Genomic DNA, 57,671 nt, shown 5'->3' with positions numbered 1-57,671 from the left:
GATGTCGCCATACACAGCAACATTTGAGGGTTTAATATCTACTACAGGTGCAACAACATTCCCCGTAAGACTACTGCCGCTAGCTAGTGTGAAGCTGGTAGTGGAGGTAACCTCACCGCTCAAGTACACCGCGCTAACCGTATCAATACGGTATGCGGTTAAATCACCAATCACTGTGGTGCCACTGCCAATCAGCAGCTCGTCACTGGCAAAGATATCACCTTCTATGCGGCTGCTACTGGAGCTAATGGTGACATCTGCCCCTTGAATCGGTCCTGTGATTTTGTTGGCTGAACCGGTAACTATTGTTCCGCCGTATAGCCCCCCAACCAGGGTATTACTCGAACCCAGTTCAATAATGCTCGCGGTCAGGTTACCCGTAATCTGGTTGTCAGATGCCGTATCAATACTAGTGGCATTCATATCACCACTAAACGAACTGCTGGAACTTGTCTGGATAGTCTGTGCGGAGATATTACCAACCACTTTATTGGCATAACCAAAATCTGCCGCTTTTGCGACTGTGATATTGGCATTAGCCCGAAAATCAGACCCTGAAGTGAGATTACCCGCAACCTCAATGGTTAACCTGGAAGCACTGCCACTTTGGTTGACTTTGGCATTAGAAAAACTGGCTTTACCGTTTATTTTCAGGGTAATACTATTGCTTGTACTGCTCACTGAAATGCTGTCATTCCAGCTTAAAGAGAGTGCCGGGCACGTGACCGTCGAACTGGCTCTTTTACAACCGGATGGCAGTGGGCCATTAGGCAGACTGTAGTCAACCGCCCACACTTGCCACGTCACCATCAATAAGAACCAACTGAGCCAGCGGGTCATAGCCCCTCCCTGGCATCAACAGACAAGGTGCGGCTTATCACTGCATCACCAGCCTGGCAGGCCCCCGTTACAGAAAACTGGTAAAGACGAATACCAGCGGTCGCATAGTCCTCTTGTTGGCAGCGACGCAGATAAGCACAATTTTCTAACCCCGGCACAGAAAGGGTTTGAAATAGTGCATCAGTTTGGCAGGCCGCTGGTTCACTCACACTTGAGCCGAGCGGAAAAACGGCGACTAACTGGCTTTCTAAACCGCTTTTGGCAGATTGCAGGGCTCTGACGCCATAAACCTCAGTGACAATCGTATCGCTGGAGGTTGAAAGAACCCGCGAGAGTGCAAATCCCAATCCGGCTAACACCACCAGTATGAACATCGCCATCATTAACATACTGCCACCTTGTTTGTGTTTATCAGGGCACATTAGGCACCTGCACTTCATAATGATAGGTGACAATTTCTTCATTTAGCATAAAGCGCAGCCGTATCTGCACCAGCGCATTTCGGGTTAAGGTGGCTGGCCTGACCTTAAAGGGTAACTCATCCTCCGCAGTCACCAATGAGTATGGCTGCACATCTTTTGCCATCAAGGAGGCTAAACTTGCTTTAATCAGGCCGATATTAGTATTGCTATTAGTTGGGCTGGAGAGATAACCATAGCCCTGATAACGATACAACCAGACGTCACTCTCGCCCCCTTCACGCCAGAAACAGTAAGCAACCGGTTGACCGCCTATGTAAAATCGCGAAGAGGGAGAGTCTGCCGCAAACTGAATACTGGAGGCCAAACTGATAGTCATTAGATTATCAGCGTCGGGACCAGTCACCCCCGCGATAGGATATTGAGCCCTGGGCAAAGCAGTAGAGTTATATACATTCACCGATGAAATTGGGTAAACCAACAAACGATCGCCATTGACGAAATTATAGCTGTCACTGCCCCCGCTTAAGGTTAACACCTTCACCTCAGATGCTGCCGGTTCGGGTGCCACCGGCACATCCAGATAGTAGCCGCTCCATTTGGCTGGCACGAACTCAATACAATGGCTGTTGTTGGCGTTGGCCTGACGAGTACGAATACTATTAGGTACAGCATTACGCAGTTCCCGGCTTAAACGCTCCACCACAAAACGTGCTTCACTTAGCAGTTGATCACGCTCTGCGGCATCCACATAGATGCGGGTACCCATACCAATAAAGCTAAAAACAGCTAACGACACCACAGCCAAAATGGTGATCACCACCACCATTTCCATCAGGGTGAAACCGCGTTTTCGTGCCCGCATATCAATAGTTCCCCCGATAGGTGGAAAACACCATGGGCTGCCCCATCGGGGTTGTCACTGTCAGGGTGATGAGTTTCATATTGCCTATTGCAGCGTCCGCCTGGCCGTCCATATTTTGGTCATAAAAGACCTGCACACCAACTACAAAGCCCTGATAAAGCGCTACGTCCTCGCTCAGTAAAGACGCTTCTGCCGTCGCTGCGTCAAAAATGGCAGCGGCGCTTAAGCCATTCAGACAAAGATAGTCGTCCACATCATCATACAAATCCTTATTTGTCCCGCCTTCTTCACAACCTAATGCCGCAGGTTGCGTGCACAATTCATCGGCTTGAATACCGTCTTCGGGCCTGTCAGCATCTTCTCCGCAGCGCAGTAACCCGCCGGCACGATCTGAATGCTCGTCAAACGCCCGGCCACTGATTTCATTTAATAATGACTGAGCAAGTTGTGCTGCGCGGGCCTGAAGAATAGGTTCAACACTACGACTGGCCTGAGGCAGAATCAGGCTACTGATCATGGTTAAGGCAACGGCAAAGGCAGTAATACCAATCACCATTTCCATCAATGTGAAGCCCAAATTACGGGCAGGCATGGATATAGCCCTCTGGCTCAATACAGACCTTAGTGGTTATAGCGCCGCTAATCTGCACCTGACAAGCTGACTGGCAGACAGGTTGCGGGTTAGCTGGATTTTGGTTACTAACCGGACGGCCAAAGCTGTCAAAGCCAATATGATCAAGGCTAGTTGCGCCATCTAAAACCGACAGTTGTACCCCCTCACTAGTGAGTTCGCCACTGCTACTGCGCAAATATTCGGGCGTAAAAGCCCCGACCACAGTGCTACAGGTCCTGGCAGCCTGGCTTGCACCGCCGTTTAGCGCATAAGCCAGATCGGCCTGGGTTGCAGAGGTATGGGTATAGTCTGGCGGACCAAAATCGCTTACAGCGAAATTAATCTGAAAACAGTAACCAGCCCGGGTATCTTGCATAGCACGGGCCTGCATATTCCGCAGCGCAGCCACCACCCGTGCCTGCACGGTATATTCCACCACGCCGTCCTTGCCTGCAAAGCGGCTCGCAGCAGACACCGCCAGTACCCCAAGGACAATGATCACTATAATCAATTCCAGCAAGGTAAAACCGGCGGTTTTCAAGGTCGTTCCCTATCCAAGCATCAAGTTAGCAGTCGGTGGTGACTTTACCTACAATGATTCCCGCGCCCTCAGCAGAAGATGCTGTGCGATTATTTTTAACAAATGCGAAGCATCTGTTAGCCGTACCTGTGGGCGCCGCGGTACCTGAATAAACAACAATACCGTTCGCAGATCCTGTAACAGCACCGTTGTCGTCAATAGTAGCGACTGCAATAGTAAAATCGGTAACATTCAATAGTTGCCCCCAATCTGCGGCCGCATTGGAATCAACATTTGATGTCGAAGGATATCCGAAATTCAGTAATACAGGATTGCCGTTCACTTGAACGGTTGGCCCATTAGTCCCAGCCTCAGCAACTCCTTGATTACCTGCAATCAAAGACTTCCCATAAACTATCGAGTTCGCTGTTTGCATAGAAGCAATTACACCATCCAGCGTTGCAGCTTTCGCGTCCGACTGAATATCAATAAACTTAGGCGCGGCGGTTACCGCCAGAATACCCAGAATAACGATTACGATGATCAGCTCAATTAATGTAAAACCACGTTGTTTCATATCACCTACCCCTTTTAAAACAAACTCTTAGTATATCTGTTAGGTTATATCACCACCTTCAATGGCGAAAGTGGTGTCGTATGCCTGGCCCTATTAAGGGCGACTAAAAACTATGACCTGACCAATTCGAGGGTCATACACAAAACCGTCCCCTACCGTATTGTCGGTGGGCGCAGCTTGTTTATTCTTTATCGACTGGGTCAGATAGTAGTAACAAACATCATTACCGCCCGAGCCCGCACCATCCCCAGCCCTGGTATAGTAGCGATAATTTGCAAAAGGTTTTTGATTCCAATCAGGTGTAATGGTTGGCGCACTTTGCATAATTAAGTTAAAAATGCTCACGCAGTCTAAATCCCCTACCGCATCATCTTCGGAACTGCTGTCGTTAGCCAACTCGCCGCTTGGATAGCCAGTATTCTTATCGATGCCAATTTGAATGCCGCCTACGGTAACGAAGGTACTATTCGTACCGTTGTTTTCTGACGGACGCCCTTCCAATTCCCACTGGGCGCGGATCAGCCCAACACCAGTAGCAAAACCACCCGCCACACCTTCTACCGTGGCATTTTGTGCATCATCCGTCACTTCCAGCATGCGTGGCAAAGCCACTGCCGCCAGCAGCCCCAGTACCACCACCACAATAACCAGTTCGATTAGGGTAAAGCCCCGCTGTTGATTGCACATTTTCATCTTGCTCCCGTCCCCTTGTTGGCGGAATTGCTCCTCAGCTTAGTCATTGCTTAATAACCTGGCCGGTGTAAATCCTGTACTCAAAATATGGTCCTGTGGACAAACGGAATCGGCAAGTACTGTCCAGTGCGTTGCCGGTCAGGCTTACACCGTCGAAGTACTCGCCATAAACCTTAAAGCTCTGCACTTCCATCGGTACATTCAATACCGACTTCCACAACCCTGCACAGCCGTCGCTAGTGGGCTCAACCCGCGGCCAGCCTATATGACTCATGGCGATAGGCCGTCTGTCCACTTCTTTACCTACACTGTTATAACGAATCTGCAGTATGCGAGCCGGACGCCCCTCGGCTTCCCATTGCCATTTTGCTCCCACCACGGCTTCAGCCATTTCGTCAGCCAGCAAATCCAAACTAACCTTTTTAAGATCATCTTCACTGTCATTCAGGTACCAGATAAAGAACGCCATCAGTAGGGCAAACAGAGTCACTATGATGATCTGAATCATCAGGCGTTGCAGATTGCTTTCACTAACTGATTGATCACTCATCTCACCTCCCCCGATAGGCGCTAGCCATATCCCACATGGGTGTGAAGATCCCCAATGCCAGCACTAAGACCATTATCGCCACTATACCTATCAGAATCGGCTCAATCTTGGCGGTCAGGCTCTTCAGGTCATATTCCACTTCACGCTCGTAAAACTCGGCGACATCGGTGAGCAGTTCATCCACCCGGCCGGTCTCTTCGCCAACATTAATCATCTGCAACACTAAAGGGGTAAATAACTTACTGCTTGCACAAACCCTTGAGAGGCTTTCCCCCTTTTCTATATTGCGGCGCATCTCCAGAATCTGCTTGGCCATATATTTGTTATCCACCGCATCGGCGACCAGATTGAGGGCATGGGTTAATGGCACTCCTGCTCGGGTCATCATGGCGAAGCTGCGCGCGAAACGCGATAACAATGAGCGCTGAAGTATGCTGCCTACAGCAAATAGCTTGAGCTTGTATCTGTCCCAGTTCAGAGCACCTTGCTCACTTTGCAAATAGCGCCGCAACATAAGCCAGGCAGCAATAACAGCCAGCAACATCAAATGCCAATAGTGCACAAACAAATTGGACATACCGATAAGCACTTTGGTCATGGCAGGTAAGTCGGCCCCCAACTTGGCAAACATACCGGCAAAGGTAGGGATCACCCAGATATTCATAATCACCAAGGCAATCACTATGGCAATTAACACAAAGAGCGGATAACGCGTGGCGGCCTTAATCTGCTTACGGGTTTCTTGTTCCCGCTCAAGATATTGCGCCAGCAAGCGGAAAGCTTCGTCAAGCCGACCGGTGTTTTCCCCTACATGTACAACACTGACAAACAGACTATTGAACACCTTCTTGTGTCTGTGCAACGCATTAGACAGTGAATGTCCGCGCTCCATATGTTCAACCACATCCAGCAAAGCTTCGCGCATGCTCGCCGAACTGCTGCTTTCAGCTAATCCGCCGATTGCCCGCAAAATTGGGATCCCGGATTTCGTCAACGAATACATTTGCCGGGAAAAAATTACCAACCCGTCCAGGCCTACCTTGGATCGAAACCAGGTTATCTGCCACTTGCCCTTTTCTACACTGGCGTGAATAACAATAGGTACCAAATCCCTGTTTAATAACACTTGAGCGGCGCTGGCCTGATCCTGGGCATCCAGAGAACCGGTCAGCATTGAACCGTCTCGCGCACGGGCTTGGTAGTCAAACTGTGGCATATCAGCTATTAGCCTCCGCTACCTTAGGCATGGCCTGGTCGTCTAACACCATTTCCACCAGTTTTAAGACTTCCTCAACTGTGGTCAGGCCCTGTCTGGCATAATCCAATGCGGCCTTTGAGAGAGGTTGATAGCCGCTGCATTTCTTTGCGGCCAGGCTAAAGCCATTGGTATCAGCAACTTTAAGTGCACTCATCATGCCTTCGGTCATTTCCAGTAACTCAAAGACACCGATACGACCGTGGTAGCCGGTTTGATGGCACTGGTCGCAACCTCTGCCATGTTTGAATTCAATGCTGCTGACATCATTCGCCAGACTGCTTAGCCAAAACAGTTCGTCCCGATCCGGTTGATAGGGTTCAGCACAGTGCATACAAACCCGTCTGACCAAACGCTGGGCCACGATAGCGCGCAAAGAGCTGGCCACCAGGTAGCCAGGCGCGCCCATGTCCAACAGTCGAATAGCGCTGCTAATAGCGTCGTTGGTATGCAAGGTAGATAACACCAAGTGACCGGTCAGAGCGCCGCGCAAGCCAATCTCTGAGGTTTCATGGTCGCGCATCTCACCTACCATGATGACATCCGGATCTTGTCGCAATGTGGTGCGCAACACATTGGAAAAGGTCAGCCCGATTTTATGATTAATCTGCACCTGATTAATCCGTGGCAAGCGATATTCCACCGGATCTTCCACGGTAATAATTTTTACCCCCGGCTGATTCAACTCACTTAATGCGCCATATAAAGTGGTGGTTTTTCCCGAGCCAGTAGGACCTGTGACCAACACCATGCCATGGGGACGCTTAAGTAGCTGACGAAAACGCACCAGCATCGCCTCTGGCATGCCGGTTTCTTCCAGAGTAAGCAGGCCTGCGGATTGATCCAATAAACGCATTACCACAGACTCGCCATGTTGAACCGGCATGGTGGAAAGGCGCACATCGATGTGATGGCCTTTGACTTTGATATGAGTACGTCCATCCTGAGGCAAACGTTTCTCCGAAATGTCCAGACCAGACATCAGCTTCAAACGTAACACCAAGGCCGATGCGATGTTGCTTTCTTTAATCAGGTTTTCCTGCAGTACCCCATCCACCCGCAAGCGGATACGCAGCAATTGTTCGTCGGGCTCAATATGAATATCCGACGCCTGCATTTGCACCGCATCTTCAAATATGGATTTGAGCAATCTGGCGACGGCGGTATCTTCCTCTTCCGCGCCCATATCAGCAAAATCAAAATCAGTGGCTTCACGATGCTCACTGGCCAGTTCCTGGGCAAAAGAGGCAATGTCTTCGGTACGCCGATAGTGCCGATCAAAGGCCGACAACAGTTGCGATTCCCTTACCACAGCCACCTTAATTGGCTTTTTCAGCAAATTAGCCAGTGTATCCAGCGCTGCCAGGTCGGCAGGATCGCTCATACCGACCAGAATGTATTCGAGATTATTTTCCAGCACCAAAGCCCGGTAACGACGAGCCTGCACCTCTGGCAATAGTTTGATCGTTTCAGGCGGTAAGGAACGAGTGCTGATATCAATAAAAGGCACGTTCAACTGCTGGGACAAAAATGTCAGCAGTTGGTTTTCACTCACCAGTCCCAAATCCGTCAGGGTGTGGCCCAACTTGCGCCCGGACTGACGCTGAGCATTTAACGCTTGTTGCAATTGCTCTTCACTGATAACACCCTCGTGAACCAGCAAATCGCCAAGACGCATCTTAAGTTTGGGTTGCATAGCTACTGCCCCTCCAACGCACTTAAGCGCTGCGCTACAAAGCTTTGTAGCGATGAATTGAGCTTGCCACTGTGACGCAGCCACAGGTAATGCTCACGAGCCTGTTCAACTTCCCCTTGTTGATCCTGACTGACAGCCAGTCCCATCCGCCACTCCACTTTCTGTGGCTGATATTCACTCAGCAACAGGTAATCCTGCACCGCTAACGACAGCTCGCCGGCTTGCTGCGCCAACTGCGCGCGCAGAGCGAAATAATCCGCATAAGCCAGAATTGACGGCTGGTGTTGCTTGAGTAAAACCAGCGCTTCGGTCTGGCGCTGCTCTCCAACCAACATACGCGCCAGCATTAACCGCAGTGACGGCTCTTCCTGGAAACTTGCTAACCCGTCTTGCAGCAACTGTTTGGCGCCTCCAACTTGGCCAAGCCCATACATTAGCTCTGCCAGACGTAAACGCACGGCATGTTGTTGAGGTTGCATATGCAGCATTTGGGTTAACAGTTTTTGCGCCGATTCAAACTGATTCTGTGCCAGCGCATGTTTTGCCCTTTCTTTAAGCCCTGCCCATTGCAGATCCTGCTCCGATGCTTGCTTGGAAATACTTAGCTTACCCTCAGCTACAGGTACTTTATCTTCCACTACAGTGGCGGTCTCAGAGGTGGGATTTTGCTGTTCCTGAGGTTCCTCAGACACCAGCGTCTGAGCAAGTGCAGGCTGCGGTTGCGGTTGCGGTTGCGGTTGCGGCTCAACATCCTGGATTTGAACCATAGCGTCTTCAACTTGCTTTTCGGTTACGCGCTCCACCGGTTTGGCTAACCGGACAGGCTCAACCTGTGCTGAAACTTCTGCCTTCTCGGGCTGTATCCATTGTGGAATCAACCAGTAAGCCAATGCCACCAGCAGTGCTATTGGTAACACCCCAAACAGCCACCAAACCGAGCGACGTGGGGCGGGTGGCTGATATTCGGCCTGTAAACCCGCCGGGGCTGCCTGGCGGTTTTCCAGATCTTTGAGCATTTTATTTACAACGCTCATAGCCACCTCAACCATAGCCAATAACCGGCCCCTGCCATCACTAAGCCGGATAATACAATCACTAACAATGACCAGGAGCCGATAGGCGAAGACTGAATAGCGGCTTCGGTATCTTGTACTGCCAGTTGTATATGGGTCGGCGTGACCTGCATCTTGCCTTCACCAAAGGCCAACATCAGGGCTTTGTGGCAAAGCACGTTCACCAGTCTCGGCGTACCCTGGGAAGCGCGAAACAATTTGCGGCAACAGGCCGTGCTGAAAACTTCCCCCCCCCGGTAACCAGCGACCTGCATACGGTGTCGTACATATTGGGTGAGTTGGTCCAGGTCCATGGCGGATAGCTGATAACTAAAGCCTATGCGCTGTTTCAATTGACGCAATTCGGGCAACGCCAGCTTGGCATCCAGCTCTGGCTGGCCAAACAGCACCACCTGCAGGAGTTTTTGCGATTCGGTTTCCAGATTACTGAACAACCTGAGAGCTTCAATACTTTCCACCGGCAAAGCCTGCGCTTCGTCGATGATAAGCACGGCCGCCTGACCCTGGCGGTGAATATCGATAAGACGCTGCTGAATACGCTGGGTAAATTGCTGTTGATCGACCGGGCCATCGAAATTGACTCCCAGCTCTCTGGCCACCGCCAACCTCAGTTCCTCTGGCGACAAATAGGGATTAGGAATATAAGCAGAAACAAAATGATCCGGTAATTCATTCAACAACTTGCGACATAGCAGGGTTTTACCTGTGCCCACTTCACCCGTTACCTTGATAAAACCTTCGCCGGTTTTCAAAGCCAAGGTCAGTACCTCAATGGCCTGCTTATGGCTGGGCAAGCCGAAGTAGTAACTGGTATTAGGCGTCAGCGTAAAGGGCAATTCCCGCAAGCCGAAGTGGTACAAGTACATGGTCAGTTCTCACCAATCCAGTCACGCACCTGATCGCGGCTTTGCATTAACTGCTTACGCCAGGTATCCGGCCCGACGACGGTCGGTCTGAGCAGAATAATCAGCTCTTTTTTCTGCTCCACTTCCCGACGATTTTTAAATAGCTCACCGAGTAGCGGAATATTGCCCAAAACCGGCGTTTTGGAATGGCTTTCGCTGATAATGGTTTGCATCAAACCACCTATCACGACAATCTCACCAGAGCGGGCATGAATAATAGTATCGGATTCCCTGATATTGCTTTGCGCCAGAGGCAAGACAAATTTTTCCTCATTCAGGGTGACGACCTTTTCCTGTTCTTCGGTTTCAATAACCGAGGGATGCACGTGCAGCAATACGCTGCCGTCTTCATCTATCTGCGGTGTGACATCCAGGGCGATTCCCGAAAAAAACGGGGTGAGTTCAATGTTTGGTGTCACTGCGGTTGTGGAAGAACTGATGGTGCTTTGGCTGGACACATCGGTAACAAAATACTCGTCATCGCCTACCTTGATCACCGCCTTTTGATTATTAATTGCCGTCACCCGCGGGCTGGACAATACCTGCACATTGCCCTGCGTTGACAGCAAATTAATTACCCCGCTGAAGTCCTTGTTCACAAACGCCAGGCTGGCAGCGCCTCCCAGGGTACTGGTAAGGCTGTTCACCGCCGTGAAGCCTTGTGTTGAAAAACGAAAATCTGTACTGCCGACATTGGCCAGCACCTGATTCCAATTTACCCCCTGCTGGTAATCATCATTAAGCGATACCTCGATAATCCGCGCTTCGAGCACCACCTGACGTTGAATAGTTTGTTGTGAGCGAGATAGAAACTCGCGCACGCTGCGCAGTTCATCAGGCATAGCGCGAACGGTAACCAGGCCCGCTTGCGGCGATACGATGACACTGCGTCCGCCTTGCCCTCCCACCAGGCTTATTAAGGCTTCTTTCAAATCCTTCCAGAAGTCTGTTTGCGTGCGGGTCAGAATATTCGTGCCGTTTACATTGTTGTTGGCATTGAAATTGTTGCTGTATTGATTGCCGCCGGTCTGGCTGTTGCCACCAAAGTTGTTAGCGCCGCCATTATTAGCACTGTTATTGTCAAACTGTGACACACCACCTGACATAATGCTGGATTGCGTTGTGCCATCACGGGTCATCAACAGGTAATTGACCGTGAAAGTTTCTGTGCGTATGCCTGAGGGATATACCCGAAATACATTGCCACTGCGCTGAACATCATAACCATACATTTCTTCGGTTAAATCCAGCGCTTCTTGCAGTGTCACCTGTTTCAAGTCGAGTGAAATAGTGCCTTGCACCTGGGGATGAATTGCCACGCTGAAGGGGGTGCCTTCAACCAGGCCACTGAAAAACGCTGCGGCAGCTACCTGCTCCGCTTTCACATCAAAACGCTCTTCACTGAACAAACCAGCAGACGGTTCATTGATTCCCGCACTATTGGACAATAGCGCCGACACCTCACTAGGGAGTGTTTGCAATGCAGTACCCGGTACAACGGACGAGCTGCCTTGTTCATCCACTGCTTTTTGTAACTGTGTCGCCGTTGTCTGGCCACCATCATTCGTCTGGCAGGCAGTCAGCAAACAAATCAGAGTAAGCAGTACAGAGAACTTAAAATTCATCGGTATTGTCCTTCACCTTGGTATCATTCAACACCACTACCCGAGTTTGGCCATGCTCACTAAAGTGCACCGCATCGGCGTGGATCGCCGCCACAACAAGATCACCCAACTTGTCACCTACATACATAATACGTTGATTTACAATGGCATAACGCCGTTCTTCGGCAATAAATATGGCGCTGACCCGCAACGATGCGGCATTTGCACCAGAGGATGCTTCATCCACTTTTTGCGTTGTCGGCGGCCTGGTCGGATCCTGTAATTCGACAGCATCCGTTCCTAATAGCAGCACCAGATAAGCAGAGGTCAATATCAAGGTTAGACTCCTACAAAGGCTTTACCCGTGCTCAGGGTATAAAGCTCTATTTGCAACCGGCCCGTGGGGTACTCAGCCACCTGATAGTCAAAGGTCTGCCAGTAAAATTGCCAGGGCAATGATTGCAAATGCTGCAAATATGCCTGGATGGCAAAATAACGTCCTTCCACAATCAATACCAACCCTTGGCGGTACAAACTCAGCTCACTGTCGCCATTGGTTTGGTCTATAACATTAACCGCAGGCTGCGAACTCAATTCAATAAGCTTTAGCTCCGGATGTTCGGCTAACAGCTCCTGCAGAACCTCCTTCATACGCTTAGCCGGAATAAGCTGACGGGTTTGCTCTGCTAAGGTCTGTCGCAACCTTTCCTGTTCGGACAAAAGCTCATTAATACGCTGATTCAATGGCGCATCTGGATCGACGTTGGCTGCCAACAATTCATTTAGTTGTTGTTGCAAGCCATGGCCTTGACTCAATCGGCGTTGATGGCTGTCCTGCTGAGCCTTTAATGCCGTCAATCTGGGATCAAGTAGCAAGTACCAGCCACCATACAAGAGCACAAACAAACCCGCTAAAAATAGCCACACTCGCTCTCTGAGCGAGCGGGACAAAAAGGCTTGGCTAAGTTTTTGGTAGCTACTCATTGTCTCCCCCCTTTTTGACCGGGAAACATTGAGCTGAGCACAAACTGCAAATTGTCTTGCCCATCGCGGGTCAAGGCCACGTTGGAAAACTCTTTACCCTGGAAGTAAGGGGATTGTGAGAGCTTCTCCAGCCAAGCCGGCAATGCCTCACTATGCTGTACACCGCCCTTGAGAGATAAATGCGCCCCATTAATCTGAATTTGATTTAACCAGATGCCGTCCTGGTGGTATTTGGCTAAGTCCTGCATAAAAGTCGCATAGCCTGGCCCCGCGCTGCCCTGCTGATCTAATATGGTCAGAATATGCTGCTGGGTATCAATCTGTTTTTGCAGCGCCAATACACGTTTGGCCAAAACCTCGCTGGGTTCCCTTCCCAGCAATTGCTGCTGTGCTGCCACTTGTGCCCGCTGATTTTGTAATCGCTGCTCGGCATGTTCGGCAATAGCCTGCCACTCCGTTAGCTGGCGTTCGCTGTACCACCAGCCAACCGTCAGCAGAACAGCAACCAAAGCCCAGACCGACAGTACAAAGGGAAGTGTAAGTAATTCATAGCGGGGGCGCATGTCCTCCGAGTAAAGGTTTACCCGAAACTTCATGCTTCCTCTCCCCGCAGCTGACGCATAGCGGCTCCCAGGCTGGTCAAACTGCCTGATGTAAAGCTCAAGCCCTCGGCATGCGCCAATTGAGGTTGAATAATCTGTGTATCCAGCAAGGTCGCCTCTTTTAACAACTGCGCCAGGTCAGTCATAAAAGGCGTATCAATACAGAGCAAAAGCCGCTTAACCGGCGCCTGTCGCAACTGACTGTCGAAATAGTCCATAGAGCGCTGAATTTCGAGGCTCAGGCTATCCGCAATGCCCTGATGGATCTGTTCCAGTCCATAACTGCTCAATTGCTCATAACCACGCAACCGGCGGGTAAAGTAGAGCTTGCCGTCCTTGATAATACTCAGCGATATTTCTTCGCCCGGCTCCTGCAGCAATGTAATTTGCGCCTCATGATGGGGTTCGAGCAAATCACATTGACTTAGCTCTTCAACACCTATGCTGGCAAGCTGTAAGCCAGCTTGGGTAACACCTTGCACCACATCTTCAACCAGACTTTTAGGTACGGCGACCAAATTTATTTTGTTGGAGCCGGACGGCTGCGCGGGTAGATCAAAATAATCGACCTGCATTTTTTCCGAAGTACCCAATAGCTCTCGAACGGACCAGCTCAGCGCCGGTAAGATTTCCGGCTCAGGCACCGGGGGCCGCTCAACTTGTAACAGCTGGTAGCGGTTGGTCGAAAAGACCAAATGACAGGGGGTGTTAGCAGCACGGTAACTCTCAACCCACTTACTCAGAGCAAGAGGCCAGTCCTTTATTTCCATTTTGTGCTGAGCAACCCAAAACGGTTGCCCTTTCTTCAATGCCAATAACGACAGCATCACTCCATGCTGGCCAAATTCCAGACCAACAGAGCAAAAAGCAGCAGATTTCCGAAACCTGCTTTTTACAACATCTTTCCAGCCAAGATGGGCCATAGCGCGCTGTCTTTATTGTTATTTCAACTAATTACATCAGACAATTAGCATTTTCACCAGTATTTATGCGGGTTAGCCTGCCGTCAGTCTGACGTTTCTATGTGCTAAATCAAAAATCCTGAAATATTTTCAACATCCTTAATCCTTTTTACCGTTTCCCCACCTTTAACCTATGTATCACCAACTGGATCAAGAAAGGGAAATGATGCTGCCCTCGCTATGTTGCAGCTTCTTTACTGGCCTAGCCATCTCCATAGGAGGTGGTTTAAGACTGACAATAAAAAAGGCCTCATCGGAGGCCTCTTTTAATCAGAACGGGATATCATCATCGAAGTCAAAGTCCGGCTCTGGCATTGAGCTGTTGGACTGTTGCTGGGCAGGTGGGTTTTGCTGACCACGGCCCTGATTAGCATTTTGCTGATACTGATTACCCTGGTATTGGTTTTGCTGAGGCGGCTGAGCATAGTTTGGGCTCTGACCACCAGCCTGCGGTTGTGGCTGAGACTGGCGAGGCTGATACTGGCCACCACCTTCCTGACCACCAGCACGGCTACCCAACATTTGCATCTGATCTGCTATGATTTCTGTGGTGTAGCGATCCTGGCCGCTTTGGTCCTGCCACTTACGGGTTTGCAGTTTACCTTCTATATAAACCTGGCTGCCTTTACGCAGATATTCACCGGCTACTTCAGCCAGGCGACGATACATGGTAATACGGTGCCATTCAGTGCGTTCCTGGATCTGACCACTCTGATCTTTCCAGCTTTCTGATGTTGCCAGAGTAAGGTTGGCTACCGCGTTGCCGTTAGGCATATAACGGACCTCTGGATCTTGGCCCAGATTACCCACCAGAATGACTTTGTTGACGCCTTTGCTCGCCATAATTGCTCCTCTTAATCGCTGTTTCGGCAAATTGGCCGCAGCGTCACTTTAGTATGAAGTTTAACTTATAATACCCAGTTGCTGCCGGGCTTGCTGCAGATTGAATTCACGGCTGTCCACTTTGAGATACAGGACTTGCTCAGCCTCAACCAAGGTAATGTCTCTGACTCCTGCCATGCGGCTAACCAGCGCCAGGCTATCCTGAACAGACATCGCCTCGCTGTTCAGGCTCAAAGAATAACGTTTTAAATGGATACTACCACCACCTATGCCACGAATCAGCCCCAGCCAAACAAGGCATAATAAAGCCGCCAGCATATAACTGAATTGTTCATTGGCATATTGATTTAACAGACCCGACAAGGCTCCGCCGGCAAAGGCCCCGAAGAACTGAAAACTCGCATACGCGCCCATGGCAGAGCCTTTTTTACCTGCTGGTGCCAGGCTTGACACCATAGCCGGCAAATTGGCCTCCAGATAATTAAACCCGGTAAAGAACAGCCAGCAAAACAGCAGCAGGGCCACCAGCGGAGCCTGCAACCAGGCCATGGCCGCAAGACTAACCCCAAGTAGCACAATACTTAGATTAATTACTGGACCTTGCTTGCCCTGTTTACCGAAGCGCATCAACACCGCCATGGCCAACACAGACAACAACAGTACCGGCAAGTACAGCATCCAGTGGTCTTCGAGCGGCCAGTTCAGCCCTACCAGACGTTTAGGTAGATTGACAAACATCAGGGTCATCAGCAAGTGCAATAACGCCACACTGACATTCAATCGCAGTAAGGATTTGTCCGCAAGCAAACTCCCCACATCGCTAAGTTTGGGTAAGGTATCCCCACTGGGAGACAGATTCTGTGCGCTAGGCACGACAAACAAGACCAATGGAATACAAGCGATAGCTGCCACTGCGGTAAACCAGAACACTCCTGGCAGACCGGATTTTTCAGCCAGCAGTGGACCCAGCAACAGCGCCAGATAAAAAGAAAAGCCAATGGCAATGCCGATAATGGCCATCACTTTAGGGCGCTGATTTTCACGGCTGATATCGCCAGCCAGCGCCATCACCGCACCAGCTACCGCACCAGCACCTTGTAGAATTCTGCCGATCACTACCCATTGCAGGGTTTCTGCCTGTGCGGCCACCAAGCTGCCTAATGCAAAGCAGCTTAATCCCAGCACAATCACAGGTTTACGTCCCAGTCGATCAGACAGCAGGCCCATAGGAATTTGTAACAACGCCTGGGTCAGACCATAACCACCGATAGCCAGGCCCACCAATAAAGGCGAATAGTCCGGGTAACTGACCGCCAATACGGCCAATACCGGCATCACCATAAACAGGCCCAGCATACGCAACACATAAACGGTGGCCAGGGAGAAGGCCCCACGCAATTCGGTATTATTCACAGCAGATCGGTGTTTTCTAACGGGTTTAGATTCCGGAACCACCAGCGGTTCCAACTCGGCCGCGCAGTTTAGCACAGCCAGCCCCCGAGGCTGAATGAAATTACTGAATTCCTCCACAGCAAGTATTTTCTCGCTGGTTTCAGGGCTTCCCGGTCAATTCAGCAATAATTTTGTTCGTTTCCGGTGCGGCTATTATGCAATACTAGGGGTTTTCTTTCCCCTGCTCAGGTGTGGTTTTTGTGGACAAAATAGAAGTACGTGGCGCGCGCACTCATAACCTTAAGAACATCAGTGTAACCCTGCCCAGGGATAAGCTGATTGTGATCACCGGTCTGTCCGGCTCAGGTAAATCTTCATTGGCATTCGACACCTTATACGCGGAAGGTCAGCGCCGTTACGTAGAATCTCTGTCGGCATATGCGCGTCAATTCTTGTCGATGATGGAAAAGCCCGATGTGGATCATATTGAGGGGTTGTCACCGGCCATTTCCATAGAACAGAAATCCACCTCACATAACCCACGTTCCACAGTAGGTACTATCACCGAAATCTATGACTATCTGCGCTTGTTATTTGCCCGGGTCGGCGAACCGCGCTGCCCAGAGCATAATGTACCCTTAGATGCTCAAACCATCAGTCAGATGGTCGACAAAGTGCTGAGCATGGAAGAGGGCGCCAAGCTTATGTTGCTGGCCCCTGTAGTACAGGAACGTAAGGGTGAACATATCAAAACCCTGGAAAACCTGGCCGCACAGGGATTTATTCGCGCCCGTATCGACGGCGAAATCTGTGATTTATCTGATCCGCCAGCCCTGGACCTGCATAAAAAGCACACCATTGAAGTGGTAGTAGACAGATTCAAGGTACGTGACGACCTGCAGCTTCGTCTGGCAGAGTCGTTTGAAACCGCTCTGGGTCTATCCGGTGGTACCGCCAAGATCGCCTGGATGGATGAGCCCAACAAACAAGAAATTGTCTTTTCCGCCAACTTTGCCTGCCCTCACTGTGGTTATAGCATGGCAGAGCTGGAACCAAGGCTGTTCTCCTTCAATAACCCGGCCGGAGCCTGTCAGACCTGTGACGGCCTGGGTACCCGCCAGTTTTTTGATGCCGGTAAGGTAATAGTTAACGAGGAGCTGAGCCTGGCCGGGGGGGCCATTCGCGGCTGGGATAAACGCAGTTATTACTATTTCCAGATGCTTCAAGCGGTAGCAGAGCATTATCAGTTCGATCTGACCAAGCCCTTTAATGAGCTGGACGCCAAGGCTCGTGATGTGGTGCTAAACGGTAGCAAAGGCACCTCCATTAAGTTTCGTTATATCAACGATCGTGGCGATGTGATGGAACGCAAGCACCCCTTCGAAGGGATCTTGCCCAACATGGAACGTCGCTATCGTGAAACCGAGTCTAATGCAGTGCGTGAAGAGCTGGCCAAATACCTCAGCCAACAACCTTGTGGCAGTTGTGGCGGCACCCGTTTGCGCTTAGAAGCGCGAAACGTGTTTATCAATGAAACCCGCCTGCCCACAGTGACAGATATGTCCATCGCCGAGGCCCTGGCGTTTTTCGAAAGCCTGTCCCTCACCGGCAAGCGGGCGCAGATTGCCGAAAAGATTCTGAAAGAAATCCGTGACCGTCTGAATTTCCTGGTCAATGTGGGCTTAAATTATCTGTCCATGTCACGCAGTGCAGATACCCTGTCCGGCGGTGAGGCCCAGCGTATTCGTCTGGCCAGCCAGATTGGCGCAGGTTTGGTGGGAGTGATGTATGTACTCGACGAGCCGAGCATAGGTCTGCATCAGCGCGACAATGAACGTCTGCTCAGCACCCTGATCCACCTGCGCGATCTGGGCAATACCGTGATTGTGGTAGAACACGACGAAGATGCCATTCGTGAGGCCGACTATATTCTGGATATCGGTCCAGGTGCCGGTGTACACGGCGGCGAAATTGTTGCCGAAGGTAGCCTGGAAGACATAAAACAAAGCGAGCATTCACTTACCGGGAAATATCTGTCAGGAAGGGAGAGAATTGAGGTTCCGGCGACCCGTAACCAAAACCCGGATAACCTGTGGCTGGAACTGGATGGCGCCACCGGCAATAACCTCAAAGAAGTAAACCTGCGCTTACCCATAGGTTTGATGACCTGCGTTACCGGCGTGTCCGGCTCGGGTAAATCTACTCTGATTAACGACACCTTGTATGTCATCGCCCATAAAGAACTGAACGGCGCCACTGTGGGTGAGCCTTCCCCCTACCAAGCTGTGCGTGGTATGGAGCATCTGGACAAGGTCGTGGATATCGACCAGAGCCCAATAGGTCGTACACCTCGCTCTAACCCAGCCACTTATGCCGGACTTTTCACCCCTATTCGTGAGCTGTTTTCCGGTACTCAGGAAGCCCGCTCCCGTGGCTACAAGCCAGGGCGTTTCAGCTTTAACGTTAAAGGCGGACGCTGCGAAGCTTGTCAGGGCGACGGTGTGATCAAAGTGGAAATGCACTTTTTACCGGACATCTACGTGCCTTGTGATGTTTGTAAAGGCAAGCGCTACAACCGTGAAACCCTGGAAGTCAAATATAAAAACAAAAACATCCAGGAAATACTGGATATGACAGTGGAAGATGCCCGTGAGTTTTTCGATGCCATTCCGGCACTGGCCAGAAAGCTGCAAACCCTGATGGATGTGGGCTTGTCTTATATCCGTCTGGGTCAAAGTGCCACCACCCTATCCGGTGGTGAAGCACAAAGGGTTAAACTGGCCAAGGAGCTTTCCAAAAGGGATACCGGCAAAACCCTGTATATTCTGGATGAACCCACTACCGGTCTGCACTTCCACGATATCAAGCAACTGTTGCAGGTTCTGCACCGCTTACGCGACCATGGCAACACAGTAGTGGTTATAGAGCACAATCTGGATGTGATTAAGACCGCAGACTGGATTGTGGATCTTGGCCCGGAAGGTGGCAGCGGCGGCGGACAGATTATTGCCCAGGGTACGCCTGAGCAAGTAGCAAACTCGCCGGTGTCGCATACTGGTCGTTTCCTTAAACCTATGCTGGGGTAACAAACAGCATTACCTTCCAGAACCAATCTGCAGGGCCGGTTTTGACAACAAGTCGCGGCCCTGCCAATGCAAGGGAGAAAAGATGTTAAGCCAGGACTTTGAAGTACGCTTTTACGAAACCGACGCCCTGCGCCATGTCAGCAATACGGTGCTAGCCGGTTGGTTCGAAGCCGCCCGCGAACCTATCTTCCGCATCTTCACTCCCGAGCTGGATTTAGCAAACTGGCCACTCATCCTGGCCAGTTACAAAATCGATTTTCTTAAGCAGATCTTCTACGGCAAAACCGTTACCTTAAAAACTGGTATCAGCCGCATCGGCAACAGCTCTTTTGTGGTCTACCAGGAAGTCTGGCAGGACGGCCAGCGCTGTGCATCAGGGCAGACCACTATGGTGCATTTTGATTATGCCACGCAGGCCTCTGCCGCTATTCCTGACGCTGTCCGAACAAAACTGCAGGATCTGCTGGTAGAACCGGCATGAGTCAGTTTATTGAAGTTATCGACCATGCGCTGCCCACCGAGCTGTGTCAGGCACTGGTCAAACAGATAAACAACAGCCCTCACCGCAGCGCCGGGCGCACCGGTGGTGGTGTAGACACCAGTAAAAAAGTCAGTGAAGACGTTTCCATCACCAGTCATAGTGAGTTCTCGGCGTTATTGCCACAGGTACTGGAAGCCACCAGCAGACATGTGATGGCCTACTTCGCCAAGTACTTCTTTGCCCTGATTGGCCCCATCGGCCTGACCGTTCGCCATCCGCAAACCGGTGAGCCGGTCAAACTGACCGCCGACAACTTTAACGAGGTCGGTCGGTCCAATCTGGCTAATCTGGTGCAGTACTTGTTTCGTTTGGGTGATATCAACGCGCAAAAATACCCAGCCGAGCGAGGAGGCTATCCTTACTGGCATTCCGAAGTGTATCCGCAGTCGGGTGACAACGATGCGCTGCATCGCATTTTGCTGTTTATGTTTTATCTGAACGACGTTGAGGAAGGCGGAGAGACGGATTTTTATTATCAGGATCTGTCAATACGACCCAAGGTGGGCAGAATGGTGATTGCTCCGGCGTATTTTACTCATACCCACAGGGGACAGATACCGCGCAGCAACGACAAATATATTCTGACGTCCTGGGTGCTATTCAATCGCGCTGAGCTTATCTATACCGGCGGCTGAACAATCTCAACCGCCAGTACAAACCAGATAAAGACTTATTCGTAAGGTTCGACTTTAACGCCTTGCAGGCTATAGCCAACAGTAGCTATATCGCCGCTCCAGCCCTTAGTCGACAGGGTGCCAGTTATCCACACCGCATCGTACAGGCTCTCAACTGGTGTGCCTTTTTCAAATTTCACATACACAATCTGATTCGGCGGTGGTGGTGGCACATGGATGCAAGCGCCGAAGTAAGGCACCAGCAGGAATTCTGTGAGCTTTTCATCGTCCCCTTCCAGCGGCACCACGAAGCCAGGAATACGTACCTGCTGACCGTCCAATTCCTGCACTACCGGGGCGTCCAGATTCATCTGTGCCATGCTGTCACCGTCGTGGCTGACGTTCTGATCTGGTGCAATGTAGCCTTTAGGCACCATATCTTCCCAATACAAGTCTTTGGCCTGGGCCATCGCCAGCATGGGCAACAAACCCAAGAACACCAGTAGTTTTCTCATCACTTCACACCTTTTCAACGGCCATGTTCGGCTGGTTAGCCCAGCCAAACGGATTCTTACGTACTTCATTTCCCGGCATGGGCAGGGCCGGAATATTTAACGACAATAACAATGAGCAACAGGCAAAGCCCGCGCCGACAAAAAACACCATACTGGGGGATACCAGCCATACTATGCCCAGCAGCGCGGGTATCACCACCGCCGCAATATGGTTAATGGTAAAACTGACTCCCGATGTGGAGGCGATATCCCGCGGATCGGCAATCTTCTGAAAATAAGTTTTCATAGCAATGGCCATAGCAAACAGCAAATGGTCAATAACATAGAGCGTGGCACCCAGCCAGGCCGTTTCAACCAAACCATAACTTATAAACAGTACAATCAGCCCGACATATTCAACCACCAGCGCACGTCTTTCACCTACCCGCGCGATAAAGCGGCCTATGCTCGGGGCAAACAGCAAATTGAACACATAATTCAGCATAAACAGTAGGCTTATCTCGCCGACACTGTAGCCAAACTTCTCCACCATCATAAAGGCAGCAAATACCACGAAGATCTGTCGGCGCGCACCACTAAAAAACGTCAAACCATAATACAGCCAGTAACGACGACGCAGCACCAGTTGCTTATGCTGAGTGGACGGCTGGGAAAAACGCGGGAACACCAACCACAGGGCCAGCACTATCAATAAGCCCGCCCCTCCAGCCAGCATATACATGGCGTTGTAGCTAATTCCCCACCATTCCATTAACACCCAGATAGCACCGTAAGCCAGAAGCGACGCGCAACTTTTTACCGCTAGCTGACGCCCCATAAACTCGGCCGTCTGGCGTTTATCCAACCACTGCAGAGTCAAAGACTGATTGACGGTTTCAAAATAATGGAAGCCGATGGACATCAACACGGTAGTGGCATACAAGCCATACTCGAATGGGAACCAGCCGGTCAGTGCGATGCCGATGGACATCAACGCCAGTGAAATTAGCGCAAAGGTCTGCTCCTTGAGCACCAGCAACATAAAGATGGCGGTAAAGGCCAGAAAGCCGGGGACTTCCCGCAAACTTTGTAAGATGCCAATTTGCGCACCGTTAAACTGTGCAGCGTCGATGACAAAGTTATTCAGCAAGGCATTCCAGACCGAAAAGGTCAGCGGCATAACAAAGGCCATGGCTAACAGCAAAAACTGCGGATTCTGGCGGATTGCTTGTAAGGACGGCATGAGTGGCCCAAAGCCGGGACAACGGACGGCAATTGTAGCCCTGGCAGCATAAAAAAGGCCAGCAAAGCTGGCCTGATTTATGTCTTTATCATCGTCTTAAAACGCTGGCTTATCCGGCGTCTCTTCGTAGCGTTTTACGCTGGCTACGATTTCCGCTTTAGCGGCTTCAGCATTGTCCCAACCGTCGATTTTTACCCACTTGTTAGGTTCCAGATCTTTGTAATGCTCAAAGAAATGTTCGATTTGCTTGCGCAGCAACTCAGGCACATCTTCGATATCCTTAACACCACGGTAGATAGTGGACAGCTTATCTTTTGGCACCGCCAGTACCTTAGCATCTGTACCTGACTCGTCTGTCATCTTCAGTACAGCAACCGGACGGCATGCAATCACAGAGCCCGCCAGCAGAGGGAAAGGTGTGATAACCAGTACATCTACCGGGTCACCGTCTTCCGACAGGGTGTGAGGCACGTAGCCGTAGTTAGTTGGGTAATGCATGCAGGTTGCCATAAAGCGGTCAACGAAGATCGCGCCGGATTCTTTGTCCACTTCATATTTAACAGGATCTGCATGGGCAGGAATTTCGATGATTACATTCACTTCTTCTGGCAGATTTTTCCCTGCCGGAACAGCATTCAAACTCATGATGGGTCCTTAATTTAAACAAAACGGGAAGTGCCGCGGATTATACGTTTTTTAAGCAGCAAATAAACAGTTTGCAGGCATATTAGCCGCCCTTCATGCCGCTATGCATTGCCACTATGGTCTAACGTTGCTTGCCTTATGCGGCTTGCTTTCCAACCTTTCACCTTGGATTCCTTACTCACCTTGATTCTGGCAAAAATCACCAATACTTGCTGACAAGCTATTGTCAGGCGTCTATAGTGGTTTCGACTGATGCTAAAAAGCCAAGTAAAAACAAAGGGGTTAACTACTTTGTTGAGGTTGTAGCCAGGCCCCGCTATTGCATAGCCAGCACTTTGTGCAGGCTATGTCCTGTTCAATTTTGGGGAAGTTATGACTGAACTATTCTATTTGCCGCCCGTGTTAGGTCTGGTAGGCCTGGCCTTCGCCTTTATCATTTATCTGCTGATTAAACGTATTCCGGTCACCAATGAGGCTATCGCTGGCATTGCTGACCAAATCCATCTCGGCGCCATGGTGTTTATGCACCGTGAATACAAAATGCTGTTTATCTTTGCTCTGGTACTGGGTATCGCCCTTTATCTCTCACTGGGCGCGAATACCGCGCTCGCCTTCACTGTGGGTGCCGTGTGCTCAGCCTTAGCCGGTTACATTGGTATGTTTACCGCCACTAAGGCCAACGTGCGCACCACGCAGGCCGCCCACGACCAGGGTGCGGCTTCGGCCTTGTCCGTGGCCTTTATGGGCGGCTCTATTATGGGACTCTGTGTAGCGTCCATGGGGCTGCTGGGCTTGGGTATGCTGTACTGGATGTTTGGCGGTGACCCAGCCACTGCCCACGTTATCCACGGTTTTGGTATGGGCGCATCCAGTGTGGCACTGTTCTCGCGGGTCGGTGGTGGCATTTTCACTAAGAGTGCCGATGTGGGTGCCGACCTAGTGGGTAAAATTGAAGCCGGTATTCCAGAAGACGACCCACGTAATCCTGGGGTAATTGCCGACAACGTGGGTGACAACGTCGGCGATGTAGCAGGCATGGGCTCGGATATCTTTGAGTCTTACTGCGGTGCCATGATTGCCACTATAGCCATTGCCTCCACTATGGTTTTAGGCAATCTGGGCAGCCGCGAATCCCTGATGTTCCTGCCCCTGGCCCTGGCATCTACTGGATTACTCTGCTCTGTGCTGGGCATTTTACTGGTCAAAGCCATGTCAGCCAGTAAGCCGGATGTTGCCCTGCGTGCTGGCACTATTGGTGCGGCCGTACTGTTTGTGGTTGCCGCCTACTTCGTGGTGCAGCAGGTGGGCATTGACTACCATGTCTGGTGTTCAGTGGTAACAGGTGCCGTAGGCGGCATTATCATCGGCCTGGTCACCGAGTATTACACTGCCGCCGCCCCGGTGCGTAAGATTGCCAAATCCGGTGAAACCGGTCCGGCTACTGTGATGATCACCGGCTTGTCGGTAGGCATGCAGTCCGTGGTGGTCCCGGTGCTCACCTTAAGTGCCATCATCTTTATCTCCACCAGCCTCTCTGGCCTCTATGGCGTGGGCATTGCTGCTGTGGGTATGCTGGCCACCGTAGGTATCACCATGGCTATCGATGCCTATGGCCCGGTTGCTGATAATGCCGGCGGCATCGCAGAAATGGGCGGCCTTGGCAAAGAAACCCGTGATATTACCGATTCTTTGGATGAACTGGGCAATACCACCGCCGCCATCGGTAAAGGCTTTGCCATAGGCGCTGCCGCCCTGGCAGCGCTGGCGATAATTGCAGCCTTTGTGGAAACCATGACCCACCATTATCCCGGCTTTACCTTGCATTTGGGTAATCCCGAGGTATTAGTCGGCATGTTTATTGGCGGCATTCTGCCTTTCCTGATTGCTTCAATAACCATGACCGCCGTTGGCGATGCCGCCTTTGAGATGATCCATGAAATTCGCCGTCAGTTCCGTGAAATCAAGGGCCTGATGGAAGGCGAAGCCAAACCCGACACCGCCCGCTGTGTGGATATCGCCACCACCGCAGCCCTGAAGAAAATGATCCTACCTGGTGTGCTGGCGGTTGCTGTGCCCCCTTTGGTAGGTTTTGGCATCGGCCCCCATGCTTTGGGCGGTATGTTAGGTGGCGCTTTGCTTGGCTGCGTACTTTTGGCACTGATGATGGCAAATGCCGGTGGTGCCTGGGACAACGCTAAAAAGTACGTGGAAAAAGGCAATCATGGCGGAAAAGGCTCACCCGTGCACGCTGCGGTCGTGGTAGGTGACACTGTGGGCGACCCTTTCAAAGATACATCCGGCCCGGCCATGAATATACTGATCAACGTGATGGCCATTGTGAGTCTGGTTATCGCACCACTGTTGTAATGCAACGCCACAAGGGCCGCTTATGCGGCCCTTGTGATTTATTCCCACCACATCACAAATTGCACCAGTTAACAGAGGCTGAAAATTTCATCCACAAAATACTGTACATGCATACAGTTAATTGTTAGCCTAATTCCGAATCTAGTTAAAACACTTCCCAATCAGGAGACAACGATGGCCATAATTATTCGCTACGTGGTTGAACACAAAGGGGTAGAGAAGCTGGTGACAACAGACAAGAAAGAAGCGGATCTCTATGACAAGATGCTGGATGTTGCCGACAATCTGGCTGACTACATGCAGGCCAAGGGCGTTAAGCTGGAAGAGTCAGTCATGGAAGATCTGTCCATTATGTTGTCGCAGAACAAAGATGCGGTAGCAAGGTTATTGAAGGGCAACACAGCGGCCAGCCTGCTGGAAGAAGAAAAAGCCGAGGTGGTTAGGCTGGAGAAAAAACAGGCCTAACCACCAGCTTTAAACAGGAGTGGGCATTGCCCACTCAGTCTTTATAGTAGCTAACGCAGGCTTGTACTTCGTCGGCTGAGCCAAGCAGCACGGGGACGCGTTGGTGAATATCTGTTGGCATCACTTCCAGAATACGGCCACGACCGGTTGATGCGCCGCCACCAGCTTGTTCCATCAGGAACGCCATAGGATTTGCTTCATACATCAGGCGCAGCTTACCTGGCTTGTTCGGCTCACGGTTATCCCAGGGGTACGCGAAAATACCGCCCCGACACAGCACCCGGTGAATATCACCCACCATCGCCGCTACCCAGCGCATGTTGTAATTCTTACCTCTGGGGCCCTGATCACCGGCCAGCAGATCAGCCACGTACTCTTGCATGCAAGGTTCCCAATGACGCTGGTTAGAGGTGTTGATAGCAAATTCCTGGGTTTCTTTAGGTACCTGCACATTGTTGCGGGTCAGCAGGAAGCCACCGTGGGTTTTGTCCAGGGTATATAAATGCGTACCGCGACCTGTGGTCATCGCCAGCATGGTAGATGGGCCGTATAACACATAGCCCGCTGCCACCTGTTGTGTACCCGGCTGCAGGAAGGCAGAAGGGTCATCAGGTTCCATCCATTGCGGTGCATGCATCACAGAGAAAATAGTACCAATCAGGCTGTTGATGTCGGTGTTGGAAGAGCCATCCAGTGGATCAAAGCTGATCAGGTATTTACCATCTGGGTTACAGCCAATCACATTGTCTTCTTCTTCGGAAGAAATGGCTTTGACATAACCTGACTCGCTGAGGATATCCTTGAGGATCTGGTTGGAGATCACATCCAGCTTTTTCTGCCGCTCACCCTGTACGTTGTCACTCAGAGTTGAGCCCAGCACCCCGGCCAGTGCGCCTTGGCTAACCCGGAACGAGATTTCCTTGCACGCCGCCAACAAGGTGCGGATCAGCAGAATCAACTCGAGGGGGCAACCGTCTTCCTGTAATTGTGTGTTGAGTCGTTTCATAAACTTCAGACCTTAGAGAACTTATATTGATGTAGGGACTGCCCCTGGATTTACGCCGTAGGGCTTTGTTTTTATTTTTGTTCTTTTATTGTAACCAGTTTGACCACAGATGTCGCCGGGCAGGGACACAGGTATTATTCAAAGTCGAACTTTCTGATAGGCTTGGCGCAGATTCGAATTGACCTGTTTATTATGCATATACATATTCTCGGCATTTGCGGCACCTTTATGGGCGGTATCGCTGCACTGGCCAAAGCGCTCGGCCATCACGTAACCGGCTCTGACGCCAACGTTTATCCGCCCATGAGTACCCAGCTTGAACAACTGGGCATCAGCCTTACCCAAGGCTATGACCCAGCCCAGTTGGAGCCGGCGCCGGATTTGGTCGTAATAGGCAATGCCATGAGCCGCGGCAATCCGGCCGTAGAATATGTGCTGGATCGCAATCTGCCCTACACCAGCGGCCCACAATGGCTGCTGGAGAATCTGCTCAAAGACCGCTGGGTACTGGCGGTGTCCGGCACTCATGGCAAAACCACCACGTCCAGTATGCTGGCCTGGGTTCTGGAATATGCCGGGCTAAATCCCGGATTCTTGATTGGCGGCGTACCGGAAAACTTTGGTATATCCGCTCGCCTGGGCGATTCACCCTTTTTTGTGATAGAGGCAGATGAATACGACAGTGCCTTTTTCGACAAACGTTCCAAGTTTGTTCATTACCGCCCTCGCACCCTGATTATCAACAATCTGGAATTCGACCACGCCGATATCTTCGACAACCTGGCAGCAATTCAAAAGCAGTTTCATCACCTGCTGCGTATGGTGCCGGGCAATGGCCTGGTTATTTCTCCAGCTCAAGACCACAATGTTGAGCACTGCTTGCAAATGGGTTGCTGGACACCTATTCAGCGCACCGGCAAAGAATGGCAACTGGCTGAAGTTTCAACCGATGGCAGTAGCTTCGATATCCTGCTTAATGGCGTTAAACAAGGCCGGGTGGACTGGCTGTTGCAAGGCGAACACAATCGCCAAAATGCCCTGATGGCGGTGGCTGCCGCCCGCCATGCTGGTGTACAACCTGCTTTAGCCATAGAAGCATTGAACAGTTTTAAAAACGTTAAACGCCGCATGGAAGTCAAAGGCAAGGTGGCAGATATCACCTTATACGACGATTTTGCCCATCACCCTACCGCCATCGCCATGACCATCGCCGGACTGCGCGCCAAAGTTGGCACTGCCCGTATTCTGGCCGTGCTGGAACCCCGTTCCAACACCATGAAGCAAGGTGTATTTAAAGACCAGTTGGCAAATGCCTGGCAACAAGCAGACAGCGCCTTTATATTTGAACCCGAAGGGCTGCGCTGGTCGTTGCAGCAAAGTTGCCAGGCCAGCGCCGTGCCCAGCCAGGTGTACAACGATCTGGATGCACTGCAAGCGGCCATCATCCGCGACGCCAGGCCGGGCGACCACATTCTGGTGATGAGTAATGGCGGTTTTGGCGGTCTGCATCAGAAGCTACTTAACGCATTGGAGGACCAGCATGGCCTTTGACCGACAGATTACTCTGGCTATTACCGGCGCCTCGGGTGCGCCTTATGCCTTGCGCCTGCTGGACGTGCTGGTAAAAGCCAATTGCCAAGTGTTTGTGCTGATATCCTCGGCCGCCAAAGTGGTGTTAGCCACCGAAGAAAACCTGCAGATCCCGGCCAAGCCAGATGCAGCCGCGGCCTGGCTGATTGAACGTTATCAGGCCCAACCAGAGCAAATCAGGGTATTTGGCAAAGATGAATGGTTCTCGCCTGTGGCCTCAGGCTCCGCCGCCCCCAAGCAAATGGTGGTATGTCCCTGCTCTACCGGCACCTTGTCAGCCATTGCGGTGGGTGCCAGCGACAATTTGATTGAACGGGCCGCGGATGTGGTACTTAAGGAAAGGGGCCAGTTAATTCTGGTTCCCAGAGAAATGCCCTTATCCAGCCTGCACCTGGAAAATATGCTTAAACTGTCTAATCTGGGCGCCACCATCATGCCGGCCAGCCCGGGCTTTTATCATCAACCGCAATCCATTGGCGATCTGGTGGACTTTGTGGTGGCCCGTATTCTCGACCACTTAGGTTTGGACCAGCAATTAATGGCCCGCTGGGGTTACCAGGGTGCTTCGGGCAAATAAGCCCTCGACGCAGGCGTCCTACTTTTTCGAGTAATTTGGACTGGCCAATTGCCTGTGACGAGGTGAAATGATTGGGATACAGAATATCCAGATCACGGTCTGCCTTAGTGTAAATGGCCGAGACATATTCTGAGCAAAAATAGCTGCGGCAAGATCACGATATTGCCAGGGAAATGGCAATCTGCGACATCTAACATTTCCTTGTTGACGAAAGGGCCACAGTTTACCGAGCCTCTTTGCCATCCGCTAGGGTTGCAACAACTCGCTGGGTAAAGGCCAGACTGCCTGATAGCGCTGTCCCTGCCAATCCTCAATGGTCAGCCATATTCTGTCGTTGTTATCGAAGCTGGCCTTAGCAATACCATGCACATGCTGGCCATGCCGACTGCCATGCAAAATACCAGACTCCCCCTGCTGCAACGAATCCAGTGCCAGTGGTTGTGGGCCAATATTCAGATAAGCCTGACGAACCTGGGCCACATTCCCTTGTTCAAAGGTCAGCAAGAAGTCTTTTACGTATTCATCATGATGCGCATAGGCCGGGTTATGATCAAAGGGCATAGGTGTTACGACAAAAGGCCCCAGTTGCTGGGTTTCCAGCGCTGGCGGAAAAACCGGATACATCCCCTGATACAAGTACCAGAAAGGCAATATCAGTATTAAGCCACTGAGTTTAAATTTATTACGTTGCCAAAAGGTATTCTGCACTCTTGCCATCAGACTGTCTCCCCCAGTTCATCGATATCCACGGCCTTACGCACTTTGGCAGCGCCTTTAAAAGTACGGAGTCCCCACATCATAAAGCCGGTTATAGACATACCTGTCAGCACCAAGCCAAACACAAACCAGATTATCTTGGTCCAGATACCGCCAATGGTGCCGTAATGCAGCGGATCAGCAATGTAGGTGAGGGTTTGCAGCACTGTCATTTGCTCAGGTGAGCGGCTGGAAGCCACCTCCCCCGTCCAAGGATTAATACTGGCCCGATAGGCATATTGGTCATAAAACACATGGTCACCGCCGCCGCTGAGGATATACATATCACGGTTATGTTCAGGCAAGTGTAAATACGCGGGTTTGAAGTCAGGATAAAGCTGCTGAACCTTCTCCAGCGCCTGTGCAAAGCTAACCGGCCGGGCCAGATCCTCACTGCCTGGGGCAGGCAGTTGCGCAACATTCACTAACGGCGGATGCGGTTCAATATCGATATCAGCATGCCAGAAGATTGCCTGAATCAGATACCACAGGCCGGTCAGGCTCATAACCAGCAAAAACCAGATGGACCAGACCCCGGCCAGGCGATGTAAATCGGCCAGCAAAGTGCGCTGGCCTTGTTGGGTCCTTATTTTAGGCTGGGTAAAAGCGCGCCAGAAATGTTTGTAGACCACCAGCCCGGTGATCAGTGATCCCAGCATCAACACCGCCATGCCGCTAACCAGGTAATAGCCGATACTGTAGGAACCATGCCAGGGGAACATCAGCCAACCGTGCAGCGCCCGCATAAATCCAATAAAGGTAATGCCCTGTTCCACAGACTGGATTTCGCCGCTGTATTGGTTGACGTAGGCAATGGCTTGGGGCTTGTCATGGTCGGTAAACACCACTGCGTTGACCAGATAAGGTTCAAATACCATCACAGTGCCTACATCGGCAGTTGGGTAAGCCTGCTGAACTTTTTCCACTAATACTGCGGCTGACAGAGCCGGTACGTTGTCTGGATTATTAGCACGCGCCGCGGAGTTAGTCAGCCAGGTCAGCTCATGGCTGAATACGGCGATAGTGCCGGTCAGACAAACAAAACAAAACACCAGCCATATTGGTAACGACAGCCAGCCATGTAAAACAAACCAGAAGCGGTTGCTAAGCTTCAACATTCCATAGTCTCGGGATTGAGTTATGCCAGCAACATTAAACCAAATGATAATTGCTATCAATAGCATTTAAATGAGAGTGATTTTCAAATAGAATGTGTGCGCTTTTCATAACCGGGACAACACATGAAACTGAACAGACTATCAACGGCCTTAGTAATGGCTGCACTTCCTTCTTTTCTATACGCAGCGGAAGAGCCTCAATCAAGCCGGGAAAAAGAGGTCGAAACCATCACGGTTAAAAGCAAACGCGGTCTGATTTCTTATGTCAGTGCAACGGGTGCAAAATCTGATACGCCCATTATTGAAACGCCGCTGTCTGTGTCAGTACTCACCCCCGAACGTTTGGATGATTTAGGCGCCTATACCATTCAGGATGCCATGGGGTATGTGGCAGGTCTGTATAACGGTCCTTATGGGGTAGACACGCGAGGTGATTGGGCACAAATTCGCGCCACTGCACCGGTTCAATATATCGATGGCTTACGCGCTATTTTTGGTTACTACAATAACGTCAGACTCAATCCGTTCTCGCTCAGCCAAATAGAAATACTCAAGGGCCCCTCTTCAGTACTTTATGGTCAAGGTTCCACCGGCGGTATCGTTAACCTTGTCAGTAAACGCCCACAGCCCGAAACACAAGGGGAATTCTGGGCGCAAATGGGTAACCATAACCGCAAGCAGGCGGCTTTGGACTTCACCGGCTCGTTAACCGATGACGAAGCGTTGCTAGGCAGAGTTATTGGTGTTTGGCGCGACAGCGATACACAAACCGATTATGTCGACGATAACAGTCTGATCTTCGCCCCCTCAGTTAGCTGGCAGGCCACCGACCAAACCAAGCTGACGTTGCTCGGCAACTGGCAAAAGAATGAATCCGGTTCAAGTACCCAGTTTTTCCCCCACCAGGGCACATTACTGGACAACGAGTTTGGCCAGATACCCAGTCATCGCTTTGTGTCAGAGCCTGGATTCGACCGCTACGACACGGAACAACAGTCAGTCACCGCCATTATTGAGCACGACCTGAATCAGGACTGGCGCTTACGTCTTGCCTCCAGATACAGTGACAGTCACGCAGACTACCGCACTATGTACGCCTGGCCGCCGGTATTTCAGGACGACAACCGTACCGTCATTCGCTCTATCTCCATGTCGGATAACAGCGCTATCTCGGTGACCAGCGATATGCAACTGCATGGCTGGTTTTACACAGGCAACATCGAGCATCAGGTTGTCTTGGGGCTGAACTACCAGCACGCCAAAACAGACGCCGACCAATTGTATATTGCTGGCGGAGGCGGCCCACTGGATTTATACGCACCGGAATACGGTAACGTCACAAATTTGCCAGACACAGACCAACTAAATGACGGTCCATTTAGCAAGAACTATCAGTTGGGATTGTATGTTCAGGACAACATGAAAATTGCGGATAAATGGTTGGTCTCTGCTGCTTTACGACGTGACAAAGCCATCACTTCACCTCAGTCAGGCAACTCCGACTATCAGTATGCTACTACTGGTCGCCTGGGACTGATGTATTTGTTTGACAACGGAATCTCGCCCTACATCAGTTACAGCGAGTCTTTTTCACCGCTACTCGGCAATGATGCCTATGGTCATGCATTTGTGCCGCTACAGGGCCGTCAGTGGGAGACAGGTCTGAAGTATCAGCCGGCCGGCACCGAGCATTTACTAACCGCATCGCTGTATCAGATTAAGGAGCAAAACCGAACCACCTCTCTGACCGCAGAACAGCGCAATGAAGCCAACATCATCGATCCCAATGGGCAGGTGCAACAAGGTGAAGTCGAAGTAAAAGGAGTAGAGCTGGAAGCGCAATTGGCTTGGGATGAACTAGATATTTACGCCAGCTATGCCTACACAGATGCTGAAGTGTCAAAAAGTCACAAATTAGGCGAGTTGGGTGCCACTATTTCAGCCACTCCTGATCACCAGGCGTCCTTGTGGGCAACCTGGCGTCCAGAGCAATGGCAAGGCTTTAAACTCGGCGCTGGCATACGTTTCGTAGGTAATACATCAGACGGCAGCGCTTATGTTGAGCAAAATGGTTTGGTGCTTAATGAGCCTTTGCTAACCCCAAGCTACACGCTGTTTGACGCCATGATTGGTTATGATTTCGAAAAATACAGTCTTAGTCTGCATGCCAACAACCTGACAGATAAAACCGTATTAACCTCTTGTCTGGCCAGGGGGGATTGTTTCTATGGCGCACAGCGCAGTATTACAGCCAACCTGAAATATCGATTCTGATCGCTAAGTGAGCACGTCTTGGGGGGAACCCGCTTTCCCCCAAAATCTGTGCGACCTCCCCTTCCATTGCGGTTTTGAAACTGGCTCGCCATGTCCTTCAACGTTTAGCGAAAGAAAAAGAAGACTAGATCGCTTGCCGATTTCAACGCTGGCAGAACACCGCTTAATACACAGCCAATTACACCAGTTATCCGCCTTTTGTCGTTGGTATTGACGCATTTCGCTGGTAGATTGTGCTTTCTAAGTCATATGGGTAAAAACCATGAGCATTTACAATCTGGGTTCCATCAATTGGGATCACTGCTACCGGGTGTCACACTTTGTCCGCCCCGGTGAAACCCTGATGTCCAGTTCTTACCAATTACATTTAGGCGGAAAAGGTGCAAACCAGTCCGTTGCGGCCGCCAAAGCCGGTGCATCTATCGTACATATCGGCAGCGTGGGCCTGAACGATTCAGCCCCGGCAAAATTAAGAGAATTAGGCGTTGATATCTCAGGTATCAGCGAACACCAGCAAGAAGCGACAGGCCATGCCTTGATCCAAATTGATGAGCAGGGTGAGAACGCCATTATTCTGCATGCAGGGGCAAACCGCGCTCAGCAAATGCAGTGGATAGCCGCGCAATTGCAAATCGCTGGACCTCAGGATTGGTTGCTGATGCAAAATGAGACCAATCTGATTGTTGAAAGCGCCGAGTTAGCCAAGCAAAAAGGCATGCGAGTCGCTTTTAACCCGGCCCCCATGGACAGAGAATTAACCCTCAGGTTGTTGGATACGCTCGACCTGCTTATCGTTAACCAAATAGAGGCGCAAGACCTAACCGGCACCGACGATTTGGACGCAGCAATTGCACAAATGCAACGTATGGCACCGAATCTGGCGTTGTTGATCACCTTAGGATCAGCAGGAGCATGCCATTGCCAGGGTTCTCAGCGTCACCAAGTTAAGGCGTTTAAGGTTGACGCAGTAGACACTACCGCTGCGGGCGATACTTTTATCGGCTACTTCCTGGCCAATATCAGCGCCGGACAGCCTGTTGCCGAAGCATTACGCCAAGCCAGTGCCGCCGCCGCCATTGCAGTAACCCGAGCCGGGGCAATTCCTTCTATACCAGTGCAGCAGGAGGTTACAGACTTCCTGGCGACACAGTCCTGAAACTGCCGCATTGCACCCTACTGAACAAATTTAAGGAAATTCCATGAGCAGAAAGATAATCATAGATACCGATCCCGGTGTGGATGACGCGCTAGCCATCATTATGGCAGTCAATTCTCCCGAGCTGGACGTACTGGGTCTGACCACCATTTTTGGTAACGTGTCCGTTGAACAAGCCACTACCAATGCGCTGATCCTGAGTGACTTTGCATCTTATGACATCCCGGTATACAAAGGTGAAGCCGTGCCTATGACACGCACGCCTGCGCCTTATGCCGATTTTGTGCATGGTGACGATGGCTTTGGCAATATCAACTGGCCGAAATCCAGCAAGCAGGCGCAGAGTCAGTCCGCGGTGGATTTCATTATCGAACAGGTGCGCAAACATCCAGGTGAGATCACCCTGGTACCCTTGGGCCCACTAACTAACATTGCCCGGGTACTGGAAAAAGCCCCCGATGTAGCAGCCTTGGTTAAAGAAGTGGTGCTAATGGGCGGCACTATTCACCACTGCGGTAATGTGTCCCCTGTTGCAGAAGCCAATATTATGGGCGACCCCCATGCAGCGGATAAAGTCTTTGCTGCTGAATGGCCGGTAGTGATGATTGGTCTGGATGTCACTAGTCAGGTGCTACTTAAGCAAGACGATATGCAGAAGATCGCGGAAAAAAATCCTCGCCAAGGCGAGTTTCTGCGCCAGGCTTGCAGCTTTTATATCGACTTTTATCAGCAAACACTGGGTATTGCTGGCTGTATGGTTCACGACCCATCAACCATCGCTTATCTGCTCGACCCGACATTGTTCGAGATGGAAGAAGGTCGTATTCGGGTAGTGACAGATGGTCTAGCGATTGGCCAAACGACCCTGGCGCCAGGACAGAGACATTTCCCTTACCCTGGCTGGGAAAATTTGCCACAGCAGAAGGCCTGTATAAAGGTCCGCTCCCAGGCATTACTGGATTTAGTCACAGGTCGACTCAGCGCCTGATCTCATTGTGTAGCGGCAATATCCATTGCCGCTACTTTTCCTTCTCCCTAACGTTTTAAGCGCTCCTGGGCTCAGTAACCTGAGCAGCACCTTCATCATCAATTTCTCTAAGAATAACGCCAATATCGGGAATATTTTTCCTGACTTATCTCTTTGTGCTGTTGATATTTAAACTAAAAGCCGAGACCAGCAGCATTGACCAAATATGTTGCGTGACTCTAAAGTGGGAGCACAACAAACAGGAGAATAATAATGAAAACCGCCTTATCCGCCATTGCCCTGCTATGCATCAGCAGTTTTGCCACTGCTGACCAGGTAAGCAAGCAGGCCAGCGACATAGAACCTCAGGTCATCGAATGGCGCCGGCACTTTCATCAACACCCAGAATTGTCCAACCGGGAATTCGAAACCGCCAAATATATTGAAAAGTACTTACGAGGATTAGGTCTTGAGGTACAAACCGGGGTCGCGCACACCGGGGTGGTGGCCATACTGGACTCAGGCAAACCAGGTCCTGTGGTCGCCCTGCGCGCGGATATGGATGGTCTACCGGTAAAAGAGCAGAATGATTTACCCTTTCGTTCAAAAGCGACCAGCGAATATAACGGCAACCCGGTATCCGTGATGCATGCCTGCGGTCATGACACGCACATGGCGATGCTGATGGGTGCGGCCAAAATACTCACTGATATGAAATCTCAGCTCTCAGGTAAGGTAAAGTTTGTTTTCCAACCGGCTGAGGAGGGCGCGCCAGTGGGTGAAAAAGGCGGTGCTGAGCTGATGGTGGCTGAAGGCGTGATGAAAGGCGTCGATGTCGTATTCGGTCTGCATATCAGCTCCAACACCGATGTGGGGACGGTGGAATATCGCCACGGCGGCATTATGGCAGCGGTTGACCCCTATAAAATTGTCATCAAGGGCAAGCAGGCCCACGGTGCCTATCCCTGGCTGAGTGTCGACCCAGTTGTCACCGCAGCACAAGTAGTAATGGGTCTGCAAACTATCGTTAGCCGTGAGCTGCCACTGATTGATGAAGCCGCCGTCATTACCGTTGGCGCCATTCATGGTGGTAACCGCACCAATATCATTCCCAACGAAGTTGAACTGCTAGGTACCATCCGTACATTGGATCAGGACATGCGCGAAACCCTGCATGCTGCGGTACATCGCAAAGCCACTCATATTGCTCAGAGTATGCGAGCTGAAGCAGAGGTGAGCTTACCTTACGGTGACAGCTATCCCATAACCTATAACGATCCGGCATTGATGGATAAAATGCTGCCTACTTTGCACCGCACTGCCGGAGAAGGAAAGGTAGCAGAAGTGAAAGCCGTTACTGGTGCTGAAGACTTTTCATTCTTCCAGAAAGAAGTACCAGGGTTATATCTGTTTGTTGGGGGTAAACCCCTTGATTTGCCAGAAGACCAGGCCCCTGCGCATCATACTCCGGAGTTCAAAATTGATGAATCTGGTATGAAACTGGGTGTTGAACTACTGACTAACCTAACCATTGATTACATGCAAAAAGCCAAGTAATTCAAATAAGTAAAGCCGACGAATGTCGGCTTTACTCAATATTCAACAACCAGCCGGTCTTATGCTGCAACCACTTTTCGTTTGCCAGTTCGGCGTCTAACAACGGATGCTTTTTCAACCATCCCGCGGGAAAATACAAGCTAAGCCCTTGCTCATCATGGCGCATTTTTATAGTCGGCAACAGATTGTCTTTGCGGCGAATACATAGCACCTGAGCAATACGCAAAATCTTGCATAACAGGGTAAGCGTGGCGCTGACATCTTGCTGATACGCGCTAAAGCTATTGCCATCCACTTCCTGTCGGTGAGCTCCGACTAGCGTACAAATACATTCTTGCTGCAACTTGGTAAAGCCCGGCATGCTGATGTGTGACAGTATGTACTTGCCGTGTTGATGACTATGTTTGAAGTCGATATGCAGACCAATTTCATGCAGTTTGGCGGCAGCCAACAACACGGCCTCCGCATCTAACTGGCAACTGAGCTCGTCGTGAGGAAGTTGCCGGAACAGCATCAATGCCGTTTCTGCAACGCGGTGGGCCTGCGCCTCCTCGATATGAAAACGCTCAATCATTGCATCCAATGTCTGTTGGCGCACATCATTATGGTGAATATTCTCCAACATGCCATACAGCAGCCCTTCACGCAGGGCACCACCAGCAATTTGCATTTGCTGTATACCAAGTTGCTCAAAAAGCACCTTAAGAATGGCCAAGCCGCTGGCAAATACTGGCTTTCTTGCCTCTGATAAACCATGAATAGCGAGCTGATTGACATTGCCAGATTCAATGCATTGCTGCATCAGATCATCAAGGTAAGTCTGACGAATAGTATCGTTGATATTCTGCGCAACCAGGATTTCTGTAATGGCCTGTGGCGTGCCAGATGCACCCAGACATTGCCGCCATTCAAATCCAACGAATTTATCTGCAACAGGAGACAGCAGTGCCCGGGCGGCATCCTGTGCTGCATCAAAATTTTGCTGATTAAGCTCGCCATTTGGGAAAAAACGCTCCATAAAGGTCACGCACCCCATGTTCAGACTGACGAGCTGCTTGGGCGTGAAATCTTTACCCAGGATAATTTCAGTACTGGCACCGCCAATATCAATGACCAGACTGTTGCCTTGATTTGCAGAGGTATAAGCGACACCAAGATAGATTTGCTTGGCTTCTTCTTCACCGCTGATAACCTGGATTGGGTGTCCTAGTATACGCTCGGCTTTATGAATAAACTGCTCGGCGTTACGTGCCAGGCGTAAAGTGGCGGTGGCTACCACCCGAATATTGGCAGCCGGAATATCCTGTAAGCGCTCAGCAAAGGCTTCCAGGCATTTCCAGCCTCGCTCCATGCTAAGTTCGTCCAATTGAAACTCAGGGTCTAATCCCGCCGCTAAACGAACTTTCTGCTTTACCTTGCCAACAATATGAATACAGCCATTAACTACCCGAACCACCATCAGGTGGAAGCTGTTCGAGCCGAGATCAACCGCAGCGTAATACTGCTGAGACTCCGGCGTAGTCAATGGCGCTTCTCTCATCGGTTCCTTGGGCTTCTGCTCCTGGGCTTGCCTTTGCTCAGGTTCTTACCACTTTGCATACGCTTTTTATATTGCTGGCGCGGCGCTTTTACATCTTCCAGCAGAGCGCTGTGGTCATAATCCGTTACCGGAATCGCATGGCGTATATATTCTTCAATGGCAGGCAAATTGAGGGCATATTTTTCGCAAGCAAAACTAATTGCATGGCCACTCTTACCCGCACGACCGGTACGACCGATTCGGTGTACATAGTCTTCGGCATCATCCGGCAGATCGTAGTTGAATACGTGGGTGACTTTCTCAATATGCAAGCCCCTGGCTGCCACATCGGTAGCCACTAACACATCCAACTGGCCTTTACTAAAGCCATCCAGAATACGTAATCGCTTGTGCTGAGGAACATCGCCACTTAACAAGCCAACGCGATGACCATCCGCCTGCAACCAATCGAAGATGTGTTCACAGCTATGTTTGGTATTGGCAAATACTATGGCTTTTTCTGGCCACTCTTCTTCCAGCAGTGTCAGCAACAACAACATTTTGTCGTCGTTGGACGGGTAGAATAGTTCTTCTTTCACCCTGCTGGCCGTCATTTGCTCTGGCTCTACCTGGACATGTACAGGACTGTTCATATGTTCGTAAGCCAATTCTTGTACACGCATGGACAAGGTGGCAGAGAACAGCATGCTCAAGCGTTCGGAAGGAGCTGGCATGCGACGGAACATATAGCGAATATCTTTGATAAAGCCCAGGTCAAACATCCTGTCTGCTTCATCCAGCACGGCAACCTGAATATGACTCAGACTAAAAATGCCTTGCTTGTAGTAATCGATAATCCGCCCCGTGGTACCAATGATGATATCGACACCTTTTTCCAAGCTCTCTCGTTGACTCTGGTAACCTTCGCCCCCATAGATAAGGCCTAGGCTAATTCCGGTATGCTTACTAAGCAGCTCGGCATCCTTATGAATCTGCACCGCCAACTCCCGGGTTGGTGCCATAATAATGGCCCGTGGCTGTGCTTTTTCAGTCTGAGGATGAGTCAATAGATGGTGGAAAGTTGCGGTCAGGAAGGCTATTGTCTTGCCCGTCCCTGTTTGTGCCTGACCTGCAACATCACGCCCCTCCAGCAAAGGAGGCAGGCTCAACGCCTGAATCGGTGTACAATGTTGAAAGTTTGCTGCTGACAATGCGCTTATCACGTCCGCATGCATCGGCAGGTCAGAAAAATGTATTTCAGTTAGATGAGTTGTTTGCATAGCTTATAGCTTATCAGTGCTTGCATTAAAAAACAGTTTCTATATAAATAGCCACAATCGCCTGCCAGGTGTTTTCTGCCGAGGCAGCCAAGTTTGGAGAAGAGAATGAGCGACAAAATTATCCAGTTGACTGATGACAGTTTTGAGGCTGATGTTATCAACGCCGAAGGTCCTGTATTAGTTGACTTCTGGGCGGAATGGTGTGGCCCGTGCAAAATGATCGCGCCAATTCTAGATGAAGTGGCTGGCGAATTCGAAGGCAAATTAACAGTTGCCAAGCTGAATGTCGACCACAATACTGAAACTCCACCTAAATATGGTATTCGTGGTATCCCTACTTTGCTGCTATTTAAAGGCGGTAATGTAGCGGCAACCAAGGTTGGCGCGCTATCTAAAACGCAACTGACCGAATTCCTGAAAGAAAATATCTAATTTAAAAAGCCCGGCTAATCCGGGCTTTTTTCTGCGCCGTCACAAATTTGCGCAAAAATTCACTGAGAATGAATAAATTAGCAGCGAAAGATTACTAGACGCTGTTGATTTTTGGTGCTAACTTAGATTTCGTTCTCAGCATCGATTCCATTCGATACGAACAGAAAGGCTGTCTGGAACAGTGTTATCGCCGCAGCCGGCCCGCTCGACGGGTGGCGCATGGAGCGCAGAGCTTAATCCTCGCGTCAAACCGACGCAATCTGACGTTTACGACCCTTTAAAAGTCTGAACACACTTGCATTAAGAGCATATTTTCAATCATTAAGACCCACCGATATGAACCTAACGGAACTCAAAAATAAACCCGTCAGCGAACTGGTAGAACTGGCGGAAAAAATGGGCCTGGAAAACATGGCCCGCGCCCGCAAACAAGATATCATCTTCTCAATCCTCAAAGCCCATGCGAAAAGTGGTGAAGACATTTTCGGTGATGGGGTACTGGAAATATTGCAGGATGGTTTTGGCTTTCTGCGTTCAGCGGATTCCTCTTATTTGGCCGGCCCTGACGACATATACGTCTCGCCCAGCCAAATTCGACGCTTTAACCTGCGTACCGGCGATTCTATTTCAGGAAAAATTCGCCCGCCAAAAGACAGTGAGCGTTACTTTGCCCTGCTGAAAATCAGCGAAGTTAACTTCGATCGCCCGGAAAACTCACGCAACAAAATTTTGTTTGAAAACCTGACGCCTTTGCATGCCAAAGAGCGTTTGCGTATGGAACGTGGTAACGGCAGTACCGAAGATATCACTGCCCGCGTATTGGATTTGGCCTCACCTATAGGTCGTGGTCAACGTGGTCTAATCGTAGCCCCGCCCAAAGCCGGTAAAACCTTATTGCTGCAGAACATTGCCCAGAGCATCGCCGCCAACTACCCCGAATGTGTGTTGATGGTATTGCTTATCGACGAGCGTCCGGAAGAAGTTACCGAGATGCAACGTTTGGTGCAAGGTGAAGTGGTCGCTTCGACCTTCGATGAACCAGCCAGCCGCCACGTGCAAGTGGCCGAGATGGTTATCGAAAAGGCTAAGCGTCTGGTTGAACATAAAAAAGACGTGGTCATTCTGCTTGACTCTATTACCCGTCTGGCTCGTGCTTACAACACCGTTATTCCTTCATCAGGTAAAGTCCTGACCGGTGGTGTAGACGCCAACGCCCTGCATAAACCTAAGCGTTTCTTCGGTGCAGCCCGTAATGTTGAAGAAGGCGGCAGCCTGACCATTATCGCTACAGCACTGATCGATACCGGTTCGAAGATGGACGAGGTTATCTACGAAGAGTTTAAAGGTACGGGTAACATGGAACTACACCTGAATCGTAAGATTGCAGAGAAACGTGTATTCCCAGCCATCGACTTTAACCGTTCTGGTACCCGTCGTGAGGAACTTCTCACTACCCAGGACGAGCTGCAAAAGATGTGGATCCTGCGCAAGATCGTACATGAAATGTCCGAAATTGATGCGATGGAATTCCTCATCGACAAGCTGTCGATGACCAAAACCAACAATGAGTTTTTTGACGCCATGCGTCGTCAGAAGAGCTAGTTTTGGCAAGCTGGCCGTTCCTGTTCATCCTTGAACCCACGGAATACGACCGCCAGGGAGGGCGGAAGTGACGAAAACGCAGGAGCAGTTTTTCGTCCCGTTCATCCTGAACATCGCCGTTCCTGCTCATCCATGAACCCACGGCATACCGTTCATCCTGAACATAAAAGGCGCCTGATTGGCGCCTTTTTTATGCTTCACAAATGGTCGTGATACAAGGTTTGAATCAACCTGTCTTCAAGCTCAAATCGTGCTTCCATGGCCTGACCTAAATCCGACAAATGTTTGTCGAAGCCTTGCATATCATGGTCATCGTCAATCTCGGCATAACTGTCATTAAAGCTCAATGCCATTTCAGTGGTGTCAGCAATCTGCGGATAAACCTCATCCGCCAGGGATTTTCCCTCACCATTGGTCTGACTACCCTCAACTATTTTGTCGTAAAACTCAAAATGCCCTGCCGACACATAGTCCATCAGCATTTCACAGAAGGTTTCGATGACGTCTTTACCCGGTAATGCCTGACGTTGTGCATCAAATGGCGGCAAACCCGCCAATCGGCAGTATTCCACCAGCAACAACTTGCGGGCATTAATCCAATTATCAATGGCGGTGTGTGACCCGCCCCATTTTTGTTCGGCTTGTTCTACTTTATTTAGCATTGTTATTCTCCCGCTCCGTCCCCATCAACGGTTCAGGTAAATCAATTGTAAAATGCAGTATATCAGAATGCCCCAATTGCAAAAGCGCTATACTCAGCTCGTCGGTCCTCTCGCCGACAAGCCATGCGCAAGCTGGTATGCTCGCCTCTTAAGCCGCACATAAGTAGTGAAATATGAAACATCGCCCCAGCAAAGATGAACAAGCCTATTGGCTTATCCTTTCTCAGGATAAGTTGGTGCAACTAAGCGGACAAAGCTGCCTTATCGAACAAAAGTGGTCTGAGCTCCATTTCCTGTCCGCCTACGCAGACGACGTGATTAAAGTCGGAGAATACCGCCAGCAAAATTGCTACGTGATTGATCTGGGGCAGGAAGTGCCGGATCGGGACAATATCGAACTAATTAACCTCAGAGCCGCCCTGATGAGCGAAGCCCGTGATGCATTTAATATTCTGGCCAGAGCCTGGCAGGTTGCGCTGTTCCTGCGAACTCACCGATTTTGCGGACAATGCGGCAGCCGCATGGAAGCGGTACACTGGGAACTAGCCATGCATTGCCATCGCTGTCAGCACCGCTGTTATCCGCGCATTTCTCCCTGCATCATCGTTGCGGTGCGTAAAGGCGAGCAAATCCTGCTCGCTCAAGGCGCGCATCACAAAGAAGGCATGTATTCCACTCTGGCCGGTTTTGTCGAAAGTGGAGAAAGCCTGGAACAGGCAGTGCACAGAGAAATCATGGAAGAAGTGGGTATTAAGGTAAAAAATCTGCGCTATTTCTCCAGCCAGCCCTGGCCCTTCCCCCATTCGTTGATGATGGGCTATATGGCTGAATGGGACTCTGGTGAAATCCAGGTCGATGGCAGAGAAATACTGGCGGCTGATTGGTTCGACTTTGACAAATTACCTTTAACACCGCCGCCATTTTCAATTGCCGGGCAACTGATTCAGGCAACAACAAACCGAGTGCCACAATAAATCTACGAACCAAGGGCTGACATGGCGTTTGGCCAGCAGCCCTATGAGTATTTGCATTCAGGAATAGGCGTAGTCAGACAACTTGAGTGATGCCAGAACCTGTTCAAGGTGCTGTCGGGCTTCCTCGGTTGGCCCGGGATAGTCTCCAGCAATGGGGACATTGCCCAAATAGCCTATATCTTTACTACCTTCAGGTGACGTATAAAACGCCGCCAGTACCAGCCCACGGAATCGGTCAAACGCCTTAGCAATACGTTTGAACTCCTCAGGGGTTTGCGCATTGTTGTAAGCAATGTCATCCATAATCTTTAACTGCTGCTCGCCACTGAGTCCGACAAAACCAAGGTTAAACCGGCGCTGCGATTCCTCCTCAATCCAGGCTAATGCATTCAAAACAACCAGCCGGTCACGTTGCTGCGTTTGATAAGGAGCACTTACCCATTCGTCGATAACATCCGGCACCTTTACCTCGGTGGCAGACGGCACCGCCCCATCTCTTGGTACGATGATGTCCGATAACACCGCAACCAACGTCAGTTGTGTGGAGGACAAGGTTCTGGGCCAGGGGGATTCAGGAGGTAAAATCAAATTGGGGTCGGTACCGTACCCTGCAACCTCAATGGGAGTTGGGGTCAGATCAGGCCAGTGTCCAACCTTGACAGGCTCAGTTTCGCTGATAAAACTGCATCCTGACACTGAGGTCACAACAGCGCTGGCCGCTAACACAGTCAACCATTTAAGCGACTCACGACGACTCATGTTAGGTAAATACTGATAAGGAGTGATGTTTTCTGACATATTAGATTACCCCACCTTTCAATTGTGCCGACAGCCAGGATGCATTGCGCATTGCCAGGGTCATAATCGTAAGCGTGCAGTTCTTATGTGGATTGGAAGCAAAAACACCACCATCCATCACAAACAGATTGTCGCAGTCCCAAGTTTGCCCCCATTGGTTGGTCACTGAACTCTCTGCGGAGCTGCCCATTCTGGTGGTACCTACCTCATGAATAATTGAGCCCCCTTTGGATATCGCCTGTTCGGCAGATGGCAACTCTCCAACGTCCGCCCCCATGGTCTCCAGCAGTGCTTTTGCCGTCTTTAAGCCATGCTCAATTTGTTTGAGCTCATGCTCGGACCATTTAAAGTGAAACTTGGATACCGGTATTCCCCACTTATCCCGAACACTCTCGTCAATCTCCATATAAGAATCGGGGTTGGGTAACATTTCGCCACGCAGCGAAAATCCCACATAAGCACCGTAGTTGTCCCAGACCTGTTGTTTTACCGCCTTACCATATCCCTGTAAGGAACCTGAAACGCCTGCACCAGGCTCCCGGAAACCACAGCCGATCTCAAAGTGATAACCCCGTGGAAAATCCAGTTCACCTTTTGCCTGAGCGGCATGCCCCCACCAAGGGATAAACAGGTGATTGGAGGTATGCCCATCCTCGTTATACCTTGGTCTCCCTTTGAGAGCAGGAATGATTGCACCAAGATGAGCACCGGTTGAATCCATCAAATTTTTACCAACCTGACCGCTGGAATTTGCTAATCCATCAGGAAAATGTTGGCTCTTAGAATTCAGCAGTATTCTCGCAGACTCACACGCACTGGCTGCAAGAATGATCACTTTCGCCTTTAGGTTGTGAGTGTGACCAGACGCTTTATCAATGTAAGTCACCCCTATCACTTTGCCCTGATCATCAGTATCCACTGACTTCACCATGGCTTGGGTAATGATCTGCAGATTCCCCGTTGCTTTGGCCATAGGTAGTAACGAGGTGGTAGTTTGAAAGGCGGCGCCGATTGAACAACCGTGGCCACAAGGTGTAGCCCAGAAACAGGCCGCACGGTCATCTTTGGGACGGGTCAACACCGCTCGGTGCATTGGCACCATGGGAATACCTTGTTTTTTAGCCGCGGCGGCAATCAACAACTCTGGCACGCGCGGTTGCGGAGGTGGATGCAATACGCCTTCGGCTGAAGGTGGCATATCGTCCAACCCAGTGTTGGTGCCACAAACACCGACCAATTCTTCGGTTTTATCATACCAGGGGGCCAGTTCGGCATAGTCAAATGGCCAGTCGGCACCTAACCCATCCCGACTCTTACCTTTAAAGTCATGCTCACTGAAGCGTAAAGAGAAACGTCCCCAATGATTGGTTCTCCCCCCCAGCATTCTGGCTCGCCACCAGTAAAAATCATCACCCTCTGCAACGCTATATGGCTCATCCGGAACTTGCCAACCGCCATCGACTGTGGCGTCGTAAAATCCAAAATGCTTGTCGCTTGTGGCAGCCCCCATTAGTGGCGCATCACCGTTTCGCTTAAACATCGGTGTTTCAGTTTTCGGGTCGTAGTCTCTGCCAGCTTCTAGCATCAGTACCTTATGCCCGGATTTGGTCAGAGTATAAGCAGCCATGGCGCCGCCCGCACCAGAGCCCACCACAATTACTTCGTGGCGATTGTCCCTCATACTCATAACTCCTTTATCTTAATATTCTTAAAATAAACGGGGTCTCCATGATCTTGCAGACCGATATGGCCACTATGCTGCTTTGCAAATCCGTCCCAGTTGGCAAACTTACTGGCGGCCATTAGCGTGTTCCAACTGCTGCTGCCAATCACGATACTGGTTGTAACCACATCGTTTTGCCATACCTGCAAATGGCCTTGCTCCAATCTGATTACCACGTGATTCCAGTTTTCCGCTGGCTTTTGCGCAGATGCGGGCGCTGCGAGTAAATCGTAGAGTGAGCCGGAACGGTGAGAATCAATCTTATTGTCTGAATGGCGCGCATCATCCAGGATCTGAATTTCAGGCGCATGGGAGTAAATGGCATTCCCGGTTTCATCTACCAACACAAAAATACCGCTGTTCCCCCCCGCGGAAATTTTCCAGTCCACCTGAAGCTCGAAATTTTCATAGGTCTTTTTGGTCAGGATATCGCCACCACCAGCGCCGGATAGTTGCAACACACCGTCTTTTGCCTGCCACTTATCACTCAATGTATCGCGCTTGAAATTACGCCACTGTGATAAGTCCTGACCATCAAACAGTAGTTCCCACCCCTCTGCTTTTTCCTTCTCTGAAAGCTGATTATCGGCTGCGCTAACGGCAAAGACACAAGAGGCGAGTAGCATTACAGATAGAACGGAACGATTTAGCATGCGTTTTCCTTTTTTCTCATCCTGTGCAGGGTGCACAGGTTTTTACATTCAGATTCGCAGAGCCTGATAGTTTTCGATCGGCTAAGTTGCGGATGACAAAAGGGTTGTCTCTCATCTGACAGAACTTGGAAGACTGAACCAGCCAACCAATCGTTCGTTAATATAGTGTTAAAATAATAGTGCGAGCAGCAGCCAAAACACTATAAGAAAATCGGCAGTCAACAAGACAAAATCGGCGTCCTATTGTATTGCTATGGAAAAGCTAAGGTGGGTAATAGTCCAAAGCGCAGCTTTAAAAGCTTTGTAATTTTTGCTTTATCAACCAAGCGGTGATAGCACAAAACAAAAAACCATCGCCCCCCGATATGCGGATCGGGTAGGCCAAAAATAAAAAAGCCTTACCGAAAACGGTAAGGCTTAAATATTTTAGCGTGGAGGTCCCGTAACCGGGCTTCTTTTATTTTGATTTCACTAGCGCAGAGGTTTTATAGCAAAGAATATCGAAGCAGTGCAAGCTTTCATGCCTCAAATAGGATGAATAGCATTTCATTTAAAGCTTCAAACGTTGATTCATCGCAAGGATTGCTTGGTGTATCGATGTCGTATTAGCTGGTAGAATGCGCGGGTTTTTTAGCGCATCAGACAGGAGCAGCACATGCAACCACTACAAAATGACAGATATTTGAGGGCGTTACTTAAGCAGCCTGTGGATATCACTCCTGTATGGATGATGCGCCAGGCCGGCCGTTATTTGCCCGAGTACCGCGCAACCCGTGCGCAGGCGGGAGATTTTATGTCACTGTGTAAAAACCCTGAATTGGCCTGCGAAGTGACTCTGCAACCTCTTCGCCGTTTTGATTTGGACGCCGCCATCCTGTTCTCCGATATTCTGACGATTCCGGATGCCATGGGTCTGGGTCTGTATTTTGAAACCGGCGAAGGACCCAAGTTTGAACGCCCATTGCGCGATATGGCGGCGATTCAAGCATTGCCAGTTCCTGATCCGGAAGTAGAACTGGGTTATGTGATGGACGCCGTACGCACTATCCGTAAAGGCCTGAACGGCCAGGTGCCTTTAATTGGATTCTCTGGTAGCCCTTGGACCTTGGCGACTTATATGGTGGAAGGCGGCTCGACCAAGAGCTTCAACATCATCAAGAAGATGGCGTTTGCCGAACCTGCCGCCCTGCACCTGTTGCTGGATAAGCTGGCAGATTCGGTCATCCTGTATTTGAACGCACAAGTCGCCGCTGGCGCCCAATCCGTCATGATATTTGATACCTGGGGTGGCGTGTTGTCTCCGCGTGATTATGAAGAGTTCTCACTGCGCTATATGCACAAAATTGTCGACGGCCTGACCCGTGAAAACGAAGGGCGCCGTGTACCAGTAACGTTATTCACCAAAAATGGTGGTATGTGGCTGGAGGCTATTGCAGCAACAGGCTGTGATGCTGTGGGACTGGACTGGACAATTAATATCGCCGACGCCAAAGCCAGAATTGGTGACAAAGTAGCGCTACAGGGAAATATGGATCCTTCCATGCTCTATGCACCACCCGCAAGAATCGAACAAGAAGTGCAATCCATTCTGGCCGGTTTTGGTGAAGGTAGCGGTCATGTATTTAACCTGGGCCATGGTATTCACCCGGACGTACCACCAGAGCATGCCAAGGTATTCGTTGACGCCGTGCATCGCTACAGTCAGCAATACCATAAAGCCTAAAGAAGCTTCTTAAAGGTCGGCAGTCTTGACTACCGACCTTTGAAGGCAAGGGCACATCAAGCGTCTCTGGGCAACCCTTTTTCCACACTGCGAATTAATCGCAGCGTTTGTCTGTCAGGTTGACCAGGCTTTTTATCAGCCTGCTGAGCCAGTGCCCAATCGATGTGCTCTTTTACCATTTCAGTATTGGCGTCCCGCTGACGCTGCAATGCATCAACTATATCTGGCGAATAGGGGGCATTCCCCAATCCCACCGCAATATTGCGCAACCAACGTTCATGCCCGATACGACGTATGGGCGAGCCTTCGGTATTTTTCAAAAAAGTCGCCTCATCCCAGCTAAATAGCTCCAGCAAGGTTTTACCTTGCAACTGCTGACGCGGATGAAAGTCGGCTTCATCGGTAAGCTGTGCGTAACGATTCCAGGGGCAGACCAACTGGCAATCATCACAGCCGTAGATGCGGTTACCCAGCAGGGGTCTGAATTCTTCCGGTATCGCCCCTTTTTGTTCAATGGTCAGATAGGAAATACAGCGCCTGGCATCCACCACATAAGGGGCAACAATGGCGCCCGTGGGACAAATAGTGATACAGGCCGTGCAACTACCACAGCCCTCTTCCACAGGTTGATCCACCGGCAGTGGCAAGTTAATAAACAGCTCGCCTAAGAAAAACCACGAGCCTGCCTGACGATTAATGGTCAGTGAGTGCTTGCCTGTCCAGCCCAGACCGGCTTTCTCAGCTACTGCATGTTCCAATACCGGCGCAGAATCCACAAAAGGACGATAACTCAGATCAAACTCGCTGATTTTTTGCTGAATCATCTCACCTAGCTTTTTCAACCGCTGCCTGAGTAACTTATGGTAGTCGCGTCCGAGGGCATAGCGACTGATATAGGCTTGCTCACGATTTTTCAAATTGCGGGCAAAGCCAGCATCAGGGGGGAGGTAGTCCATGCGCACGCTAACCACTCGCAAGGTACCGGGCAGCAACTCATCGGGACGGGCCCGCTTCATGCCATGTTCGGCCATAAACTGCATCTCACCATGCATGCCCTTATCCAGCCAGGCCTGCAGATGTGCTTCATGACGACTCAGATCCACATCGCAGATACCCACCTGTTGAAAGCCTAGCGCTCTTCCCCAGCTCTTGATATGTTCAGTCAGGTCCACTAAGACCTTTTCGCAGAGTTCGGCCATTGAAACAGTTCGTCTTAAAATTGCCTGCCAGTCTAGCACACAAAGTGTTTTGCGCAGACCAGGTACGAAACCATGAAGCCCAGGCTGCCAAGCTGGCCGCAGTCAGCATGTATGAGCTGATGGAAAGGGCTGGCGCGGCTGCTTTTAGGGCACTTAAGCAATATTATCCGGACGCAGAGAGGATCCTGGTGCTATGTGGTCAGGGGAATAATGCCGGTGACGGATTTGTTGTGGCACGTTTGGCCAAACAAGCCGGTCTGCATGTTCGCTTGGTACTGCTGGGAGATGTATCCAAGTTCAGCCAGGATACCACCGAAGCCAGCAACAGATGGGTAGCCGAAGGGGGAACAACCACCCGCTGGCCACAATCCCTTGCTGATGCAGAGGTGATTGTCGATGCATTGTTAGGTACAGGTACGCGAGGGCAGCTCAGATCGCCCTATGCAGAAGTCATTGAGACGTTGCGAAACGCCGACATCCCCGTGCTTAGCCTGGATATTCCCTCTGGGTTAATTGCCGATACCGGTGCGTCGGCAGGCGCAGCAGTCTGCGCCGACCAAACCATAACTTTTGTTGGTATCAAGCCTGGTTTAGTAACAGGGCGGGGCAAACAACAAAGCGGCAAGCTGATCTTCGATGATTTAGGTATTGCCGACACTTTTCAATCACTGGCAACACCTTGCGCGCAATTGCTGGATTTTAATTATCTGCCCGTATTGCCTCGCCGTGCCCTAAACAGTCATAAAGGTAGCGCTGGCCGTGTGCTATGTATTGGTGGTAATCGCGGTATGCCAGGGGCTATACGCCTGACTAGTGAAGCGGCACTTAGAACAGGCGCCGGATTAGTCAAAACCTGTTGTCACCCAGAAAATCGCCAGTTGGTCAGCCAGGGGTTACCAGAACTGATGCTGGCGGACAGCGACGACCTCAAGGCATTATTGGGGTGGGCCAGCTGTATTGTCCTAGGTCCGGGTCTCGGCCAGGATACCTGGGCCAGTTATCTCTTCAATCAGGTGCTGGACTATGTAGCAACGCAGCCTAAGCCTCTGTTGTTGGACGCTGATGCCCTGAATTTACTGGCTGCTTCGTCACGAGCATTACCCAGCCACTGCATACTTACTCCGCACCCAGGGGAAGCAGCCAGGTTGCTTGGCTGCCAGATAACAGATATTGAAGATAACCGTTACCAGGCACTCGGCAAGCTTCAGCAGAAATATAAAGCCACTGTACTACTCAAAGGCGCAGGTACTCTGATTGCAACGCAGCAGCAACATGTAGTACTAACCAACGGCAACCCCGGCATGGCCAGCCCGGGGATGGGTGACCTGCTTAGCGGGGTAATTATCAGTTTGGTGGCTCAGGGGTTAAGTAACGATGAAGCCACCGTGTATGGCGCCAGCCTGCATAGCGCGGCGGCAGACCAAGCTGCACAACAAAGCGGAGAACGTGGTATGATGGCCAGTGATTTGTTGCCCTTTATACGAAAACTGGTTAATCGCTAAATGACGATACGCGTAGATGTAAATGATGAGCAGGCCACCGCTGAATTGGCAGCCAAGCTGGCCAAGGCTTGTGACAGTGCTACGGTGATTTATTTGCACGGTGATTTAGGCGCTGGCAAAACCAGTTTTTGTCGCAGCTTTATCCAGGCGCTAGGCTACAGCGGTAGAGTGAAAAGCCCGACTTATACCTTGGTTGAGCCATATCAGGTGGGCAACTGGCGGATATTCCACTTTGATCTGTATCGCCTCAGCGATCCCGAAGAATTGGAATTTATTGGTATCCGAGATTATTTTGAACCCGACTGTCTATGTTTAATCGAATGGCCGCAAAAAGGAGGGCAACTCTTGGCCCCGGCGGATTTGCAGATTAACATAGCGTTTAGTGACCCTGGCCGAACCTTTGAGCTGCTTGCCTTGTCTGAACGAGGAGAAGCATTGCTTGCAAAACTATAATAGAGCGCATGGCACATAAGAGAATTTATTTTTGGCTGACCTTATTACTGGCGTTTTTCAGTTCGCTGGTAGTCGCACAAAATCAGGTAGATGGTGTTCGCATCTGGCCTTCGCCTTCGAATACCCGGGTGGTATTCGATATGCAGGACGCCCCTGAGTTCACCTATTTCCCCCTGCAAAACCCAACCAGGTTAGTCATTGATCTGGCCAATACCCGCAAAAGCCTGGATTTTTCAAAAATCCAGAACGACAGCAAGTTAATCAAACGACTTCGCTACAGTAATGCAAAAGACAAAAACGCTATTCGCGTTGTCTTTGATCTCACAGAAGCCGTCGACACACAAATATTTGCCTTGCCTCCCACAGCCCCCTATGGAAACCGTCTGGTTATAGATATCGGAGGAAAAAGCGACAGCGTGTCGGCAAATGTTAAGCGCAGTGATCAAAGTGAGAACCGCGATATCGTTGTCGCTATTGACGCCGGGCACGGAGGAGAAGACCCCGGCTCAATTGGTTATTCCGGCAGTTATGAAAAGAACGTTACGCTGAGCGTGGCCAAAATGCTGGCAGACAGGATTAACAAAACCCCTGGTATGAAAGCGGCCATGATCCGTACCGGCGATTATTACATACACCCCAATAAACGTGCCGATATGGCCAGACAGCGCAAAGCCGACCTGTTCGTATCTATTCACGCCGATGCTTATACCACCCCACAGCCCAGTGGCGCATCTGTGTGGGTATTGTCAATGCGCCGCGCTAACTCTGAACTGGGTCGCTGGCTGGAAAACAGCGAAAAACATTCCGAACTGCTTGGTGGTGCCGCCGAGGTTATTCAGGATACCGCAAGTGAGCGCTACCTGACCCAGGCTCTACTGGATATGTCGATGGACCACTCCATTTCCACCAGCTATGAAGTCAGCCGTGAAGTGCTGAAGGAAATGAAGCAAATCACCAAGTTACATAAATCAGTACCGCAAGCGGCCAGTCTGGCGGTGCTAACCTCACCAGATATTCCCTCCATCCTGGTAGAAACCGGCTTCATTTCCAATAAAGCCGAAGAAAAGAACTTAAACTGGGCAAAGTTTCGCGAAGATTTAGCTGAAGCCATGTATGTTGCGGTGCAGCGCTACTTTAAGCGTATGCCGCCTGACGGTACCTTGTGGGCTAAGAACAAGCGCGACAATCGCACCCACAAGGTTTCACCAGGAGAGTCGTTGTCCTTGCTGGCCCAACGCTACAACGTGCCGGTCAGTCAGCTAAAGGCCGCCAACAACCTGAACTCGGATATGGTTCGCATCGGACAAGTCCTGACCATACCTAACTAGCAGTAGAACACCTTGCCAATACAGATATTACCTGCCCGCCTCGCCAACCAAATTGCCGCCGGTGAGGTAGTAGAACGCCCTGCATCAGTGATTAAAGAGCTGGTTGAAAACAGCCTGGACGCCGGTGCTGATAAAATTGATTTGGAAATTGACCGTGGCGGCCACAAACGAATTCTGATCCGAGATAATGGTAGCGGTATTGCCCGTGATGAACTTGAGTTAGCCCTTAGTCGTCATGCCACCAGCAAAATAAGTTGCTTGGATGACTTAGAGCAAATCATGAGCCTGGGTTTTCGCGGTGAAGCCCTCGCCAGTATCAGCTCGGTAGCGCGCCTAACCCTGACCTCCAAACCTGCGACCCAGTCTGAAGCTTGGCAAGCAAAAGCCGAAGGGCGGGACATGGCCGTGCAGTTACAGCCGACGGCACACCCTGATGGTACCAGTGTCGAAGTGCTGGACTTGTTCTTTAATACACCGGCCAGACGTAAATTTCTGCGCAGTGAAAAAACCGAATTTCAACACATTGATGAAACCTTGAAGCGCATCGCCCTATCGCGCTTTGATGTCGCCTTTAGCCTGAAGCATAACGGTAAGTTGCTGCGTCATTATCCCAAAGCCAATACTGAGGCCTCCAGGCAAAAGCGCGTGGCGCTGGTATGCAGTGCAGGATTTGGCGAACATGCTCTGAACATTCAAAGCCAGTATCAGGGGCTGCATTTACACGGCTGGTTGGCCGTTCAGAGCAGTAACACGCCAGATCATCAGTATTTTTACGTAAATGGCAGAATGATGCGTGACAAGCTAATTCATCACGCAATTCGACAAGCCTTTGAAGGATTACTGCCTCCTGAAGGGCATGCCGCCTATGTACTTTATCTTCAACTGGATGCCAGGGAAGTCGATGTGAATGTGCATCCGGCCAAACATGAAGTCCGGTTCCATCAGGCAAGATTGGTACATGATTTTATTTTTCGGGCCCTGCAGGATGCACTAAACCAGGCTACTGCTGAAATTGCCCAGGAAGATAGTACCTCAGCGCCAATCAGACAAATTCCAGCAGCGGAGCCAAACCACAATTACATCAAACCATTACAAAGCAAGGTGACCGAATCGCCAGGCCACTACCAGAGTGGCGGTGTCTCCAGTCGCGGCGCTCAGCATTATCAGCAGTTGATGCAAACGCCGACACCATCTCCTCAGGCCATCGGCAGCCATTATCCCTGGTTACTCGTTCAACAACGCTATTTGCTGCTCAATCACAATCAGGTTTGCTGTCTTTTGCCGGTGAAAGAACTCCATAAACTGAAGATAAAACACAGTCTGGCATCAGCCGTCAGCCAACCCTTGCTAATGCCGGTGGCTCTCAGTTTGCAAAGCTTGCCAGATATTGACCTGGAAACTAAACAAGCCGCGCTAGCTCCCCTTGGTTTTGTGCTTAGTTATGACAGACATAAGCTGATGCTCAAACAGGTGCCAGCGGGACTGCGCCAGCTAAACTGGCCCGAACTGTTACCTTTGATACTGGATTGTCCGCATGGAGCGGAAATGGAATGTCTGTTAGACAAGGTGGCCGATAAGCAGCAAGTGTATTCAGAAGAGCAAGTCAAGCAGTGGTGGCAGTGGTGTGAACAGCAGGCCTTACTGGAAGAGTTACTCAACAACAAAGCCAGCCCCCTGCCTTTGGAACAATGGATTCAAGCCTATGCAAACTAACCTGCCTCCGGCAATATTTCTGATGGGGCCAACAGCCTCAGGAAAAACGGATTTAGCCATGCAGTTAGTTCAGCACTATCCCTGCGAAATTATCAGTGTCGACTCGGCGATGATTTATCGCGATATGGATATCGGCACGGCCAAACCCTCAGCAGACGAGTTACGTCAGGCACCTCACAGATTAATCGACATATTGGATGCCTCACAGGCCTATTCTGCAGCCGATTTTCGCCAGGATGCGCTACGTGAAATGGCCGACATCCAGGCCAAAGGAAAAATTCCTTTGTTGGTGGGTGGCACCATGATGTATTTCAAGGTCTTGCTGGAGGGTATTTCCCCGCTTCCCTCGTCTGATGCGACAGTACGTGCCGAAATAGAACAACGTGCAGCCAGTGATGGCTGGCAGGCACTGCATGATGAACTTATGCAAAAGGATCCTGTGTCTGCTGCTCGCATTCACCCTAATGACCCGCAACGCCTAACCCGTGCTCTGGAGGTGATCTATCTTACCGGTCAAAGTCTCACCGACTTGACTCAGGAAAAAACGCCCCCATTACCTTATCAGGTATTCCAATTTGCTATAGCGCCACAAGACCGAGACGTGTTACATAATCGTATTGCCTTGCGTTTTGATCAGATGCTGGCGCAAGGCTTTGAAGACGAAGTAAAAAAATTTTACGAAAGAGCAGATCTGCATCTAAACTTGCCTTCAATGCGATGTGTTGGCTATCGTCAGATGTGGGAGTATTTGGATAGCAGGTATGACCATCAAGAGATGCGTTATCGCGCTATAGTAGCGACCCGACAATTAGCTAAACGCCAGTTAACTTGGTTACGTGGCTGGCAAAATATTCACTGGTTGGATACTTTTGCAAAAGACAACTTGTCACTGGTCGCGGAAAAGCTGTAAAGCCCCGAACCTTAACGGCCTGTAGCTATACAGGCAGTACAAAAACTGTATAATCGAAAAGCTGGCGAGGTGTCTCATTTGTGCTTGAGGCACTGAGATAATAAAAATAAAAGGATAATGAAAATGGCGAAAGGCCAATCACTGCAAGATCCCTTTTTAAATGCATTGAGAAAAGAACGTGTACCGGTATCTATTTATCTGGTCAATGGCATCAAGTTGCAGGGACAGGTCGAATCTTTCGACCAGTTTGTGATTCTGTTGAAAAATACTGTCAGCCAGATGGTGTATAAGCATGCAATCTCAACTGTAGTGCCAGCTCGTCCAATTCCTATGATTGCTAATCCTCCGTCAAACCAAGATAATGACGAGGACTAATCATTCCTTTTGGAGATGACGCTTGTTTGACCGTTATGAAGCAGGTGAGCAGGCTGTACTGGTACATATAGACTTCCCCGACGAAAGCAGCAGAGAAGATTTGCACGAATTGCAGATGCTGGTTTCGTCTGCAGGAGTTAACGCTGTTGGTCTGGTTAAGGGTTCCCGTTCCAGTCCCAGTGCCAAATATTTTGTCGGTAGCGGCAAAGCCGAAGAGATCGCGCAACAGGTACAAGTATCTGGTGCCGATGTGGTGATCTTTAATCACGCCCTGTCCCCCTCACAAGAGCGCAATTTGGAAAAGCTTTGTAAGTGCCGTGTATTGGATCGCACTGGATTGATTCTGGATATTTTTGCCCAGCGGGCTCGCACTCACGAAGGTAAGTTGCAGGTTGAGCTTGCGCAGTTGAGACATATCTCTACCCGCCTGATCCGAGGCTGGACTCACCTGGAAAGGCAAAAAGGTGGTATAGGTTTGCGCGGTCCGGGTGAAACCCAGCTGGAAACAGACCGTCGTTTACTGCGAGCCAGAATCGACCACATTTTGAGGCGTCTGGAAAAGGTACAGAAACAGCGTGAACAGGGCCGCCGGGCCAGAACCCGCGCAGAGATTCCGACAGTGTCTTTGGTTGGTTATACCAACGCCGGAAAGTCTACCTTGTTCAACACCCTGACTGCGGCTGGTGTGTATGCTGCTGATCAGCTATTTGCTACGCTTGATCCGACTTTACGTAAGATACAATTACAAGATGTGGGCCCGGCTATATTGGCCGATACGGTTGGTTTTATCCGCCACCTCCCCCATGATCTGGTTGCGGCCTTTAAGGCAACCTTGCAGGAAACTCAGGAAGCGGATTTATTGCTACATGTGGTGGATTACGCCGATGAGCAATATAAAGACAATATCGATCAGGTCAACCAGGTGCTGGAAGAGATCGATGCTGGCGAAGTTCCGCAATTGACGATTTGTAACAAAATCGACTTGCTAGAAGGCATGACACCTCGCATAGATAGAGATGAAGAAGGTCGTCCTATCAGGGTATGGTTGTCAGCTCAGCAAGGTTTAGGTATTGAACTGTTGTTCCAGGCGTTGACTGACTGCCTGGGACGCAGCATGGTACAGTACCAACTGCGAATTCCTCCCAGAGAGGGGAAATTACGTGGCGCTTTATATAACCTGCATTGCATTTCGGCGGAGTCTTATGCCGAAGACGGCGATTGGGTAGTGGATGTCAGGATGCCTGCTAAAGACTGGCATCGCTTGGAAAAGAATGTGAGCCATGAGCTGACCAGCTTTGTTGTCCACAAACATTAACGTCTGAATTATTTTTCTATCAATACGGAGAAACACATGGCTTGGAATGAGCCTGGAGGCAACAATAACGATCCCTGGAAAAATCGCGGCAGCCGCGATCAGGGTCCTCCTGATCTGGACGAGGTTTTCAAGAAGTTCTTCGACAAACTCGGTGGCTTTGGCGGGGGCAATAAGTCATCCGGTAAAGGTGTCGGTGGTCTCGGTCTGGGTTTAATCGTCGGCATTTTAATCGCCGTTTGGTTTATCAGTGGCTTCTATACCCTTAAAGAAGCAGAACGTGGTGTTGTGCTGCGCTTTGGTAAGTTCCACAGTTTCCAGGAACCAGGTTTACGCTGGAAACCCACCTTTGTAGATACCGTTTATCCGGTTAACGTGCAATCGGTGCGTTCCATGCCGTCTTCAGGCTTTATGCTGACCGAAGATGAGAATGTGGTACGAGTCGATATGGAAATCCAATACCGAGTGATGGATCCCTTCAAATATACCTTTGCGGTTGTAGATCCTGATGAAAGTTTGCGTCATGCCTTGGACGCAGCCATCCGCTATGTAGTCGGCCATTCCAAAATGGATGAAGTATTGACTCGCGGCCGCGAAGTGGCCCGTCAGGAAGTGCGTGACGAGCTAAACGGTATTATTGCTCCTTACAGCATGGGTATTGAAA

Annotated in this window: 55 protein-coding genes (2 of these 55 only partly in view); 23 read left to right on the top strand and 32 right to left on the bottom strand. The window is 50.4% G+C overall.

The genetic code is table 11. The annotated features are described in order from the left end of the window. The 19 genes from J0A65_RS05435 to J0A65_RS05345 all read right to left on the bottom strand — a co-directional run. Positions 1–840, bottom strand: the 5' end (the start) of a protein-coding gene (locus tag J0A65_RS05435) for a polymer-forming cytoskeletal protein (protein WP_206593112.1). It extends 2,256 nt beyond the left edge of the window; the window shows 840 of its 3,096 coding nt (coding positions 1–840); the start codon lies at positions 838–840; its stop codon lies off the left edge, out of view. Beyond that, complete coding sequence (locus J0A65_RS05430; protein ID WP_206593111.1) at positions 837–1,262, bottom strand: type II secretory pathway protein; 426 nt, start codon at positions 1,260–1,262, stop codon at positions 837–839. Before J0A65_RS05430 ends, J0A65_RS05435 begins: the two co-directional genes overlap by 4 nt. Then, positions 1,252–2,124 carry a type II secretion system protein gene (locus J0A65_RS05425; protein ID WP_206593110.1) on the bottom strand — a complete coding sequence of 291 codons (873 nt, stop codon included), beginning with the start codon at positions 2,122–2,124 and terminating at the stop codon, positions 1,252–1,254. The genes J0A65_RS05430 and J0A65_RS05425 overlap by 11 nt, the downstream gene beginning before the upstream one ends. Position 2,125: 1 nt before the next feature. Continuing rightward, positions 2,126–2,716 (bottom strand): type IV pilus modification PilV family protein, encoded by a 591-nt coding sequence (locus tag J0A65_RS05420; protein ID WP_206593109.1) that lies wholly within the window; start codon positions 2,714–2,716, stop codon positions 2,126–2,128. Further along, positions 2,703–3,278 (bottom strand): type II secretion system protein, encoded by a 576-nt coding sequence (locus tag J0A65_RS05415; RefSeq protein WP_206593108.1) that lies wholly within the window; start codon positions 3,276–3,278, stop codon positions 2,703–2,705. Before J0A65_RS05415 ends, J0A65_RS05420 begins: the two co-directional genes overlap by 14 nt. A 25-nt stretch (positions 3,279–3,303) precedes the next feature. After that, positions 3,304–3,834 (bottom strand): prepilin-type N-terminal cleavage/methylation domain-containing protein, encoded by a 531-nt coding sequence (locus tag J0A65_RS27635; RefSeq protein ID WP_206593107.1) that lies wholly within the window; start codon positions 3,832–3,834, stop codon positions 3,304–3,306. Positions 3,835–3,927: 93 nt separating this feature from the next. After that, positions 3,928–4,527: a prepilin-type N-terminal cleavage/methylation domain-containing protein gene (locus J0A65_RS05405; protein WP_206593106.1), complete on the bottom strand. Its 600-nt coding sequence runs from the start codon at positions 4,525–4,527 to the stop codon at positions 3,928–3,930. 43 nt (positions 4,528–4,570) lie between these two features. Next, complete coding sequence (locus tag J0A65_RS05400; RefSeq protein ID WP_206593105.1) at positions 4,571–5,077, bottom strand: hypothetical protein; 507 nt, start codon at positions 5,075–5,077, stop codon at positions 4,571–4,573. A 1-nt stretch (position 5,078) separates the two neighbouring features. Next, positions 5,079–6,293, bottom strand: coding sequence for a type II secretion system F family protein (locus tag J0A65_RS05395; protein ID WP_206593104.1), 1,215 nt, complete (start codon positions 6,291–6,293; stop codon positions 5,079–5,081). A 1-nt stretch (position 6,294) separates the two neighbouring features. Continuing rightward, complete coding sequence (locus J0A65_RS05390; RefSeq protein ID WP_206593103.1) at positions 6,295–8,028, bottom strand: GspE/PulE family protein; 1,734 nt, start codon at positions 8,026–8,028, stop codon at positions 6,295–6,297. 2 nt (positions 8,029–8,030) lie between these two features. Then, entirely contained in the window at positions 8,031–9,062 is a 1,032-nt protein-coding gene (locus tag J0A65_RS05385) for a tetratricopeptide repeat protein (protein WP_206593102.1), read from the bottom strand. Next, positions 9,059–9,967 carry an ExeA family protein gene (locus J0A65_RS05380; RefSeq protein ID WP_206593101.1) on the bottom strand — a complete coding sequence of 303 codons (909 nt, stop codon included), beginning with the start codon at positions 9,965–9,967 and terminating at the stop codon, positions 9,059–9,061. Before J0A65_RS05380 ends, J0A65_RS05385 begins: the two co-directional genes overlap by 4 nt. A 2-nt stretch (positions 9,968–9,969) precedes the next feature. Continuing rightward, positions 9,970–11,631 (bottom strand): pilus (MSHA type) biogenesis protein MshL, encoded by a 1,662-nt coding sequence (gene mshL / locus J0A65_RS05375; protein ID WP_206593100.1) that lies wholly within the window; start codon positions 11,629–11,631, stop codon positions 9,970–9,972. Then, positions 11,621–11,947 carry a hypothetical protein gene (locus J0A65_RS05370; protein ID WP_206593099.1) on the bottom strand — a complete coding sequence of 109 codons (327 nt, stop codon included), beginning with the start codon at positions 11,945–11,947 and terminating at the stop codon, positions 11,621–11,623. Before J0A65_RS05370 ends, mshL begins: the two co-directional genes overlap by 11 nt. Before the next feature lie 2 nt (positions 11,948–11,949). Continuing rightward, positions 11,950–12,594 (bottom strand): type II secretion system protein GspM, encoded by a 645-nt coding sequence (gspM, locus tag J0A65_RS05365; protein WP_206593098.1) that lies wholly within the window; start codon positions 12,592–12,594, stop codon positions 11,950–11,952. Next, positions 12,591–13,190, bottom strand: a complete 600-nt coding sequence (locus J0A65_RS05360) for a PilN domain-containing protein (RefSeq protein ID WP_206593097.1) — start codon at positions 13,188–13,190, stop codon at positions 12,591–12,593. The genes gspM and J0A65_RS05360 overlap by 4 nt, the downstream gene beginning before the upstream one ends. After that, the gene (gene pilM, locus J0A65_RS05355; RefSeq protein WP_206593096.1) at positions 13,187–14,023 is read right to left on the bottom strand and encodes a type IV pilus biogenesis protein PilM; all 837 of its coding nucleotides are present in this window, start codon (positions 14,021–14,023) and stop codon (positions 13,187–13,189) included. The genes J0A65_RS05360 and pilM overlap by 4 nt, the downstream gene beginning before the upstream one ends. A 405-nt stretch (positions 14,024–14,428) precedes the next feature. Further along, positions 14,429–15,001, bottom strand: a complete 573-nt coding sequence (gene ssb, locus J0A65_RS05350) for a single-stranded DNA-binding protein (protein WP_206593095.1) — start codon at positions 14,999–15,001, stop codon at positions 14,429–14,431. 60 nt (positions 15,002–15,061) lie between these two features. Next, positions 15,062–16,414, bottom strand: a complete 1,353-nt coding sequence (locus tag J0A65_RS05345) for an MFS transporter (protein ID WP_206593094.1) — start codon at positions 16,412–16,414, stop codon at positions 15,062–15,064. 239 nt (positions 16,415–16,653) lie between these two features. Here J0A65_RS05345 and uvrA point away from each other — a divergent pair, with 239 nt between their 5' ends. The 3 genes from uvrA to J0A65_RS05330 all read left to right on the top strand — a co-directional run bounded on the left by uvrA (position 16,654) and on the right by J0A65_RS05330 (position 20,655). Continuing rightward, entirely contained in the window at positions 16,654–19,479 is a 2,826-nt protein-coding gene (gene uvrA / locus J0A65_RS05340) for an excinuclease ABC subunit UvrA (protein WP_206593093.1), read from the top strand. Between the two features lie 82 nt (positions 19,480–19,561). Next, on the top strand, positions 19,562–19,960 hold the full coding sequence (locus J0A65_RS05335) for an acyl-CoA thioesterase (protein WP_206593092.1): 399 nt from the start codon (positions 19,562–19,564) through the stop codon (positions 19,958–19,960). Further along, positions 19,957–20,655, top strand: a complete 699-nt coding sequence (locus tag J0A65_RS05330) for a 2OG-Fe(II) oxygenase (protein ID WP_206593091.1) — start codon at positions 19,957–19,959, stop codon at positions 20,653–20,655. Before J0A65_RS05335 ends, J0A65_RS05330 begins: the two co-directional genes overlap by 4 nt. Positions 20,656–20,690: 35 nt before the next feature. Here the strand turns inward: J0A65_RS05330 and J0A65_RS05325 are convergent, their stop codons facing one another. The 3 genes from J0A65_RS05325 to ppa form a co-directional block, all read right to left on the bottom strand. Continuing rightward, on the bottom strand, positions 20,691–21,149 hold the full coding sequence (locus tag J0A65_RS05325; protein WP_206593090.1) for a DUF3299 domain-containing protein: 459 nt from the start codon (positions 21,147–21,149) through the stop codon (positions 20,691–20,693). A 4-nt stretch (positions 21,150–21,153) separates the two neighbouring features. Beyond that, positions 21,154–22,371: an MFS transporter gene (locus J0A65_RS05320; protein WP_206593089.1), complete on the bottom strand. Its 1,218-nt coding sequence runs from the start codon at positions 22,369–22,371 to the stop codon at positions 21,154–21,156. A gap of 96 nt (positions 22,372–22,467) precedes the next feature. Further along, positions 22,468–23,016, bottom strand: coding sequence for an inorganic diphosphatase (gene ppa / locus J0A65_RS05315; protein ID WP_206593088.1), 549 nt, complete (start codon positions 23,014–23,016; stop codon positions 22,468–22,470). A 372-nt stretch (positions 23,017–23,388) separates the two neighbouring features. Between ppa and J0A65_RS05310 the strand changes: the two genes are divergently transcribed. Both J0A65_RS05310 and J0A65_RS05305 read left to right on the top strand, forming a co-directional pair. After that, complete coding sequence (locus J0A65_RS05310; protein WP_206593087.1) at positions 23,389–25,383, top strand: sodium-translocating pyrophosphatase; 1,995 nt, start codon at positions 23,389–23,391, stop codon at positions 25,381–25,383. Between the two features lie 174 nt (positions 25,384–25,557). Then, the gene (locus tag J0A65_RS05305) at positions 25,558–25,848 is read left to right on the top strand and encodes a YebG family protein (protein ID WP_206593086.1); all 291 of its coding nucleotides are present in this window, start codon (positions 25,558–25,560) and stop codon (positions 25,846–25,848) included. 34 nt (positions 25,849–25,882) lie between these two features. On the opposite strand, the gene J0A65_RS05300 is transcribed toward J0A65_RS05305, so the two are convergent. Beyond that, complete coding sequence (locus tag J0A65_RS05300; RefSeq protein WP_206593085.1) at positions 25,883–26,854, bottom strand: class 1 fructose-bisphosphatase; 972 nt, start codon at positions 26,852–26,854, stop codon at positions 25,883–25,885. 192 nt (positions 26,855–27,046) lie between these two features. Here J0A65_RS05300 and mpl point away from each other — a divergent pair, with 192 nt between their 5' ends. Both mpl and J0A65_RS05290 read left to right on the top strand, forming a co-directional pair. Continuing rightward, the gene (gene mpl, locus J0A65_RS05295) at positions 27,047–28,405 is read left to right on the top strand and encodes a UDP-N-acetylmuramate:L-alanyl-gamma-D-glutamyl-meso-diaminopimelate ligase (protein ID WP_206593200.1); all 1,359 of its coding nucleotides are present in this window, start codon (positions 27,047–27,049) and stop codon (positions 28,403–28,405) included. Beyond that, complete coding sequence (locus tag J0A65_RS05290; RefSeq protein ID WP_206593084.1) at positions 28,395–29,021, top strand: flavin prenyltransferase UbiX; 627 nt, start codon at positions 28,395–28,397, stop codon at positions 29,019–29,021. Before mpl ends, J0A65_RS05290 begins: the two co-directional genes overlap by 11 nt. A gap of 246 nt (positions 29,022–29,267) precedes the next feature. On the opposite strand, the gene J0A65_RS05285 is transcribed toward J0A65_RS05290, so the two are convergent. After that, a complete protein-coding gene (locus tag J0A65_RS05285; protein WP_206593083.1) occupies positions 29,268–29,738 on the bottom strand; it encodes a hypothetical protein in 471 nt (156 codons plus the stop codon). Next, the gene (locus J0A65_RS05280; protein WP_206593082.1) at positions 29,738–30,895 is read right to left on the bottom strand and encodes a PepSY-associated TM helix domain-containing protein; all 1,158 of its coding nucleotides are present in this window, start codon (positions 30,893–30,895) and stop codon (positions 29,738–29,740) included. The genes J0A65_RS05285 and J0A65_RS05280 overlap by 1 nt, the downstream gene beginning before the upstream one ends. 123 nt (positions 30,896–31,018) lie before the next feature. On the opposite strand from J0A65_RS05280, the gene J0A65_RS05275 reads away from it, so the two are divergent. The 4 genes from J0A65_RS05275 (at position 31,019) to J0A65_RS05260 (ending at position 36,849) form a co-directional block, all read left to right on the top strand. Continuing rightward, positions 31,019–33,169: a TonB-dependent siderophore receptor gene (locus tag J0A65_RS05275; protein WP_206593081.1), complete on the top strand. Its 2,151-nt coding sequence runs from the start codon at positions 31,019–31,021 to the stop codon at positions 33,167–33,169. Between the two features lie 262 nt (positions 33,170–33,431). Then, positions 33,432–34,325: a ribokinase gene (locus J0A65_RS05270; protein WP_206593080.1), complete on the top strand. Its 894-nt coding sequence runs from the start codon at positions 33,432–33,434 to the stop codon at positions 34,323–34,325. Positions 34,326–34,368: 43 nt separating this feature from the next. Next, on the top strand, positions 34,369–35,313 hold the full coding sequence (locus J0A65_RS05265) for a nucleoside hydrolase (RefSeq protein WP_206593079.1): 945 nt from the start codon (positions 34,369–34,371) through the stop codon (positions 35,311–35,313). Positions 35,314–35,565: 252 nt separating this feature from the next. Beyond that, entirely contained in the window at positions 35,566–36,849 is a 1,284-nt protein-coding gene (locus J0A65_RS05260; RefSeq protein WP_206593078.1) for an amidohydrolase, read from the top strand. A gap of 31 nt (positions 36,850–36,880) precedes the next feature. Here J0A65_RS05260 and J0A65_RS05255 read toward each other — a convergent pair whose 3' ends face one another. Next, positions 36,881–38,389 (bottom strand): Ppx/GppA phosphatase family protein, encoded by a 1,509-nt coding sequence (locus J0A65_RS05255; RefSeq protein WP_206593077.1) that lies wholly within the window; start codon positions 38,387–38,389, stop codon positions 36,881–36,883. Beyond that, complete coding sequence (gene rhlB, locus J0A65_RS05250; RefSeq protein ID WP_206593076.1) at positions 38,386–39,648, bottom strand: ATP-dependent RNA helicase RhlB; 1,263 nt, start codon at positions 39,646–39,648, stop codon at positions 38,386–38,388. The genes J0A65_RS05255 and rhlB overlap by 4 nt, the downstream gene beginning before the upstream one ends. 105 nt (positions 39,649–39,753) lie before the next feature. Between rhlB and trxA the strand changes: the two genes are divergently transcribed. Further along, the gene (gene trxA / locus J0A65_RS05245) at positions 39,754–40,080 is read left to right on the top strand and encodes a thioredoxin TrxA (RefSeq protein WP_206593075.1); all 327 of its coding nucleotides are present in this window, start codon (positions 39,754–39,756) and stop codon (positions 40,078–40,080) included. Positions 40,081–40,416: 336 nt separating this feature from the next. Further along, positions 40,417–41,682, top strand: coding sequence for a transcription termination factor Rho (gene rho / locus J0A65_RS05240; RefSeq protein ID WP_102794530.1), 1,266 nt, complete (start codon positions 40,417–40,419; stop codon positions 41,680–41,682). A gap of 197 nt (positions 41,683–41,879) precedes the next feature. On the opposite strand, the gene rsd is transcribed toward rho, so the two are convergent. Further along, complete coding sequence (rsd, locus tag J0A65_RS05235) at positions 41,880–42,344, bottom strand: sigma D regulator (RefSeq protein ID WP_206593074.1); 465 nt, start codon at positions 42,342–42,344, stop codon at positions 41,880–41,882. Between the two features lie 173 nt (positions 42,345–42,517). Between rsd and nudC the strand changes: the two genes are divergently transcribed. Then, positions 42,518–43,318 carry an NAD(+) diphosphatase gene (gene nudC, locus J0A65_RS05230; protein WP_206593073.1) on the top strand — a complete coding sequence of 267 codons (801 nt, stop codon included), beginning with the start codon at positions 42,518–42,520 and terminating at the stop codon, positions 43,316–43,318. Between the two features lie 57 nt (positions 43,319–43,375). Here the strand turns inward: nudC and J0A65_RS05225 are convergent, their stop codons facing one another. From J0A65_RS05225 to J0A65_RS05215, 3 genes are read right to left on the bottom strand one after another with little or no spacing between them, the layout of a single operon-like run. After that, a complete protein-coding gene (locus tag J0A65_RS05225; protein WP_206593072.1) occupies positions 43,376–44,116 on the bottom strand; it encodes a gluconate 2-dehydrogenase subunit 3 family protein in 741 nt (246 codons plus the stop codon). A 1-nt stretch (position 44,117) separates the two neighbouring features. After that, a complete protein-coding gene (locus J0A65_RS05220) occupies positions 44,118–45,797 on the bottom strand; it encodes a GMC family oxidoreductase (protein ID WP_206593071.1) in 1,680 nt (559 codons plus the stop codon). A 2-nt stretch (positions 45,798–45,799) separates the two neighbouring features. Further along, positions 45,800–46,492 carry a 3-keto-disaccharide hydrolase gene (locus J0A65_RS05215; RefSeq protein WP_206593070.1) on the bottom strand — a complete coding sequence of 231 codons (693 nt, stop codon included), beginning with the start codon at positions 46,490–46,492 and terminating at the stop codon, positions 45,800–45,802. A 655-nt stretch (positions 46,493–47,147) separates the two neighbouring features. Between J0A65_RS05215 and hemE the strand changes: the two genes are divergently transcribed. After that, complete coding sequence (gene hemE, locus J0A65_RS05210) at positions 47,148–48,215, top strand: uroporphyrinogen decarboxylase (protein WP_206593069.1); 1,068 nt, start codon at positions 47,148–47,150, stop codon at positions 48,213–48,215. 56 nt (positions 48,216–48,271) lie between these two features. Here the strand turns inward: hemE and queG are convergent, their stop codons facing one another. Beyond that, positions 48,272–49,414, bottom strand: a complete 1,143-nt coding sequence (gene queG / locus J0A65_RS05205) for a tRNA epoxyqueuosine(34) reductase QueG (RefSeq protein WP_206593068.1) — start codon at positions 49,412–49,414, stop codon at positions 48,272–48,274. Between queG and J0A65_RS05200 the strand changes: the two genes are divergently transcribed. The 8 genes from J0A65_RS05200 to hflK form a co-directional block, all read left to right on the top strand. Continuing rightward, positions 49,414–50,916, top strand: a complete 1,503-nt coding sequence (locus tag J0A65_RS05200; RefSeq protein ID WP_232849757.1) for an NAD(P)H-hydrate dehydratase — start codon at positions 49,414–49,416, stop codon at positions 50,914–50,916. The genes queG and J0A65_RS05200 overlap by 1 nt on opposite strands. Then, positions 50,917–51,369 (top strand): tRNA (adenosine(37)-N6)-threonylcarbamoyltransferase complex ATPase subunit type 1 TsaE, encoded by a 453-nt coding sequence (gene tsaE / locus J0A65_RS05195; RefSeq protein ID WP_206593067.1) that lies wholly within the window; start codon positions 50,917–50,919, stop codon positions 51,367–51,369. An 8-nt stretch (positions 51,370–51,377) separates the two neighbouring features. Then, positions 51,378–52,697 (top strand): N-acetylmuramoyl-L-alanine amidase, encoded by a 1,320-nt coding sequence (locus J0A65_RS05190; protein ID WP_206593066.1) that lies wholly within the window; start codon positions 51,378–51,380, stop codon positions 52,695–52,697. A 12-nt stretch (positions 52,698–52,709) separates the two neighbouring features. Then, a complete protein-coding gene (mutL, locus tag J0A65_RS05185; RefSeq protein ID WP_206593065.1) occupies positions 52,710–54,410 on the top strand; it encodes a DNA mismatch repair endonuclease MutL in 1,701 nt (566 codons plus the stop codon). Next, complete coding sequence (gene miaA / locus J0A65_RS05180; protein WP_206593064.1) at positions 54,400–55,320, top strand: tRNA (adenosine(37)-N6)-dimethylallyltransferase MiaA; 921 nt, start codon at positions 54,400–54,402, stop codon at positions 55,318–55,320. Before mutL ends, miaA begins: the two co-directional genes overlap by 11 nt. Positions 55,321–55,443: 123 nt before the next feature. Next, a complete protein-coding gene (gene hfq / locus J0A65_RS05175) occupies positions 55,444–55,695 on the top strand; it encodes an RNA chaperone Hfq (protein ID WP_206593063.1) in 252 nt (83 codons plus the stop codon). Between the two features lie 22 nt (positions 55,696–55,717). After that, positions 55,718–57,010 carry a ribosome rescue GTPase HflX gene (gene hflX / locus J0A65_RS05170; RefSeq protein ID WP_206593062.1) on the top strand — a complete coding sequence of 431 codons (1,293 nt, stop codon included), beginning with the start codon at positions 55,718–55,720 and terminating at the stop codon, positions 57,008–57,010. Between the two features lie 36 nt (positions 57,011–57,046). Further along, positions 57,047–57,671, top strand: the 5' portion of a protein-coding gene (gene hflK, locus J0A65_RS05165; protein ID WP_206593061.1) for an FtsH protease activity modulator HflK. It continues 527 nt past the right edge of the window; the window shows 625 of its 1,152 coding nt (coding positions 1–625); it begins with the start codon at positions 57,047–57,049; its stop codon lies off the right edge, out of view.

Origin of the sequence: Bowmanella yangjiangensis (genome assembly GCF_017255015.1) — a bacterium.
GTDB classification, from domain to species: domain Bacteria; phylum Pseudomonadota; class Gammaproteobacteria; order Enterobacterales; family Alteromonadaceae; genus Bowmanella; species Bowmanella yangjiangensis.
The sequence above is the reverse complement of the archived record's forward strand: the minus strand, read 5'-3'. Positions and strand labels throughout refer to the sequence as shown.

Excerpts from the sequence above, each read along its gene's own strand:
- J0A65_RS05430 (WP_206593111.1), bottom strand. The coding sequence starts at position 1,262 with ATGTGCCCTGATAAACACAAACAAGGTGGCAGTATGTTAATGATGGCG.
- J0A65_RS05425 (WP_206593110.1), bottom strand. The coding sequence starts at position 2,124 with ATGCGGGCACGAAAACGCGGTTTCACCCTGATGGAAATGGTGGTGGTG.
- J0A65_RS05420 (WP_206593109.1), bottom strand. The coding sequence starts at position 2,716 with ATGCCTGCCCGTAATTTGGGCTTCACATTGATGGAAATGGTGATTGGT.
- J0A65_RS27635 (WP_206593107.1), bottom strand. The coding sequence starts at position 3,834 with ATGAAACAACGTGGTTTTACATTAATTGAGCTGATCATCGTAATCGTT.
- J0A65_RS05405 (WP_206593106.1), bottom strand. The coding sequence starts at position 4,527 with ATGAAAATGTGCAATCAACAGCGGGGCTTTACCCTAATCGAACTGGTT.
- J0A65_RS05400 (WP_206593105.1), bottom strand. The coding sequence starts at position 5,077 with ATGAGTGATCAATCAGTTAGTGAAAGCAATCTGCAACGCCTGATGATT.
- J0A65_RS05395 (WP_206593104.1), bottom strand. The coding sequence starts at position 6,293 with ATGCCACAGTTTGACTACCAAGCCCGTGCGCGAGACGGTTCAATGCTG.
- J0A65_RS05390 (WP_206593103.1), bottom strand. The coding sequence starts at position 8,028 with ATGCAACCCAAACTTAAGATGCGTCTTGGCGATTTGCTGGTTCACGAG.
- J0A65_RS05385 (WP_206593102.1), bottom strand. The coding sequence starts at position 9,062 with ATGAGCGTTGTAAATAAAATGCTCAAAGATCTGGAAAACCGCCAGGCA.
- J0A65_RS05380 (WP_206593101.1), bottom strand. The coding sequence starts at position 9,967 with ATGTACTTGTACCACTTCGGCTTGCGGGAATTGCCCTTTACGCTGACG.
- mshL (WP_206593100.1), bottom strand. The coding sequence starts at position 11,631 with ATGAATTTTAAGTTCTCTGTACTGCTTACTCTGATTTGTTTGCTGACT.
- gspM (WP_206593098.1), bottom strand. The coding sequence starts at position 12,594 with ATGAGTAGCTACCAAAAACTTAGCCAAGCCTTTTTGTCCCGCTCGCTC.
- J0A65_RS05360 (WP_206593097.1), bottom strand. The coding sequence starts at position 13,190 with ATGAAGTTTCGGGTAAACCTTTACTCGGAGGACATGCGCCCCCGCTAT.
- pilM (WP_206593096.1), bottom strand. The coding sequence starts at position 14,023 with ATGCTGTCGTTATTGGCATTGAAGAAAGGGCAACCGTTTTGGGTTGCT.
- ssb (WP_206593095.1), bottom strand. The coding sequence starts at position 15,001 with ATGGCGAGCAAAGGCGTCAACAAAGTCATTCTGGTGGGTAATCTGGGC.
- J0A65_RS05335 (WP_206593092.1), top strand. The coding sequence starts at position 19,562 with ATGTTAAGCCAGGACTTTGAAGTACGCTTTTACGAAACCGACGCCCTG.
- J0A65_RS05330 (WP_206593091.1), top strand. The coding sequence starts at position 19,957 with ATGAGTCAGTTTATTGAAGTTATCGACCATGCGCTGCCCACCGAGCTG.
- J0A65_RS05325 (WP_206593090.1), bottom strand. The coding sequence starts at position 21,149 with ATGAGAAAACTACTGGTGTTCTTGGGTTTGTTGCCCATGCTGGCGATG.
- J0A65_RS05320 (WP_206593089.1), bottom strand. The coding sequence starts at position 22,371 with ATGCCGTCCTTACAAGCAATCCGCCAGAATCCGCAGTTTTTGCTGTTA.
- ppa (WP_206593088.1), bottom strand. The coding sequence starts at position 23,016 with ATGAGTTTGAATGCTGTTCCGGCAGGGAAAAATCTGCCAGAAGAAGTG.
- J0A65_RS05310 (WP_206593087.1), top strand. The coding sequence starts at position 23,389 with ATGACTGAACTATTCTATTTGCCGCCCGTGTTAGGTCTGGTAGGCCTG.
- J0A65_RS05305 (WP_206593086.1), top strand. The coding sequence starts at position 25,558 with ATGGCCATAATTATTCGCTACGTGGTTGAACACAAAGGGGTAGAGAAG.
- J0A65_RS05300 (WP_206593085.1), bottom strand. The coding sequence starts at position 26,854 with ATGAAACGACTCAACACACAATTACAGGAAGACGGTTGCCCCCTCGAG.
- mpl (WP_206593200.1), top strand. The coding sequence starts at position 27,047 with ATGCATATACATATTCTCGGCATTTGCGGCACCTTTATGGGCGGTATC.
- J0A65_RS05290 (WP_206593084.1), top strand. The coding sequence starts at position 28,395 with ATGGCCTTTGACCGACAGATTACTCTGGCTATTACCGGCGCCTCGGGT.
- J0A65_RS05285 (WP_206593083.1), bottom strand. The coding sequence starts at position 29,738 with ATGGCAAGAGTGCAGAATACCTTTTGGCAACGTAATAAATTTAAACTC.
- J0A65_RS05280 (WP_206593082.1), bottom strand. The coding sequence starts at position 30,895 with ATGTTGAAGCTTAGCAACCGCTTCTGGTTTGTTTTACATGGCTGGCTG.
- J0A65_RS05275 (WP_206593081.1), top strand. The coding sequence starts at position 31,019 with ATGAAACTGAACAGACTATCAACGGCCTTAGTAATGGCTGCACTTCCT.
- J0A65_RS05270 (WP_206593080.1), top strand. The coding sequence starts at position 33,432 with ATGAGCATTTACAATCTGGGTTCCATCAATTGGGATCACTGCTACCGG.
- J0A65_RS05265 (WP_206593079.1), top strand. The coding sequence starts at position 34,369 with ATGAGCAGAAAGATAATCATAGATACCGATCCCGGTGTGGATGACGCG.
- J0A65_RS05260 (WP_206593078.1), top strand. The coding sequence starts at position 35,566 with ATGAAAACCGCCTTATCCGCCATTGCCCTGCTATGCATCAGCAGTTTT.
- J0A65_RS05255 (WP_206593077.1), bottom strand. The coding sequence starts at position 38,389 with ATGAGAGAAGCGCCATTGACTACGCCGGAGTCTCAGCAGTATTACGCT.
- rhlB (WP_206593076.1), bottom strand. The coding sequence starts at position 39,648 with ATGCAAACAACTCATCTAACTGAAATACATTTTTCTGACCTGCCGATG.
- trxA (WP_206593075.1), top strand. The coding sequence starts at position 39,754 with ATGAGCGACAAAATTATCCAGTTGACTGATGACAGTTTTGAGGCTGAT.
- rho (WP_102794530.1), top strand. The coding sequence starts at position 40,417 with ATGAACCTAACGGAACTCAAAAATAAACCCGTCAGCGAACTGGTAGAA.
- rsd (WP_206593074.1), bottom strand. The coding sequence starts at position 42,344 with ATGCTAAATAAAGTAGAACAAGCCGAACAAAAATGGGGCGGGTCACAC.
- nudC (WP_206593073.1), top strand. The coding sequence starts at position 42,518 with ATGAAACATCGCCCCAGCAAAGATGAACAAGCCTATTGGCTTATCCTT.
- J0A65_RS05225 (WP_206593072.1), bottom strand. The coding sequence starts at position 44,116 with ATGTCAGAAAACATCACTCCTTATCAGTATTTACCTAACATGAGTCGT.
- J0A65_RS05220 (WP_206593071.1), bottom strand. The coding sequence starts at position 45,797 with ATGAGGGACAATCGCCACGAAGTAATTGTGGTGGGCTCTGGTGCGGGC.
- J0A65_RS05215 (WP_206593070.1), bottom strand. The coding sequence starts at position 46,492 with ATGCTAAATCGTTCCGTTCTATCTGTAATGCTACTCGCCTCTTGTGTC.
- hemE (WP_206593069.1), top strand. The coding sequence starts at position 47,148 with ATGCAACCACTACAAAATGACAGATATTTGAGGGCGTTACTTAAGCAG.
- queG (WP_206593068.1), bottom strand. The coding sequence starts at position 49,414 with ATGGCCGAACTCTGCGAAAAGGTCTTAGTGGACCTGACTGAACATATC.
- tsaE (WP_206593067.1), top strand. The coding sequence starts at position 50,917 with ATGACGATACGCGTAGATGTAAATGATGAGCAGGCCACCGCTGAATTG.
- J0A65_RS05190 (WP_206593066.1), top strand. The coding sequence starts at position 51,378 with ATGGCACATAAGAGAATTTATTTTTGGCTGACCTTATTACTGGCGTTT.
- miaA (WP_206593064.1), top strand. The coding sequence starts at position 54,400 with ATGCAAACTAACCTGCCTCCGGCAATATTTCTGATGGGGCCAACAGCC.
- hfq (WP_206593063.1), top strand. The coding sequence starts at position 55,444 with ATGGCGAAAGGCCAATCACTGCAAGATCCCTTTTTAAATGCATTGAGA.